Annotated in this window: 52 protein-coding genes (2 of these 52 cut by a window edge); 26 read left to right on the top strand and 26 right to left on the bottom strand. The window is 68.6% G+C overall.

The genetic code is table 11. The annotated features are described in order from the left end of the window. Positions 1-924 carry the 3' portion of a hydroxymethylglutaryl-CoA lyase-like TIM-barrel protein gene (locus tag JK358_RS17520; RefSeq protein WP_201948943.1) on the top strand. The gene continues 18 nt to the left of window position 1, outside the view, so 924 of the gene's 942 nt are visible here — the last part of the coding sequence; its start codon lies beyond the left edge, outside the window; its stop codon occupies positions 922-924. 44 nt (positions 925-968) lie between these two features. Here the strand turns inward: JK358_RS17520 and JK358_RS17515 are convergent, their stop codons facing one another. Beyond that, complete coding sequence (locus JK358_RS17515) at positions 969-1,223, bottom strand: hypothetical protein (RefSeq protein WP_201948977.1); 255 nt, start codon at positions 1,221-1,223, stop codon at positions 969-971. 305 nt (positions 1,224-1,528) lie between these two features. Between JK358_RS17515 and JK358_RS17510 the strand changes: the two genes are divergently transcribed. Continuing rightward, the gene (locus JK358_RS17510; RefSeq protein ID WP_201948755.1) at positions 1,529-2,089 is read left to right on the top strand and encodes a hypothetical protein; all 561 of its coding nucleotides are present in this window, start codon (positions 1,529-1,531) and stop codon (positions 2,087-2,089) included. A gap of 87 nt (positions 2,090-2,176) precedes the next feature. On the opposite strand, the gene JK358_RS17505 is transcribed toward JK358_RS17510, so the two are convergent. Then, positions 2,177-3,337: a hypothetical protein gene (locus JK358_RS17505; protein ID WP_201948754.1), complete on the bottom strand. Its 1,161-nt coding sequence runs from the start codon at positions 3,335-3,337 to the stop codon at positions 2,177-2,179. 135 nt (positions 3,338-3,472) lie between these two features. On the opposite strand from JK358_RS17505, the gene JK358_RS17500 reads away from it, so the two are divergent. Further along, complete coding sequence (locus tag JK358_RS17500; protein ID WP_232851413.1) at positions 3,473-3,868, top strand: nuclear transport factor 2 family protein; 396 nt, start codon at positions 3,473-3,475, stop codon at positions 3,866-3,868. A 1-nt stretch (position 3,869) separates the two neighbouring features. On the opposite strand, the gene JK358_RS17495 is transcribed toward JK358_RS17500, so the two are convergent. Then, a complete protein-coding gene (locus JK358_RS17495; protein ID WP_201948753.1) occupies positions 3,870-4,997 on the bottom strand; it encodes an acyl-CoA dehydrogenase family protein in 1,128 nt (375 codons plus the stop codon). Positions 4,998-5,006: 9 nt separating this feature from the next. After that, the gene (locus JK358_RS17490; RefSeq protein WP_201948752.1) at positions 5,007-6,176 is read right to left on the bottom strand and encodes an acyl-CoA dehydrogenase family protein; all 1,170 of its coding nucleotides are present in this window, start codon (positions 6,174-6,176) and stop codon (positions 5,007-5,009) included. A 236-nt stretch (positions 6,177-6,412) separates the two neighbouring features. On the opposite strand from JK358_RS17490, the gene JK358_RS17485 reads away from it, so the two are divergent. Then, on the top strand, positions 6,413-7,162 hold the full coding sequence (locus JK358_RS17485) for a hypothetical protein (protein ID WP_201948751.1): 750 nt from the start codon (positions 6,413-6,415) through the stop codon (positions 7,160-7,162). On the opposite strand, the gene JK358_RS17480 is transcribed toward JK358_RS17485, so the two are convergent. Continuing rightward, positions 7,163-7,999 (bottom strand): GNAT family N-acetyltransferase, encoded by an 837-nt coding sequence (locus JK358_RS17480; RefSeq protein WP_201948750.1) that lies wholly within the window; start codon positions 7,997-7,999, stop codon positions 7,163-7,165. 169 nt (positions 8,000-8,168) lie between these two features. Then, positions 8,169-9,974, bottom strand: coding sequence for a DEAD/DEAH box helicase (locus JK358_RS17475; protein ID WP_201948749.1), 1,806 nt, complete (start codon positions 9,972-9,974; stop codon positions 8,169-8,171). 249 nt (positions 9,975-10,223) lie between these two features. Between JK358_RS17475 and JK358_RS17470 the strand changes: the two genes are divergently transcribed. Then, the gene (locus tag JK358_RS17470) at positions 10,224-11,021 is read left to right on the top strand and encodes a carbon-nitrogen hydrolase family protein (protein WP_307817605.1); all 798 of its coding nucleotides are present in this window, start codon (positions 10,224-10,226) and stop codon (positions 11,019-11,021) included. Between the two features lie 113 nt (positions 11,022-11,134). After that, positions 11,135-11,779, top strand: a complete 645-nt coding sequence (locus tag JK358_RS17465) for a phosphoribosyltransferase (protein ID WP_201948748.1) — start codon at positions 11,135-11,137, stop codon at positions 11,777-11,779. Between the two features lie 219 nt (positions 11,780-11,998). Here the strand turns inward: JK358_RS17465 and JK358_RS17460 are convergent, their stop codons facing one another. Both JK358_RS17460 and JK358_RS17455 read right to left on the bottom strand, forming a co-directional pair. Beyond that, positions 11,999-12,532, bottom strand: a complete 534-nt coding sequence (locus JK358_RS17460) for a gamma carbonic anhydrase family protein (protein WP_201948747.1) — start codon at positions 12,530-12,532, stop codon at positions 11,999-12,001. A 54-nt stretch (positions 12,533-12,586) separates the two neighbouring features. Then, positions 12,587-13,408: an alpha/beta hydrolase gene (locus JK358_RS17455; protein ID WP_201948746.1), complete on the bottom strand. Its 822-nt coding sequence runs from the start codon at positions 13,406-13,408 to the stop codon at positions 12,587-12,589. Positions 13,409-13,746: 338 nt separating this feature from the next. On the opposite strand from JK358_RS17455, the gene JK358_RS17450 reads away from it, so the two are divergent. Then, positions 13,747-17,514: a bifunctional RecB family nuclease/DEAD/DEAH box helicase gene (locus tag JK358_RS17450; protein WP_232851412.1), complete on the top strand. Its 3,768-nt coding sequence runs from the start codon at positions 13,747-13,749 to the stop codon at positions 17,512-17,514. Between the two features lie 35 nt (positions 17,515-17,549). Here the strand turns inward: JK358_RS17450 and JK358_RS17445 are convergent, their stop codons facing one another. Both JK358_RS17445 and JK358_RS17440 read right to left on the bottom strand, forming a co-directional pair. Next, complete coding sequence (locus JK358_RS17445; protein ID WP_201948745.1) at positions 17,550-18,725, bottom strand: amino acid deaminase/aldolase; 1,176 nt, start codon at positions 18,723-18,725, stop codon at positions 17,550-17,552. Positions 18,726-18,779: 54 nt separating this feature from the next. Continuing rightward, positions 18,780-19,262, bottom strand: coding sequence for a TetR family transcriptional regulator (locus JK358_RS17440; RefSeq protein ID WP_232851411.1), 483 nt, complete (start codon positions 19,260-19,262; stop codon positions 18,780-18,782). 377 nt (positions 19,263-19,639) lie between these two features. Between JK358_RS17440 and JK358_RS17435 the strand changes: the two genes are divergently transcribed. Then, positions 19,640-20,374: a tyrosine-protein phosphatase gene (locus JK358_RS17435; RefSeq protein ID WP_201948744.1), complete on the top strand. Its 735-nt coding sequence runs from the start codon at positions 19,640-19,642 to the stop codon at positions 20,372-20,374. A gap of 7 nt (positions 20,375-20,381) precedes the next feature. On the opposite strand, the gene JK358_RS17430 is transcribed toward JK358_RS17435, so the two are convergent. Together JK358_RS17430 and JK358_RS17425 are read right to left on the bottom strand one after the other, a co-directional pair. Further along, the gene (locus JK358_RS17430; RefSeq protein WP_201948743.1) at positions 20,382-21,611 is read right to left on the bottom strand and encodes a class I adenylate-forming enzyme family protein; all 1,230 of its coding nucleotides are present in this window, start codon (positions 21,609-21,611) and stop codon (positions 20,382-20,384) included. 131 nt (positions 21,612-21,742) lie between these two features. Continuing rightward, positions 21,743-22,537, bottom strand: coding sequence for an enoyl-CoA hydratase/isomerase family protein (locus JK358_RS17425; RefSeq protein WP_201948742.1), 795 nt, complete (start codon positions 22,535-22,537; stop codon positions 21,743-21,745). Positions 22,538-22,677: 140 nt separating this feature from the next. Here JK358_RS17425 and JK358_RS17420 point away from each other — a divergent pair, with 140 nt between their 5' ends. Continuing rightward, complete coding sequence (locus JK358_RS17420) at positions 22,678-23,703, top strand: glutathione S-transferase family protein (RefSeq protein WP_201948741.1); 1,026 nt, start codon at positions 22,678-22,680, stop codon at positions 23,701-23,703. 7 nt (positions 23,704-23,710) lie between these two features. Here JK358_RS17420 and JK358_RS17415 read toward each other — a convergent pair whose 3' ends face one another. Next, positions 23,711-24,130 carry a VOC family protein gene (locus JK358_RS17415; RefSeq protein WP_201948740.1) on the bottom strand — a complete coding sequence of 140 codons (420 nt, stop codon included), beginning with the start codon at positions 24,128-24,130 and terminating at the stop codon, positions 23,711-23,713. A gap of 4 nt (positions 24,131-24,134) precedes the next feature. Further along, complete coding sequence (locus tag JK358_RS17410) at positions 24,135-24,977, bottom strand: helix-turn-helix domain-containing protein (protein ID WP_307817579.1); 843 nt, start codon at positions 24,975-24,977, stop codon at positions 24,135-24,137. A 228-nt stretch (positions 24,978-25,205) separates the two neighbouring features. Between JK358_RS17410 and JK358_RS17405 the strand changes: the two genes are divergently transcribed. From JK358_RS17405 to JK358_RS17395, 3 genes are all read left to right on the top strand, one after another. Then, on the top strand, positions 25,206-26,003 hold the full coding sequence (locus JK358_RS17405) for a hypothetical protein (RefSeq protein WP_201948738.1): 798 nt from the start codon (positions 25,206-25,208) through the stop codon (positions 26,001-26,003). Beyond that, complete coding sequence (locus JK358_RS17400; RefSeq protein ID WP_201948737.1) at positions 26,000-26,938, top strand: ATP-binding cassette domain-containing protein; 939 nt, start codon at positions 26,000-26,002, stop codon at positions 26,936-26,938. Before JK358_RS17405 ends, JK358_RS17400 begins: the two co-directional genes overlap by 4 nt. Positions 26,939-27,176: 238 nt before the next feature. After that, complete coding sequence (locus tag JK358_RS17395; protein WP_201948736.1) at positions 27,177-28,004, top strand: ABC transporter permease; 828 nt, start codon at positions 27,177-27,179, stop codon at positions 28,002-28,004. 72 nt (positions 28,005-28,076) lie between these two features. On the opposite strand, the gene JK358_RS17390 is transcribed toward JK358_RS17395, so the two are convergent. Then, a complete protein-coding gene (locus JK358_RS17390; RefSeq protein ID WP_201948735.1) occupies positions 28,077-28,616 on the bottom strand; it encodes a VOC family protein in 540 nt (179 codons plus the stop codon). A 203-nt stretch (positions 28,617-28,819) separates the two neighbouring features. On the opposite strand from JK358_RS17390, the gene JK358_RS17385 reads away from it, so the two are divergent. From JK358_RS17385 to JK358_RS17360, 6 genes are all read left to right on the top strand, one after another. Beyond that, positions 28,820-32,797, top strand: coding sequence for an ABC transporter ATP-binding protein (locus tag JK358_RS17385; RefSeq protein ID WP_201948938.1), 3,978 nt, complete (start codon positions 28,820-28,822; stop codon positions 32,795-32,797). Between the two features lie 113 nt (positions 32,798-32,910). After that, positions 32,911-36,678, top strand: coding sequence for a multifunctional oxoglutarate decarboxylase/oxoglutarate dehydrogenase thiamine pyrophosphate-binding subunit/dihydrolipoyllysine-residue succinyltransferase subunit (locus tag JK358_RS17380; protein ID WP_201948734.1), 3,768 nt, complete (start codon positions 32,911-32,913; stop codon positions 36,676-36,678). 80 nt (positions 36,679-36,758) lie between these two features. After that, positions 36,759-36,908, top strand: a complete 150-nt coding sequence (locus JK358_RS17375; RefSeq protein ID WP_201948733.1) for a hypothetical protein — start codon at positions 36,759-36,761, stop codon at positions 36,906-36,908. A gap of 46 nt (positions 36,909-36,954) precedes the next feature. Then, positions 36,955-37,215: a hypothetical protein gene (locus JK358_RS17370; protein WP_201948732.1), complete on the top strand. Its 261-nt coding sequence runs from the start codon at positions 36,955-36,957 to the stop codon at positions 37,213-37,215. Then, positions 37,212-37,628 (top strand): hypothetical protein, encoded by a 417-nt coding sequence (locus JK358_RS17365; RefSeq protein WP_201948731.1) that lies wholly within the window; start codon positions 37,212-37,214, stop codon positions 37,626-37,628. The genes JK358_RS17370 and JK358_RS17365 overlap by 4 nt, the downstream gene beginning before the upstream one ends. A 207-nt stretch (positions 37,629-37,835) precedes the next feature. Then, the gene (locus JK358_RS17360) at positions 37,836-39,188 is read left to right on the top strand and encodes an MFS transporter (protein WP_307817577.1); all 1,353 of its coding nucleotides are present in this window, start codon (positions 37,836-37,838) and stop codon (positions 39,186-39,188) included. A gap of 146 nt (positions 39,189-39,334) precedes the next feature. Here JK358_RS17360 and JK358_RS17355 read toward each other — a convergent pair whose 3' ends face one another. Next, complete coding sequence (locus JK358_RS17355; RefSeq protein ID WP_201948730.1) at positions 39,335-39,592, bottom strand: S1 RNA-binding domain-containing protein; 258 nt, start codon at positions 39,590-39,592, stop codon at positions 39,335-39,337. Between the two features lie 314 nt (positions 39,593-39,906). Between JK358_RS17355 and JK358_RS17350 the strand changes: the two genes are divergently transcribed. Beyond that, on the top strand, positions 39,907-40,599 hold the full coding sequence (locus JK358_RS17350; protein ID WP_201948729.1) for a rhomboid family intramembrane serine protease: 693 nt from the start codon (positions 39,907-39,909) through the stop codon (positions 40,597-40,599). A gap of 49 nt (positions 40,600-40,648) precedes the next feature. Here the strand turns inward: JK358_RS17350 and JK358_RS17345 are convergent, their stop codons facing one another. Beyond that, positions 40,649-41,752, bottom strand: coding sequence for a GGDEF domain-containing protein (locus JK358_RS17345; RefSeq protein ID WP_232851410.1), 1,104 nt, complete (start codon positions 41,750-41,752; stop codon positions 40,649-40,651). Positions 41,753-42,019: 267 nt separating this feature from the next. Here JK358_RS17345 and JK358_RS17340 point away from each other — a divergent pair, with 267 nt between their 5' ends. The 5 genes from JK358_RS17340 to JK358_RS17325 all read left to right on the top strand — a co-directional run bounded on the left by JK358_RS17340 (position 42,020) and on the right by JK358_RS17325 (position 47,041). Beyond that, a complete protein-coding gene (locus JK358_RS17340; protein ID WP_201948728.1) occupies positions 42,020-43,771 on the top strand; it encodes an N-acyl-D-amino-acid deacylase family protein in 1,752 nt (583 codons plus the stop codon). 177 nt (positions 43,772-43,948) lie between these two features. Continuing rightward, on the top strand, positions 43,949-44,641 hold the full coding sequence (locus JK358_RS17335; protein ID WP_307817576.1) for a PadR family transcriptional regulator: 693 nt from the start codon (positions 43,949-43,951) through the stop codon (positions 44,639-44,641). A 91-nt stretch (positions 44,642-44,732) separates the two neighbouring features. Further along, a complete protein-coding gene (locus tag JK358_RS17330; RefSeq protein WP_201948726.1) occupies positions 44,733-46,229 on the top strand; it encodes a DHA2 family efflux MFS transporter permease subunit in 1,497 nt (498 codons plus the stop codon). A 195-nt stretch (positions 46,230-46,424) separates the two neighbouring features. Then, the gene (locus JK358_RS40035) at positions 46,425-46,547 is read left to right on the top strand and encodes a hypothetical protein (RefSeq protein ID WP_269811838.1); all 123 of its coding nucleotides are present in this window, start codon (positions 46,425-46,427) and stop codon (positions 46,545-46,547) included. 29 nt (positions 46,548-46,576) lie between these two features. Continuing rightward, a complete protein-coding gene (locus JK358_RS17325) occupies positions 46,577-47,041 on the top strand; it encodes a hypothetical protein (RefSeq protein WP_201948725.1) in 465 nt (154 codons plus the stop codon). On the opposite strand, the gene JK358_RS17320 is transcribed toward JK358_RS17325, so the two are convergent. Together JK358_RS17320 and JK358_RS17315 are read right to left on the bottom strand one after the other, a co-directional pair. Next, on the bottom strand, positions 47,025-47,213 hold the full coding sequence (locus JK358_RS17320) for a DUF397 domain-containing protein (protein WP_201948724.1): 189 nt from the start codon (positions 47,211-47,213) through the stop codon (positions 47,025-47,027). The genes JK358_RS17325 and JK358_RS17320 overlap by 17 nt on opposite strands. Beyond that, positions 47,210-48,085, bottom strand: a complete 876-nt coding sequence (locus tag JK358_RS17315; RefSeq protein WP_201948723.1) for a DUF5753 domain-containing protein — start codon at positions 48,083-48,085, stop codon at positions 47,210-47,212. The genes JK358_RS17320 and JK358_RS17315 overlap by 4 nt, the downstream gene beginning before the upstream one ends. Positions 48,086-48,443: 358 nt before the next feature. Between JK358_RS17315 and JK358_RS17310 the strand changes: the two genes are divergently transcribed. Beyond that, complete coding sequence (locus JK358_RS17310) at positions 48,444-48,692, top strand: hypothetical protein (protein ID WP_201948722.1); 249 nt, start codon at positions 48,444-48,446, stop codon at positions 48,690-48,692. On the opposite strand, the gene JK358_RS17305 is transcribed toward JK358_RS17310, so the two are convergent. The 3 genes from JK358_RS17305 to JK358_RS17295 all read right to left on the bottom strand — a co-directional run bounded on the left by JK358_RS17305 (position 48,686) and on the right by JK358_RS17295 (position 51,626). Then, positions 48,686-49,309: a Uma2 family endonuclease gene (locus tag JK358_RS17305; protein WP_201948721.1), complete on the bottom strand. Its 624-nt coding sequence runs from the start codon at positions 49,307-49,309 to the stop codon at positions 48,686-48,688. The two genes, JK358_RS17310 and JK358_RS17305, sit on opposite strands and share 7 nt — an antisense overlap. Before the next feature lie 176 nt (positions 49,310-49,485). Next, positions 49,486-51,054: a molybdopterin-dependent oxidoreductase gene (locus tag JK358_RS17300; RefSeq protein ID WP_201948720.1), complete on the bottom strand. Its 1,569-nt coding sequence runs from the start codon at positions 51,052-51,054 to the stop codon at positions 49,486-49,488. 140 nt (positions 51,055-51,194) lie between these two features. Next, complete coding sequence (locus JK358_RS17295; RefSeq protein ID WP_201948719.1) at positions 51,195-51,626, bottom strand: VOC family protein; 432 nt, start codon at positions 51,624-51,626, stop codon at positions 51,195-51,197. Positions 51,627-51,796: 170 nt separating this feature from the next. Here JK358_RS17295 and JK358_RS17290 point away from each other — a divergent pair, with 170 nt between their 5' ends. Next, positions 51,797-52,660 (top strand): alpha/beta fold hydrolase, encoded by an 864-nt coding sequence (locus JK358_RS17290; RefSeq protein WP_201948718.1) that lies wholly within the window; start codon positions 51,797-51,799, stop codon positions 52,658-52,660. Positions 52,661-52,753: 93 nt separating this feature from the next. Here the strand turns inward: JK358_RS17290 and JK358_RS17285 are convergent, their stop codons facing one another. From JK358_RS17285 to JK358_RS17270, 4 genes are all read right to left on the bottom strand, one after another. Beyond that, on the bottom strand, positions 52,754-54,547 hold the full coding sequence (locus JK358_RS17285) for an AMP-dependent synthetase/ligase (RefSeq protein ID WP_201948717.1): 1,794 nt from the start codon (positions 54,545-54,547) through the stop codon (positions 52,754-52,756). Between the two features lie 127 nt (positions 54,548-54,674). Continuing rightward, positions 54,675-55,589 carry an alpha/beta hydrolase gene (locus JK358_RS17280; protein WP_201948716.1) on the bottom strand — a complete coding sequence of 305 codons (915 nt, stop codon included), beginning with the start codon at positions 55,587-55,589 and terminating at the stop codon, positions 54,675-54,677. Positions 55,590-55,599: 10 nt separating this feature from the next. Further along, the gene (locus JK358_RS17275) at positions 55,600-56,430 is read right to left on the bottom strand and encodes an SDR family NAD(P)-dependent oxidoreductase (protein WP_201948715.1); all 831 of its coding nucleotides are present in this window, start codon (positions 56,428-56,430) and stop codon (positions 55,600-55,602) included. 28 nt (positions 56,431-56,458) lie between these two features. Then, on the bottom strand, positions 56,459-57,671 hold the 3' portion of the coding sequence (locus JK358_RS17270; protein WP_201948714.1) for a flavin-containing monooxygenase. Its footprint extends 308 nt past the window's final position; 1,213 of the gene's 1,521 nt are visible here — the last part of the coding sequence; its start codon lies off the right edge, out of view — the gene reads right to left on this strand; it ends in the stop codon at positions 56,459-56,461.

The raw sequence follows: 57,671 nt of genomic DNA, 5'->3' as shown, positions 1-57,671 counted from the left end.
CCGCAGGCCGTCCTGCGGGACGTGACGCTGCGCGACGGCCTGCAGCTGACCGGCAAGGTGCTGCCCACCGAGCGCAAACTCGAGATCGTGCGGGAACTGCTGGCGCTGGGCGTGCCGGAGCTGGAGATCGGCTCCATGGCGCGCCCGGATCTGGTGCCGCCCATGGCCAATACGCTCGAACTGGTCGCCGCGCTGACTCCGGCGGAGCTGGCGCGCAGCTGGGTATGGGTGGCGACGCCGCGGCATGTGGAGAAGGCCGCGGCGGCGGGCGTGCGCAATTTCCAGTACTGCTTCTCGGTGTCGGACGCGCACAACAAGGCCAATATCGGCCGCACCACCGAGGATTCCCTGGCCGCCATGCCCGATGCCGTGCGGATCGCGCGGGAGGCGGGCGGGCGGATTCAGCTCTGTCTCGCAACGGCTTTCACGTGCCCGTTCGACGGCCCGGTGGATCCGGCGCGGGTGCTGGCCGTCGCCGCCGATCCGCGGGCGGAGGGTTCGGCCGATATCGTGATCGCCGATACGCTCGGGCAGGCGCATCCGGCTCAGGTGGGCGGGCTGATCGCGGCGGTGGCGGCGGCGGGCCGCTGGGGTACGCCCGAGCATCGGATCGTCTTCCACGGGCATGACACCTGGGGTATGGGTGTCGCGAATTCCCTTGCCGCCCTTGGTGCGGGTGCGGGCTTGGTGGATGGTTCCCTGGGCGGGCTGGGCGGCTGCCCGTTCGCACCGGGCGCGTCAGGCAACACCTCCAGCGAGGATCTGCTGTTCGCCACGCGACCGGCGTGGTTCCGGCCGCAGTCGCTGGCCGCACTGGTGCGGATGTCGGAGCGGCTGCTCGCCGAACTGGGTGAGCCGAACCGCTCGCGGACGGTCGAGGGCAGTCGCTCGAAAGCCGAAGCGTTCGAATGGGTTGTCCGCTGAATTTCTGGGCAGCGCGGTACGCGAGGCGCAGCGTGCCGGTGAGCTCAGCTCGGGCGGGCCGCGGCGTCGGCGCGCAGTTTGAGCAGGACCAGTCCGCTCGTGAAGGCGAGAATCAGCCCGGCGACGGTGATTTCGACATGTAGACCCGCGATCCCGAGGACTGCGCCGGTGATTCCGCCGAGGAAGATCAGCCAGGCGACGGTACGGGCCAGGATTGCCGACAACCGCGCGGGCGCGGTGGCCGCGGGTTCCCCACTCGGCGCGGTGGCGCGCACGGGGGATGTCGAAAATGCACCCATCATCTACTCCTCGATGACGCCCGCGAAGAGAGCGGATTATCGGCGCGTCCCTCAGCAAATCCTGGGCGTCTCACGTGTAACTTTGGACACACATTACGGCTCCGCAACGAAATGTCCATACGACACGTGCCGTAAACACGCCGAAGTTTACTGATTCGATATCTGAATCATCGCTGTTTGAGATATCTCCGTGGCTTTCGGCCCGGGTCACCCTATCCCAATATTCGGGACGAGGATCTCACCTGGCCCCGCGCCACAGCCTCCGTTAGGGTGAGCCCACTCGAGACGAATCAGGAGTGCCACCAATGGACGGCAGCAACGCCGGCGCGGACGAGCGCGGCACCCTGTCGCGCAAGCTGCCCGCACCGCTGGCCGGAGCAGTCGCCGCGGCCGGTGCCGTGTCGCTCGGACTCATTCTCATCGGCTCCTGCGGCGTAGGCGGCCAGGACACCTACGTCCCCCCGCCACCCCTCAACGCGGATCTGCAAGCGGCCCCGGTGAATTCCCTCTCCGGCACCACCACCACGACCGCCGTGGTGGTCATCCCGCCCTCCCCCACCTGGCGGGTGGCCGCGGGCGAACCGCGCAGACCGCGCACCACCACGACCACCACCACCGAGGAACGCCCGGAGGAGCGGCCCGCGGGCGAGGAAGCCGACGAGACCACCACCACGTCGCGCACCACCACGTCGCGCACCACCACCACGCGCCCGACCCGCACCACCCGGCCCCGCCCGACCACCACCGAGCGGACCACGACCGAACGGACCACCACCACCGAGGCCCCGGAGCCGGCGACGACCGAACCCGCCCGCACCGAGCGCCCGATCACCGCCGACGACGACGAAGCCGAGACTCCGGAATAGCGCCGCGCACCGGAACAGCGCAGCGGTCGCGCGGTCCGCAGCGCGCCACCTCGTATTCCGCAGTGCCGGTGAGCTATACGAAGATCGTCACCACTCGCCGTCTTCGACCTTCTTGCCCGGTTTCAGCGGTTTCACCTGACCTGGTTTCGGCTCCTGCCACGGCTCGTGGTCCGCACCCAGCCATTCGCCCACCGGGGCGACGTCCGCGAGTTTCCCCGCCGGAGAGATATCGGCGCCGTCGGAATCGAAGTAGTCGAACCAGGGCAGACCCGCCGCCGTGTACGCGGCGCGATCCACCGGAGACGGGGGCGGGGCCTCGCCGGTGATGTGCCGCCAGTCCGGCGGGGTCACCAGATGGACGAACAGGCGACCGGAAGGCGCTGCGGCCCAATCGGTCAGCGGGCGGTCGTCCTGGTAGATCTCCTGGCGCATGGTGCCGCCGACGCCGAGACCCATGGCCTTGGCCTGTCTGCCGCGACCCGCCGCCGCGCCCCGGGGCGCGCGTGCGGCGCTCGACGGCATGGACTCCAGCGGCGTCGCGCCCGCCGGGCCGGCGGGCGCAGGTCCGCTGTACCCGCCCTGCGACGGGGCGGGCGGCGGAGCGCCGTAGCCCTGCGAAGGGGGAGCCATCGGGGCCGAGCCGTAGTCGCCTGCCGGGACGGAGCCGGTGTAGCCCATGTCCTCGGCGGTGGTCATGTAGCGAGTGTGCTCGCTGACCTCCCGCCACTCGGCGCGTGCGGCATCGGTCAGGCCGAAGTGCTGCAGCTGGATGCCGCCCCACACCTCCTCGCCGGTGACCTGGCCCTCCACGGTCGCGCCCAATCCCATTGGCACCGCGACGAATTGGCGAATGGTGCCCGCACCGGAGTTGATGCCGTCCAGCCAGGGCTGGCGCGGCAGGATCACGTAGTTCTGCGGCTGCCGGGTGAGCTTGTCGCTCCACGGTTCGCCCGATACCGCGCACACCTTGCCGACGCCGATCTGCAGCGCGGCCGGTTCCTTCGCGGTGAACGACAGCCACATGGCCTCGCGCAGGTACATGGGCAGCATCACCCCGCCGCGTGTGCGCCATTCGTCGGGTACCGAATCCGCGTAGTCCTGCACTCGCCGCACCGGGAACTCGCCGAGCCCCGGCGGCAGCGGATGCGTGCCCGTCTCGGGCAGTCGCAGTGTGCGAATGAACCGCACGCCCACCCCGCCCGGCAGCACCAGAGTATTTCCGTCCAGCCGTACCGCGTCCTCCACCATGTCCGCACAGTACGCGCCGGGATCAGCCGTACGGTACCGAAATTCGTCCTGTTCCGAACGGCCGGGCGGGGTCTCGCGCCGACACGGTTCCCATTCGTCCAAGTCGCCGGTGCGCCGACGGCCTACCGTCGGTCCATGTCCACACAGTCGATCATGGAGGCCGCTGAGAAAGCGCTCCGCAGCACCTATGCCGAGTGGCTCACCGCCCTCGTCGAGAACGACGCCGACCGGCTCGCCGAATTCGTCACCGCGGACTGGGTTTTCGTCGGGGAACGCGGCATCACGCCGGGCGCCCTGTTCCTCGAACTGGTCCGCTCGGGCGAGCTGAGCCACTCGGCCATGGCCGCCGTGGGCGAGCCGCGCATCCGTGTCCACGGGACGACTGCCGTGCTGTCGGTCCGCGTCGTCAACACCGCGCACTATCGCGGGCAGACCGTCGAAGCCGATGAATGGACCACCGACGTCTTCATCCTGGACGACGGCGGGTGGCGGTGCGAACTGACCCACCTCACCACCGTCGCCCAGGACTGACCTAGATCTCGACCAGGTGGTATTCGGTGACCCGGTCGGTGAGGACGCGCAGGTGGTCCAGATCGGTGCCGAGGGTGCGGCCGATGGCGGTCAGCCGGGCCGCATAGTGGCTCACCGGGTACTCGGTGGTGATGCCGATGCCGCCGTGCATCTGAATGGCCTCCTGGCCGATATGCCTGGCCGACCGGGCGACTCGCAGGCGAGCACGCGACGCGATGGACGGATCGGTGACCTCGTCGGCCAGCGCGGCGGTGGCGTAGTAGCTCATGCTGCGGGCCAGTTCCAGCGACACGTACATGTCGGCCGCCCGCTGGGTGAGCGTCTGGAACTTGGACAGGGTGACGCCGAACTGCTTGCGGGTCTTCAGGTATTCGGTGGTCAGCCGCAGCGACTCCGCCATCGCACCGAGCGATTCCGCGCACAGGGCGGCGTGGGCCCGCACCGTCACCGTGTCGACAGCGGCACGGGCGGCCGCCGGATCACCCAGCAGTTCGGCTGCCGCACCGGAGAATTCGAGCTGCGCGCCTCGCCGGCCATCGAAGGTGCGGAACGGCTTGCGGGAGACGCCCGTCGCGTCGGCGGCGACCAGGAACAGCGCGGTGCCGCCGTCCGGCAGGACGGCGCTGACCACCAGGTCGTCGGCGCAGTCCCCGTGCGGGACCGGGTTCTTCACGCCGGTCAGCACGTAACCGTCCCCCTGCGCGACGGCGGTGGTGCTCAGTTCCGTTGCGGGCCAGCGTGTTCCCGGCTCGGCATGGGCGAAGGCCAGCAGCTTCTCCCCCGCAACCAGCGGCGGCAGCAGGCGTTCGCGCTGTGCGGGGGTACCGGCGCGAGCGATCAGCCCGCCGGGCACCAGCACGGCGTCGAGCAGCGGTTCCGGTGCGAGCCTGCGGCCCACCTCCTCCAGCACGACCATCAGCTCGACGGGTCCGGCGCCCACGCCGCCGTCCTCCTCGCTGAAAGCCAGTCCCAGCACACCCAATTCGGCGAGCTGGTTCCAGACCTCGCGGCTCCAGCCCAGGTCGGTGTCGGTGACCTTCAGCCGGGTTTCCGGGTCGTAGGCACGGCCGAGCAGATCCCGGACCGTGTCACGCAGCATGACCTGTTCATCGGTGAGTTCGAAATCCATGGTGGCGGCTCACAATCCGAGGATGGTGGAGGCGATGATGGTGCGCTGCACCTCGTTCGACCCTCCGTAGATGCTGGTCTTGCGGTAGTTGAGGTAGGCGGGGCCGGTGTGCTGGGCCCACTCCGGGGAGGCGATGTCGCCGGCGTGCACCGGCAGCGCGTCCGGACCCGCGATGTCCAGCAGCAGTTCGGTGGCGGCCTGCTGCAGTTCGGTGCCGCGCAGTTTGAGCACCGAGGAGGCCGGATTCGGTGTGCCGTCACCGGTTTCGGACACCACGCGCATGAGCGTCAGCTCCAATGCGAGCAGTTCGTTCTCCAGCTCCGCGACGCGGGAGGCGAAGACCGGATCCGCGAGCAGCGTGCCGGAGCCCGACCGGGTCTGCGCCGCATACTCTTTCGCGAGACCCAGCTTCACCTTGGTGCGGCCGACGCCGGTGATGCCGGTGCGCTCGTTGCCGAGCAGGAACTTCGCGTACGTCCAGCCCATGTTCTCCGCGCCGACCAGCTGATCGGCGGGCACCCGCACGTTCTCGAAGAACACCTCGTTGACCTCGTGGTGCCCGTCGATGAGCTTGATCGGCCGGATGGTCACGCCGGGCGACTTCACATCGAAGAGCAGCATCGAGATGCCGGCCTGCTTCTTCACCGTCGGATCGGTGCGCACCAGGCAGAAGATCCAGTCGGCGTACTGGGCCAGCGTGGTCCAGATCTTCTGGCCGTTCACGATGTAGGAGTCCCCGTCGCGCACCGCGGTGGTGCGCAACGAGGCCAGGTCCGATCCGGCGTCGGGCTCGGAAAAACCCTGGCACCACCAGATGTCGAGGTTGGCGGTCGGGGGCAGGAAGCGCTGCTTGAGCTCCTCGGACCCGAACTGCGCGATGACCGGTCCGATCATCTGCGCGTTGAAGGTTAGCGGTTCGGGGACGGATGCCAGCTGCATCTCGTCCTCCCAGATGTGGCGCTGCATGGGAGTCCAGTCGCGACCGCCCCACTGCGTCGGCCACTTCGGGACCGCGAGTCCGTGCTCGTTGAGAATGCGATGCGAGGTGACGATGTCGTCGCGGGACAGTTCCCGGCCGTACTTCACACGGTCCCGGATCTCCGCCGGGATCTCGGTCCGGTAGAACTCGCGCAGTTCGTCCCGGAATTTCACCTCGTCCGGTGACAGGGCAAGCTTCATTGCTACTCCCAGGGGTGAGCCTGTTGACTTGGGTCCCAGCGTCGAGCTGTTGACTCGATGTCAACATACTCCCCGGTAAACATGGGGCTGTCGGCTGGCTCACCTTCACCGACCGCTCGCCCCGTTCCGGCGCTGCTGGTACGTTGCGGGAGGACCTGTGCGCCCGCGACGCCCACGCGCGCGAGAGCGAACCACCGGCCACCCACCGGCATCCGAAATCCCAAGGAGCAGCACGAGTGAACGGCAGCACCCTCCGTCGCCGGGCCGCGTCCGCGGCGGCTCTCGCCGTCACCGCGGCCGCGCTGAGCATCGCGTCCGGACCCGCCGGGGCCGAACCCACGACGCCACTCGAAACCGCGACCGAGGCGCTGACCATCGCCGCGGGCGAGAACGCCGAGGCGCAGGCGGGGGTGAACGCCACCGTCAAGGCCGCACAGCTGGTCACCGCGGCGCGACTGAACAACATCACCTTCACGCCGTTCGGCTACAGCGCCCCGACCATCGGATGCGGCAGCAATATGCCGTTCACCATGACCGTGGCCTCCGCCGTCGCGGGCGTCGACGGGCCGGACACCGGGCTCGCCGGGCCGCCGGGAACGCTCCGATTCCAGGCCACCCCGGCCCATTCCGGTATGCCGCTCGCCTCGGGGCTGAGCGTGGCGTGGCTCAATGTGGCCAACGGCCGCAGTGGGATCAACGCGCTGGACGAGATGACCGAGTACAACCTGCCCGCACTCGCCAAGACGGTGGACTCCGGGCCGGGCACGGTCGTGGCCTCGCTGTGGGGCACCATCGACTACCCGGCCGCGCGCTGCGTGGTGTTCCCGACCGTCGGACTGTTCACCGTGCCCGACCTGCCGAAGGCTCCCGCGCCCAGCACAGATCCGGCCGTGCCCAACGGAACCGGGGAGACGGGGTCGGGCGGGACGCCCGCCGCACCCAACGGCGGCGCCGACACCGGCTCGGGCGGCGCGCCCGCCCTCTGATCACCCCGCCGCGGGGTCGGTGAATTCGTAGCGCTCGTACTCGCGGACGGCTTCGAAACCGATGCTGCGGTAGATCTTGTTCGAGGTGGGGTTCGCGGGATCGGTGAACAGGCAGACCTGGGAACCGCTGGCGCGCAACCGCTGTGCCAGGTCCGCCGTGGCAGCGCCGGCGTAGCCGTGTCCGCGATCGGCGGGCGGGGTGTACACCGGGCCGATACGGCTCCAGCCGAAAGCCCGCGGATGATGTCCGGCCATCGACACCGGGCGCTCGCCGTCGATCCACAGCCGCAGGGCGCCGACGGCGATCCGGGCGCGCACACCCGATTCGTCGAGCGCGCCCGCGGACTCCGCGTCCATGTCCGCGTTCCACCGCGTACACGCCTCGATATCGGATTCCGTTGCGGGCCTGCTGTATCCGGGAATCTCGGGAATCCGCAGCCCGCCCAGCCGATACAACCGGCTGCCCTTGCTGCGGCGCGCACGCTCCCCGGACACGGCAGTCCACTGCTCGGCGAACGCCAGTGAATCCGGAATCGCGCCCTCCACGGCGCCTGCGTCCGGAATCTCCTCGGCCAGCGCCCGCGCCAGCTCCCGAACAGCCTCTCCCGGAACGGTTCCGAGATAGATCCCCGGCCCCGCGTACATGGCGAAACCGGCGACCGTCCCATTCCCGTTGTGCGCGGTCGCATACCGAAATCGCGAATCCGACCCCGCCGACGCACCGGCCAGCCTGCTCACCACGGTGGCAATCACCGTGTGATGCAACGGATCCCGCTCCAGCGCCGGAGTCACCAGCTGCAGGAACCGCGCCGCATCGGCGGTAATCTCCACTCGCATCGCCACATTCTGCCGCTCTCCGCACTCTCAGGAGAAGCTCTCGGGGGCTTCGCCCCCGAACCCCCTGGCAGCGCACCACACCCGCCCGCAGGCGCGGGTGGCATCCACCTCACCCCGCATACGAGAATGGCCGAAGCCCTTGGGCTTCGGCCATTCTCGTTATCTACTGCTACGCGCGCGGCTTGCGGCGTTCGTAGCGCGGCTTCTCGCTGCGGGAGTCGCGGCGCGGGTTGCGGCCACCCGTACCGGAACGGAATCCGGGCGGGCCCTGATCGAGCTGGAGCTGGATGAGCTGACCGCTGATCCGGGTGCGGCTCAAGGCATTCAGCGTTTCGTCCGACAGGTCCGCGGGTAGTTCGACCAGGCTGTGGTCGGGGCGGATGCTGATGTGGCCGAAGTCGCTGCGGCGCAGGCCGCCCTCGTTGGCGATGGCGCCGACGATCGCGCCGGGAGCGACCTTGTGGCGCTTGCCGACCGCGATGCGGTAGGTGGCCAGTTCCGCGCCGGTCTGGCGGTGACGGCTGGGGCCCTCGCGGCGTTCACGCGGTCCACGGTCGTCGAAGTCGCGGGGGCCGCGGTCACGATCGCGGTCGCGGCGGGGCGCGGGCTCCGGATCGGGCTCCATGAAGAAGTTGTCGCCGTCGTAGGAACCGACGGCCAGGGCGGCCGCGATATCCACGAGCGGGATGTTGTGCTCGCGCTCGTAGTCCTCGATCAGCTTGCGGAACAGCGGCAGATTGGCCGAGGCCAGGTTCTCGGTGATGGTGTCACCGAACTTCTGCACGCGCTGCGCGTTCACGTCCTCGACGCTGGGCAGCTGCATCTCGGTGACCTGCTGGCGGGTGGCGCGCTCGATGGCGTCGAGCAGCCGGCGCTCGCGCGGGGCCACGAACAGCAGCGCCTCACCGGAGCGGCCCGCGCGGCCGGTGCGGCCGATGCGGTGCACATAGGACTCGGTGTCGTGCGGGATGTCGTAGTTGACCACGTGCGAGATGCGGTCCACGTCCAGGCCGCGCGCCGCCACGTCGGTCGCCACCAGGATGTCGAGCACGCCCGACTTCAGCTGCCCGATGGTGCGCTCACGCTGCGCCTGCGCGATGTCGCCGTTGATGGCGGCCGCGGAATACCCACGCGCGCGCAGCTTTTCGGCCAGCTCCTCGGTGGCCTGCTTGGTGCGCACGAAGATGATCATGGCCTCGAAGGATTCGACCTCGAGGATGCGGGTCAGCGCGTCCAGCTTGCGCTGATACGACACCAGCACCCAGCGCTGGGTGATGTTGGTGTTCGTCGACGTCTTCGCCTTGACGGTGATCTCCGTCGGATCCTTCAGGTACTGCTTGGAGATCTTGCGGATCACCGGCGGCATGGTGGCCGAGAACAGCGCCACCTGCTTGTCCTCCGGAGTGTCGCGCAGGATGCGCTCGACGTCCTCCTGGAAGCCCATCTTCAGCATCTCGTCGGCCTCGTCCAGGACGAGATAGCGCAGCTGCGTCAGATCCAGCGTGCCGCGCTCGAGGTGATCGATCACACGTCCGGGCGTGCCCACGACCACCTGCGCACCGCGCTTGAGGCCATTGAGCTGCACCGCGTAGTTCTGGCCGCCGTAGATCGGCAGCACGTGCACGCCGGGCATGTGCACCGAGTACTTCTGGAACGCCTCGGCCACCTGAATGGCCAGCTCACGGGTGGGAGCGAGGACCAGCGCCTGCGGCTGTTTGCCGGACCCTTGCAGACCCATGAGGATCGGGATCGCGAAAGCCGCGGTCTTGCCGGTACCGGTCTGGGCCAGCCCCACCACGTCCGCGCCGTCGAGCAACGGCGGAATCGTCGCCGCCTGAATGGGCGACGGCGATTCGTAGCCGACATCGGCGATGGCCCGCAAAATGCGGTCATCGATGCCGAGATCGGCGAAGGACGGGCCGTTCACGTCCCTCTCGTCGTCGCTGGGAACGCTGTCGGCCGGTGAGGTGCTCATTGACCAGGAGTTTACTAGCAGCTGTTTGCCCAACCCGCCCCGCCTCACCCAGACCCGCGGGGGCGTCCGAACAAATACCCTGGACCAGTGCACCCGAACAACGAAGCCGCACCGGTCCGCAACTACGTGACCGGCACCATCGCCGCCGCCGAGCCGGGCAGTGCGGGCACGGTCTCCGCCCCGCCCGCGCAGGAGACGGCCGCCGTCGCCCAGAGCGAGGCCGATGTCGCGGCCGCGGGCGCGGTCGATATCGCGGTGGTGCAGTTCGCGCCCGGCACCGATGTGGCGGCCAATCTGGCCGGGCTGCGCGAGGAGGTGCGGGCCGCCAGTGAGCTGGGCGCGAAAATCGTTGTCGCGCCGGAGTATTCGATGTACTCGGTGACGCGGCTGGATGAGCGGGTGGTGAAGATCGCCGAACCGTTGACCGGGCCGTTCGTGAGCGGGCTGCGCGGGATCGCGGCCGAGTTCGGGGTGCATCTGGTAGCGGGGGTGGCCGAGGCGCCCGGCGGGGACCATCCGGCCGACCGCATCTACAACACGCTGGTCGCGGCCTCCCCGACCGCCGAGTTCGCGGCCGTCTACCGCAAGGCGCACCTGTACGACGCGTTCGGCTTCCTCGAATCCGATGTGGTGCTGCCGGGACCGCTCGACCCGCCGCAGACCTTCACCGTGGACGGTGTGACCTTCGGCATGCAGACCTGCTTCGATCTGCGCTTCCCCGAGGGCATCCGGCGCGTCGCCGCCTCCGGGGCGCAGGTGCTGCTGCTGCCCGCGCAGTGGATTCCCGGACCGGGCAAGGTCGACCAGTGGACGACGCTGCTGCGTGCCCGCGCCATCGAGAACACCATGTACGTGGCGGCATCCGACCAGGCCATGCCGCGCGGGTCGGGGGCATCCATGATCGTCGGCCCGAACGGCGCGGTCCTGGCCGAACTCGGCGATCAGCCCGGAATCGCCACGGCCCGAATCGATCTCGCACATCTGGCGGAGATCCGCGCGGTCAACCCGAGCCTGTCACTGCGGCGGTACGAGATTCGACCGGAGTGAGCTCCGCGTGTCCGGGTCGGGGCAGGCTTTTCGTGGCCGTCACTCGGTGTTTTCATAATCGCGCCGCGGGCGCGCTGGGCCTGTCGGCGGCAACGCAACTAAACTGAACAGCAATGATCTACCCGGATCGGGGGGCTGCCGGTCGGGCGCTGGGCGGGGTGCTCGAGCATTTGCGCGCGGCGGATCCACTGGTGCTCGGACTGCCGCGCGGCGGGGTGCCGGTGGCGGTGGCGGTGCGGGAGGTCATCGGCGGGGAGCTCGACATCATGCTGGTTCGCAAGCTCGGGGTGCCGTGGCAGCCGGAGCTCGCCATGGGGGCCATCGGCGAGGACGGGGTGCGGGTGCTCAACGACGATGTCGTCGAGCACACCGGGGTGACGCCGGACCAGATAGCCGCCATCGAAGAGCTCGAGCGCGCCGAACTCGAACGGCGACGGCAGGTATTGCGTTCCGCCGCACCGGCTTTCCCGCTCAAGGACCGCACCGCCGTGATCGTCGACGACGGCATGGCCACCGGGGCCACCGTCGCCGCCGCCTGCGAGATCGCGCGCCTGCACGAACCGCGCCGCGTGGTGGTGGCGGTCCCGGTGTCCTCCGCCGAAGCGCTGCAACGCATCCGGGCGCTGGCCGACGAGGTGCGCTGCCCGCTGGTCCCCCGCTTCCTCGGCGGGGTGGGCGGGGCCTACCGCGATTTCCACCAGCTCACCGATGAGGAGGTGGTGGAGCTGCTCTACGCCGGGCGCGGCGACGGGCCGTGAGCTGTGCCGCACAGGCTCGACGGCAGGGCACTGACGGCACGCCCCCGTACCGCGCAGGCTCGACGGCAGGGGCGTTGACGGCATGCCCCCGTACCGCGCAGGCTCGACGGCAGGGCACTGACGCCAGGGCAGGGCAGGGCACTGCCCTCGCCACGACGCGTCGGCAGGCGCACGCGATTCACGCGCGGGGCCCTCCCCGTTGCGTCGGGCAGGAGGCGCTCAGTCCTCGGCGATTTCGGTGAGGCCCTTGCGGTGGCGCTGCGCGAGTTCCGCGTAGTAGGAGGGGTTGAGTTTCACCCAGCCTTCGGCCTGCGTGCCCGCGATGGGTCGCTTCACCTCGGCGGGGGAACCGGCGGCCAGCACGCCGTCGGGGATCTGGGTGCCCGGTGACACCAGCGAGTGCGCGGCGATCATGGAGCCCGCGCCGATGCGCGCCATATCCAGCACGGTCGACCCGTTCCCGACAATCGATTCCGCCCCGAGCGTGGCCCCGTGGAAGATCACCCCGTGCGCGATGGTCGCGCCCGGACCGATCTCCACCGGAACATCCGGCGGCACATGGATCACCGCGTTGTCCTGCACGTTCGCCCGCTCCCGCACGATGATCGGCGCGAGGTCGGCGCGCAGTACCGCGCCGCACCAGATGGACGCGCCCGCCTCGACCCGCACATCCCCGATGAGCGTCGCCGTGGGCGCGACGAACGCGGTCGGATCCACCGTGGGCCGCTTGCCTTCGAATTCGTAGAGTGGCACGCCGTTCACCGTAAACGCTTGCCGCCCCGCGTGGTTCCACAGAAACGGCCGAGATCAGCCGCGAGCCAGCACCCAGTCCGCGATATCCGCCGACACCTGCGCGTGCACCGGCTCGTGCAGCAGGTCGTGTCCCGCGTCGGCGTACGCGCGGAACTCTGCCCCGTGCGCGCCCGCCCACTCCCGCACCGGATCGACCGGGGCGCGCCGATCGTCGACGCCGTGCACGATCAGGACCGGAAGTCCCGGCGGTAGCGCCGGACCCGAAACGGCATCGCCGCCACCGTATGCGGATGCGGCGGCCACGGAGCGGGCGCTGCCGGATGCGGACGCGGCGGCCACGGACCGGGCGCTGCCGGATGCGGACGCGGCGGCCACGGACCGGGCGCTGCCGCCGACCGGCTCCGATGATCCCGCGGAACCGCCTGCCGCTCGTGTGCGGTTCGGTTCCGCGCCGCGTGCGGAGCTCGGCGGCCGACCTTCGAGGACTGCTTTCGGGGTGCCGCAGAGGATCAGGGCCGAACACGGCGGCCGGCGTTCGGAGGCAAGGACCGCGAGAGCGGTTGCCGCGCCGAGCGAGTGGCCCATCAGCACCGGCGCACCGGGCGCATGCGCTCGCGCCTGCTCCAGGAATGCGCGTGCGTCAGCGGACAATTCAGACAATGCGCCCGGCTGTTCGGGATTCCCCTCGCTGAGGCCGTGACCGGAGGTATCCAGCGCCCACAATTCGATCCCCGAAGGCTGCACGGCCCGCGCGAACCGGTGATAGTGCCCACTGTGCTGCCCCGTTCCCGGCAGCAGCGCCAGCACGGCCACCGGATGCTCGACCGGCCACCGACGGTAATGGAGACGACCGCGGGCGCCCTCGAAATACGGCATCCGCAGATTCTCGCAAAACCGCTGCGCCTCCTCGCGAGGCCACAGCGCGCACGACACGTTTCCGGTGGCGACACGCCGGAATGGCCGGTCGATTTCCACCGGTCCGGTTGTGCCGGGACGGGGTGCGCCGTTGCGCGGGCGCGCGAGTCGTGTTGTGCTGCAAGGCAGCCCGTACACCCGTGCTGACGTGCGGCGGGGCGGGGCTGCGGGAACACGCCCATCCAGCCCACCTGACGACACACCACCCACCGTGCAGTCACTACGCTGTTGCGCGGCTCGGCCCGCACCGACGCGGGGCGGGTGCGGGTGTCGGCGTGGAAGACACAGGAGGGCCGCGATTGATTCTGTTCGGTGATCGTGTCGTGTGCAGCACCGGTGACCTGGTTACGGCGGCGCGCTGCGAGTTCGCGCTGCTGCGCGCGCTCGATGCCGAACTGGGACTGGTCACGCCGGTGGAGGATTCGTCTCCCGGCGCGGTGAACCACGTCCCCGGCCCGGCCGTCGATACCCACCTCGCCGCCCTCCGCGACCGCTACAGCCCCGGCTTCACCCACATCCGAGTTCCCGCGGCGGTCACGTTCCGGCGTGCGGCGGGGCTGGCCCCCGGGCCCGCGCCCTCACCCGAGCAGGCGCTCGCGGCGGTCCGGTCCGCGCACGAGCAGACCCTCGAGGCCCTGCGCGCGAACCTGGACGTGGTCGCCGAACCGGTGGTGTTCGACGGCATGCTCGCGGCGCGGTGCGACTACCTGCTGCGCGACAGTGATCCGGAGACACAGGACTACCTGACCGCGGCGGTGGCCACCCGCCATACCACGGTCGGCGCGCTGCTGACCCTGGCCGCGACAGCGGATGTGCTGCGCCACAACGGTTTCCGACCCGCCCCCCAGGCCCGCCTGTGGGTGGACGGCGTGGCGACGACGCACTCGCTGGCCGACATCTCGGTCATCTACCACGCTCGGCGCAGCCGCCTCGAGCTGATCGTCGACGCCAAACTCGGTGAGCTGCTGCCCATCCAGTGGGGCGACCGCCGCTTCCTCGCCTGCGGCACCTGCCCGTCCTGCCTCGCCGAACTCGAATCCCGCCGCGATCTCCTGCTGGTCGCCGGCATGCGCCCCGCCACCCGCGCCCAGCTCCGCGACGCGGGCATCACCACCGTCGACCGTCTCGCCGCCGCCGACGCCACCCCGGGCATCCCCGCCCTCACCCTGGCCACCCTGCGCCGCCAGGCCGAACTACAACTACAGCGCGAACGCACCGGCCACCCGGCCCACACCCTCACCGCCCCGGCCGCCCTGGCCACCCTCCCGGCCCCCGCCGTCGGCGACCTGTTCCTCAGCGTCACCCCCGCCGACCCCACCGCCGACCGAATCGACCGCGCCCGAGGCGATCTCATCGTCAGCATCTGCGCGGCCACCCAGCGCCAGGGCGCCGAGACCGGAACCGGCGACAGTGCGCATCGCCCTGTAATCACCAGCAGCCCAGCCGAATACGGGAAGACCGCAACCACCACGCCCGACACGGCGCGTACCGAAACCCTCCACCCCGACTGCACGCCAGACGCATTCGGTGACCCGGCGGATGCGGGACCGACCGCACTCCCCCGGCCGGTCGGAGCGTCCGGCCAGGAGTCGGAGGCGGGCTCACACGCCCCCGGCTCGGTCTCCGACACGGCGGGCCGAGCACCGGAGGCCGACGCGGCGCGGAGCGCGGTCGGGGTTCTGGTGGGCACGGGCAGCGCCGTCGGGCCGGAGGTGGCGACGCGCGCGCTCGGGTTCGTGCCCGAGCCCGCCGCACATCCGGTGCGGGGCGGAAACGCGGTGCATACCTTCGTCATTCGTCTGGATCTGCCCGATGCGCGGGGAAGGTTCGATGCGCCCCGCTGGGATTCGAGCGTGCGGGACGATTCGGAAGCGCTGCTGGAATTCCTCCTGCAGCGGCATCGGGAGCGGCCGGAACTGCGGGTGCATCACTATCGCGGGGATGTGCGGGGGTTGTTGAGCGCACTCGGGGAGCGGTATCCGAGCGGAGAGGACATGATCGCCGAGATCCTGCCCGCCACAGTGGATTTGTATCCGATCGTGCGGGCGGCACTGGTGGTCGGGGAGCGGTCCTATGACCTGCGGCAGTTGCCGCCCAACCGGGACGAGAGTGACAGCGGGGCCGAATCCGTACTGCGGCTGCGGGATTGGTTGCTGGACCTGGCTTCCGAGCACGGCGTGCGGCCGGGACGGCGGCCGTGGTTCGACGGGGCCTTCGATACCAGCCCGGACGAAGTCGAGGCGGCGCTGCGGGAATTCGGGGAGGGCGGCGGGATCGCGCCGGAGCAGCGGTGCGAGGCGCAGACGGCCGCGGCGTTCACCGCGGCGGTGCTGGGCTATCACCGGCGGGAACGACAGCCGCTGTGGTGGGCGCATGCCGATCGGCTGGATCATCCGGTCGAGGAGTGGGCCGACACCCAGGGCGTACTGATCGCCGACTGGGGTGCGGTGGATACCGACTGGCACAGCGGGAGCGATGGGCGGATGCGCCGATACCTCACGCTCACAGGACGTTTGGGTACCGGCAATCCGCCGCCGCCGGGCACGTCGGTGCTCACGCTGTACGACCGGCCCGCGCCGGGGATGCCGGTCGCGCCGGGCCGGCGCGCGCTCGCATACGCGACCGTGCTCGGCTGCTCCCTCGACGCCAACTTCGACGATGTGGTGCGCGTGGTGGAGCTGCTGCCCGGCGGCTGCGAACCCTACGGCGAGCTACCGTCGGCCATCGCGCCCTGCCCGCCCGGCCGCGATGTCGATGTGGAGGAGGCGCTGGAGGACATCGCCCACCATCTGCTGGTGACGTTGCCACAGGTGCCGGGGACGGCCGTCTTCGACGTGCTGTGCGGCCGCGCGCCGCGCCTACTGTCGGGCGGCGCGCTGCCCGAGGTGCGTGGCGATCACGCCGCGGCCGTCACCGCCGCCCTGCGCGATCTCGACAATTCGTATGTGGCGGTGCAGGGTCCGCCCGGAACCGGGAAGACCGATGCCACCGCCCGCGCGGTGGAGAAGCTGGTCACGCGGCACCGGTGGCGGGTGGGCGTGGTGGCGCGCTCGCATGCCGCCGTCGAGCACGCACTCGACGCGGTCGTCGAGGTCGGCGTGCTGCCGGAGCTGGTCGCCAAGGCCGATGCCCGCTCGGTCGCCTCGGAGTGGCTGGGGATCGAGGCGTCGAAGTATCAGCGGTTCCTCGACAACGCGGTGAACGGGTGCGTGGTGGGCGGACTGCCCGCGGATTTCACCGACCCCGAACGCATTCCGCGCGACAGCCTGGATCTGCTGGTGATCGCCGACGCCGGGCGGTTCCCGCTCGCCGAGGCGGTGGCGGTGGCGCTGTGTGCCCGGAACCTGTTGCTGGTGGGCGATCCCGCGCCCGCCACCGGGCACGGCATTCATCCCGAACCGGTGCACGAGTCGGTGCTCGGGCGGCTGTTCGGAGCGCATCGCACGCTGCCCGCCGAGTACGGCTACTTCCTGGAACGCACCTGGCGGATGCATCCGCGCATGTGCGGGCCGGTATCGCGGCTGCGCTACGACAATCGGCTGCGGTCGAACGAAACCGTCACCCTGGCACGGGAACTCGACGGCATCCCGCCGGGCGTGCGGACCGTGACCGTGGAGCATCACGGCAACGGCACCGAATCCGCCGAGGAGGCACGGGAAATCGTGCGGCAGGTGCGCACGCTGCTGGGCCTGCCGTGGCATACGGGCGCGGTGACCCGCCGCCTGCATCCGCACGACATCCTGGTGGTCGCGCCGTATCACGCGCAGGTGGCGCGCATCCGAACCCTGTTGTCCCGGGCCAGGATCGAGGATGTGCTGGTCGGCACCCCGGACCATTTCCAGGGCCGGGAGGCGGCCGTGGTTCTGGTCTCCATGACCACCTCGGCGCCCAAGGACGCCCCGCACGGTGTCGGCGCCCTGCTGTCGCGGCACTGGCTGACGAGTGCGATCTCGCGGGCCATGTGGTCGGCGGTGATCGTCCGCTCGCCCCTGCTCACCGAATATCTGCCCGCCACCACGGCGGAACTGTCGGATCTCGCGGCGGTGCTACAGCTCGACCGGGTCTGAGCCGCACGTTGCCGGAACGACAGGGGCGATCCGGCTCAGCCGAAGCATCGGCCTTCGCCGCGGTAGGTCGGCACGGTGGTGCGGACGCCGTCGGCGACCAGGTGGACTTCGGTGAAACGTTCGCAGAGTTCACCGGCTTTGGCGTGCCGGAACCAGACGCGATCGCCGATGTTCAGGCCGTCGGCGTTGGTGAGGGGTGTCTGCACCTCGCCCGCGCCCTCGGTGCCGATGAGCTTCAAACCCAAGGGCCACACCGGTTTCGGCACGCGGGAGGCCCCCGCCGGGCCGGAGGCGATGTAGCCGCCGGAGAAGACGGTGGCGATGCCGTCGGCCGGATGCCGCAGCACCGGGAGCGCGAAGTACATCGCCGGGCGCGGGGCCAGATTCCGGTAGCCGTCGAAAAGCGTTGGGAGATAGAGCCCGGAGCCCGCCGTCACCTCGGTGACGTCCGGGTCCGAGATGCTCAGCTCGATGGATCCGGTGCCGCCGCTGTTGACGATCTGCAGCTTCCCCACCTCGGCGCGCACGGCGTCGAGCACCTGGCGGCGACGCCGGGTGATTTCGATGCCGGACACCTTCTTCACCAGGCGCACAGCGGGATTCGTATCGGGCAGGCCCGCGATCTGCGCCTCGTAGGTCATCACGCCGACCACCTCGAACCCGCGCCGCCTGGTGGCGGCGGCCAGGCGCGCGGCCTGTTCGGGCGTGCGGATGGGCGAGCGCCGCACGCCCAGGTGCAGCGGGCCGATGCGCAGGGACGCGTCCACGTCGAGACATACTCGCAGCGAGACGGTTTCGCTGCCGACGGCGGCGCGGATGAAGTCCAGCTGCGCGATATCGTCGATCATGAGCGTGATGGAGTTCCGCAGCACCGGGTCACCGGCGAGTTCGGCGAGCGCCGCGCGATCGGCGGTCGGGTAGCCGAGCAGGATGTCACGCGCTCCCTGCCGCACCAGCCAGATGGCTTCGGCGAGGGAGTAGCCCATGATTCCGGCGAATCCGCCGGCGGCGGTGAGGTCGCTGCCCAGTACCTCTTCGAGGACGGCGCGGCAGCGGACGGATTTACTGGCCACCCGGATCGGCACCCCGCGGGCGCGGCGCACCAGATCGGCGGCATTGGCGCGCAGGGCGGTCAGGTCGACGGCGGCCAGCGGCGGGTCGAGCTCGGCGGTGGCCGCGTGCAACCCGGCAATCGGCGACGTTTCGGTCACCACTTCATTCGACCACGAAACTGGTCATGCGTCCAGCAATTGTGCGATCTCCGCTCAGGCCAGCTCGACGGCCTTGGTGGACAGGTACGACACGAGGTCGTCGAGGACGACCAGGGCGGTCTCGTCGTCGCAGTCGGCCAGCCAGCGCAGCAGCATGCCCTGAATGACGGCGAGAAGGTAGGCGGCGATGGCATCGCAGGGTTCCAGCCACTGGGTGCCGGAATGCTTGGCGCACAGATCGAGGAATTCGGTCACGTCGGCGTCGAGTTCGCGGATCCGGGCGGTGGCCTCGGGGTCGGGGACGCAGACGGCCTGGTTCTCCCAGCGGCGACGCAGGGCGGCGAGCGTGGATTCGTAGGCGCGGATCTGGCGGTCCGGTGACGCCTTCAGGATCGGCCACAGCGTGCTGATTCCGGCGTGCAGCAGCACGCGCAGGGCACGGCTGCCGCTGATATCGAGCGATGCGGCAGCCTTCTCTATGGACTCGGCCATGGCCTGGCGCAGGCCGACCTGGATTGTTTCTCCACTAGCGCTCAACGACGACTCCCTTTGGGCGAAAGACAACGCGCACCTCTGCTTGCGCGGCTCGCTCAACGGGTATGCGGATCGGCGCCACTCCCCCGAGCAGGATCCGGCGCACCCCGTTCAACGAGTATCGATGCTACGTCGTTTTCAGGGTTCGCAACCAGCTTTGATAGCCGTTTTCGGACTACAAGATTGTTTCGTTACCTAATCGGAACAGCCCCGCGATCGAATGGGAATCGGCTGAAATTCGCGCATCCGCCCGGTAAAGGGAGCATTAGGACCAATCGGTATTTTACGTAGCTACTTCCGGCCGGCGACAGTGACTGTGCCCGAACCCACACAGCAGAACATGTATAGGCCCGTCGCACACGCCCCTATAGCCTGAGCGGGTGACTTCAGCGCGCCCCGACCAATTCCTGATCTCCGGCACCTTCAATTTCCGCGACGCGGGCGGACTGCGCACCACCACCGGCGCCAAGGTGCGCGACGGCGTGCTGCTGCGGTCCGCGCAGCTCAGCAAACTCGACGACGCCGGCCGGGCGACCCTCGGGCAACTCGGCGTCACCGACGTGCACGACCTGCGCGGGCTGAAAGAGATCGACTTCATCGGACACGACGCGCTGCCCGAGGACGTGCGCCTGCACATCACCCCGTTCGACTCGCGCATGGGCGAGACCCCGCCGCACGAGGCCCGGCGCACCATCACCGCCTTCAACCACATGCTGGAGACCTACAGCCAGTTCCCGGCCCTGCCCGAGGCGCACACGGCCATCAAAGCGCTCGCGGAATCCGCGCTGAACGGCACCGCGCTCGTGCACTGCGCGGCCGGCAAGGACCGCACCGGCTGGGCCGTGGCCACCCTGCTGCGCGCCGTCGACGTCACCGAGGAGGACGTGTACGCCGACTACCTGCTCAGCAATGACGCCGTGCCCACCCTGCGCTCGTTCATGACCGACGCGCTCAACGAGGAGCTGTCCGACGACCTGCTCGGCGTGAAACCCGAATACCTCGAAGCCGCAACCACTTCCATGCACTCCATGTACGGCGGCATCGACGGCTACCTGGCCGAGATCGGCATCGAAGCCGACATGCGCGCGGCATTGCGCGAGCGCATGCTGGAGTGAGCGCGCTTCAGGCCCGGCGGACCAGGCCGTCGGAGTCGATGCTCACCTGATTGCCGGTGTGGAACCACTGACCGGTGAAGCGGGACTGCGTGGTCTGCGGATCGTTCCAGTAGCGGGAGGCGACATTCGGCCCGCGACAGAGCAATTCACCGTGCCCGGCCGCCGCCTGCGGACCCCATAAGGCCAATTCGGTTCCGCCGAAGGCGAATCCGAGGACGTCACGGGCGGCCGCGCCGTCGTCGCGGGCCAGGCCGATGCCGCTGGTCTCGGTCGCGCCCCACACCGACCACTGCCGGGCCGCGGGGAACACCGCGCGCAGCGTGTCGGCCACGGTTTCGGAGGTGGCCGGGTCGGCCGCGGCGAGTTCGGCGCGGTGGCCCGCACTGCACACCTGCCGCACCCGCTCCACCCGCAGGCCGGCCAGATCCGGCAGCAGGCCCGCGAAGATGCGCGGGGTCGCCGAAACCATGTCGATCCGTTCGGACACAAGGGTTTCCGCGATGGCGGCCGGGTCCGGGGTGAGCACCACGGTGCCGCCGACCGCGAAGGTGGGCAGCAGTTGATCGACGCAGCCGCTGGCGTGCGCCAGCGGCAGCAGCACCAGATTGCGCAGCCCCTCGGTGGGCAGATCCAGCGCGCCGACCACGGAACGGATTGCCGAGAGCAGATTCTCGTTGGTGAGCTCCACTCCGCGCGGGCCCGCCTCGGGCCCCGGGCTGGTGTAGCAGAGCAGCGCCAGCTCGCCCAGGGACGCGCCGTCGTCGATGAAGGCCGCGGCATCGGGCAGATCCTCGCGGTACCCGGCCGCACTGCCGCCGCCGTCGAGCACGAAGTCGGCGCAGCTGTCGCGAATCACCTTCGCCGCCAGGGCCTCCGGCAGCCGATCCGGCACCAGCACCGGCACCGCGCCGGACAGCAGCGCACCCAGGAACGCCTGCACCCAGCGCACGCCGACCGGCATGCGCACCGCCACCCGGTCGCCGTAACCGATGCCGTGCTCCTGCAATCCGCCCGCGATGCGCGAGGCCGAATACCAGAGTTCCCGGTAGGTGAGGCGGGGGCCGCCGATCTCGACCACCGCCTCCCGCGCGGCGAAGGTGTGCACCTGGATATCCAGTAGCTCGGTCAACGCCGGAGTCAGATTGCCGTATCGGAGAATGCCGTCGGCGCCACGCGCAAGGGGGTTGTCGCACCAGGTATTTCGCGTGTGCGGGTACTCCACCAGTAACTGCGACATCCGACCCTCCGAGTGCCATCGAGCCGCAGGCGTCGCCTCCATGCACCTGCGCACCGTGACTATATGATGCACATCACAATCAGGGGCGGATTGTCGGCAAACGGTGGGGCACCGTCACGCCATCGAGACACTCACTGCCCGGTGTAGGTAGCCTTCCCCGGGCCGACCTCGAGGAAACTCCGCACCGCGCCACGCAGGTCAGCGGTGTCGAAGAGCCTGCCGGAAACCTCGGGTGTCACCGAATCCGCGTGTGCCACACCGCCGGAACGCCACGCACCCACAATTTCCTTGGTAGCCGCATGGGCTTTGGTGGGGCCGTCGGCGAGCCGGGCCAGCAGGGCGCGGGCGGCGGCGTCGACGTCCTCGTGGACGGCGTTCACGACACCCCAGTCGGCCATGGTGGCGGCGTCGTAGAGATCTCCGGTCATGACGAATTCGCGGGCGCGGCCGGAGCCGGCGCGCTCGGCCAGGCGCTGCGGGCCGCCCATGGACGGGGTCAGGCCGACGACGGTTTCGACGAGACCGAACTTGGCCCTGGGGGCGGCCAGGATGATGTCGCAGGCGAGGGCGATCTCGAAGGCCGCGGTGAGGGTGAGGCCGTGCGCGGCGAAGATCACCGGGCAGGGCAGCGCCTCGAGCGGGTGGATGAGGCGGGCGAAGAGGTCCTGCCAGAGCTGCGCGCCCTCGTCGACGGTGAGGCCGTCGAAGACGTGCACGTCCACGCCGCCGGACACCAGTTTGCCCTCGGCGCGCAGCAGCACCGCGCGCGGCGGATTCGCGGCCAGCTCGGCGATATCCACCGCGAGTGCCTCGAACAGCGCCTTGTCGAAGAGGTTCAGCGGCGGATGGGCGATGGTCAGCACGGCGGCATCGGCTCCACCGGCGGTGACGATGCGTTCCAACCGGGTCGGCTTGGTGTCGGTCATGAGACACAATCTAGGCGGTGTCCCAAATTAGCGGAAGGGTGACCCGACCAGCCACAACGCGGTGGGCCGGAGACGACGCGATCCGGCCGGGCCGGACATTCCGGCCACTGCGGCGAGCGGGCGTCTGCAAGACTGGCCGGGTGACCACATCCACGCCGGAGCCGGGCACCTACGTCGAGCCGGGCGAATTCAAGCGCGACACGAACTACATCACCACGCGGATCACCGCCGACGGACGCGACGGGTACCCCGTCGAACCCGGGCGCTACCGCCTGATCGCGGCACGCGCCTGCCCGTGGGCCAACCGCACGCTCATCGTGCGACGGCTGCTCGGCCTGGAATCGGCGCTGTCGCTGGGCCTGTGCGGGCCGACCCACGACAAGCGCAGCTGGACCTTCGATCTGGACCCCGGCGAGGTTGACCCGGTGCTGGGGATCCACTTCCTGCGCGACGCGTACCTGAAGCGCTACCCGGACTATCCGCGCGGCATCACCGTGCCCGCCGTCGTCGACGTGCCGACCGGTCAGGTCGTCACCAACGACTACGCGCAGATGACCCTCGACTTCTCCACCGAGTGGGAGGAATTCCACCGGCCCGGAGCGCCGAAGCTGTACCCGAAGGACCTGCGCGACGAGATCGACACCGTGAACAAGCGGGTCTACACCGAGGTCAACAACGGTGTGTACCGATGCGGTTTCGCGGGCGATCAGCAGGCCTACGACGCCGCCTACGATCGGCTGTTCACAGCGCTGGACTGGCTGACCGAACGCCTTGCGACACAGCGGTATCTGGTCGGCGACACCATCACCGAGGCCGACGTCCGGCTGTTCACGACGCTGGCCCGATTCGATCCGGTGTATCACGGGCACTTCAAATGCAATCGGCAGAAGCTGACCGAGCTACCGGTGCTGTGGGCGTACGCGCGCGACCTCTACCAGACCCCCGGATTCGGCGACACGATCGACTTCGTGCAGATCAAACAGCACTACTACATCGTGCACACCGACATCAACCCGACGCGGATCGTGCCGAAGGGCCCGGAACTCGGCGACTGGCTGACCCCGCACGGCCGGGAAACCCTGGGCGGCAGCGCATTCGGGGACGGCACGGCACCGCCGCCCCCGCTCCCGGCCGAGCGCGTCCCGGCGGGACACGCACCGGCCTGAGCACCGATCAGGAGCCCTTCGCGCCGGGGTAGGTGCCGAAGCTCCAGTTCACGCCCTCCGGGTCACGGCAGGTGAATCCCCGTGACTCGTAATCGGTTTCGTCCTGGAGCTCCTTGGTGATGGTCGCGCCCGCCGCCTTGGCGCGCGCGTACAGGGCGTCCGGGTCGTCGATCACGAGATAGGCCGACCCGATGCCCGGGACCATGTCCTCCAGGGTCATATCGTCGCGGAGCTGGCCGAGCATGATGCCGACGCCGCCGGGGAAGACCAGTTCGGCGTGCTGGACCACGCCGTCCCGGGTGGCGGCGAAGGCGGTTTCGAAGCCGAAGGCGCGCTCCAGGAACGCCATCGCGGCCTGCGCGTCGCGGTAGAGGAAGGCGGGCCAGATGGCGGTCGCGGTGGTCACAGGGGTTGTCGTTTCGCTCATGACCTCACCTTCCCGCCTGCGCCCCCTGCGGGTCTTGGACGAATGGGAACTCCTCCTGCTCGCGCCACACCGAGGGCGGCATGCCCGCGAGTTCGCGCCATTCACGGGCCATGTGCGCCTGGTCGTAGTAGCCGCAGTGGACCGCGGCCTCCGACAGCACGGGGGCGTCCGGGCGGCGCAGCAGCTGGTGCGAGCGTTCGAAGCGGGCGATGCGCACGGCGTCCTTGGGCGTCACGCCGAATTCGGCGGTGAAGCGGTTGCCGAGATGTCTTCGGCTCCAGCCGATCTCGTCGGCGACGGCGGCCACCCGGATATCGGGGTCGGGGGCGGTCAGCAGGTCCCAGGCGTGCCAGAGCTCGCGATCCCACGGCAACTGCTCGACGTGCCGCAGCAGGATCTCGTCGAACACGGCGAACCGCGCGGGCCAGCTCGCCGTCCCGCTGATCCGCTCGCGCAACTCGACCGCTCGCGACGCGCCCAGCACCTCCCGCAGGTCGACCACCCAGGAACCCAGCGCGGCGGCCGGGATGCCGAACAGGGCGCGGCAGCCGCGCGGCGTCAGCGCCACCTGGACGCCGTGCTGGAAACCGTTGTGCCGGATCAGCGCGGGGCGCACGGTGAGGCCGCTGGCCAGCATCTCCCAGGTGCCGCCGGGCTGGTCGGGGTGCGAGGACACCGGCAGGTCGACGGGCTCGTCGATGGTCACCAGGACGGTCTGCACGGAACTGGGCATGCCGACGTGGGTGCCCGGGTCGAAGCCGTGCAGCAGGTAGCCCTCGTACCCGAGGACGTAGTCGCGCAGCCGGGCGTCGGGTCGGCCCGACGCGCCTTCGGACACTCCTGCCACGTGTTCACGGTAGGCCGAAACGGGGCGATCGGTGTGACGAGAGCGGCCGTGAGAGCGAACTCGCAGCGGGTAATCCCGGGACACGGGCCGACCCGCCGGGCGTTCCCGCGGACTTGCCGCGACACGCGCACGGTGGCCAGGGGTGCAGGAACCCCTGTACCTCGCGGATCGTTGGTCCGGTGCCATAGAGTTTCGGTCGGAGGACCGTACGGAGAAGGGGTGTTGTCGATGTTCAAGACCGGGCTCGAGAAGGCGGTCGTCACCCTGCTCGACAACGGATCGCAATTGCAGGCGCCCGCTGTCGCCAAGTACGTGGAGCGGATGCGCAAATCGCATCCGGGCGAGTCGCCCGCGCAGATCATCACGCGCATCGAGAAGCTGTACCTCAACACCGTCACGGGCAGCGGCACCGCCGTCGGGGCCACCGCCGCCGTGCCCGGGGTGGGCACCATCGCGTCGGTCGCGGCCATCAGCGCCGAGACGGCGTTCTTCCTCGAAGCCTCCGCGCTGTACACCCTCGCGGTGGCATCGGTGCACGGCGTCGCCCCGGAGGACAAAGAGCGCCGCCGCGCCCTCGTGCTCGCGGTCGTGCTCGGCGACAGCGGCATGGCCATCGTGCAGAAGAGCGTCGGCAGCTCCGCCAAGAACTGGGGCAATCTGCTGGCCGGGAAGATCCCGGGCATCAGCAGCATGAACGATTCACTGCTCAAGCGGTTCATCATGCAGTTCATTGCCAAGCGGTCCGCGCTCATGTTCGGCAAGGTGCTGCCCGCCGGAATCGGCGCGGCCATCGGCGGTTTCGGCAACCGGGCCCTGGGCCACCGGTTGATCGACAACTCCCGCAAGGCATTCGGCGCACCGCCGGCCGCCTGGCCACAGCAACTGGTGATCGACGCCGACCCGCTACCCGCCGTGGAGGCCGCACCGAAGACCCTGCAGTCGCAGCCCACACCGCAGACTCCGCAGCAGGGCACAGCACCGCAGACTCCGCAGCAGGGAGCCGCACCGAAGACTCCGCGCTCGTGAGCCGGCCGCGGCCGCTCGCCTTCGCCGCCGGCGGGCTGAGCAAGACCTTCGGCGACGTGGCCGCTGTCCGCGACGTGAGCTTCGTCGTGCCCGCCGGGACCGTCGCCGTCGTGGTCGGTCCCGCGGGCGCGGGGAAGACGACCCTGCTGAAACTGCTGCTGGGCCAGCTCGAACCGACCTCCGGCACCGCGCGTGTCGGAGGCCCCGGCTCCGGCATCCGGCGCGGCCGCCAGCCGATCGGCGCCATGCTGTCCCCCCGCACCCTGCACCCGGCGCGCACCGCCCGCGGCCAGCTGCGCGTATTCGCCGCCGCCGCAGGCGTTTCCGACGACCGCGTGGAAGAACTACTGGCCCTGGTCCAGCTCACCGACCTGGCCGGCCACCGCATCGGCACGCTCTCCCCCGGCCACCAGACCCGCCTGGCGCTGGCCGTCGCCCTCCTGGGCGACCCGCCGCTCCTCCTGCTCGACGACCCCACCGCGGGCCTGACCGCACCCGAAATCGCCTGGCTCAACGAGTATCTGCGCGGCCACACCCGCCGCGGCGGCACCGTCCTGTCAACCGCCCGCACCCTCAGCGCGGCCCTGCCCATCGCCGACGAACTCATCGTCCTCGACCACGGCGCCATCGTCTACCAGGGCAGCCCCGCACGCCTGCGCCGCAGCCACCCCGACCGCCTCCTGGTCCGCGCCTCCAGCCCCATCGCCCTCGCCACGGCCCTGGCCGCCGAGGGCTACACCGACGCCGTCATGCGCCCCGACGGCCGCCTGGCCGTAGCCGAAGCCTCACTGGCCCAACTGGAATCGGCCGCCCAAACCGCCCGAGTCCAACTCACCGAGATCACCCCCGAACACGTCCACCCCGACCAGGTCCTGGCCACCCTCACCCACCGCCCCACCACCCCGGCCTTCCCCGCCTACGGGATGCCCCGGTGATACAGCGCCAGCGGCACCGGGAGAACAGCGCCGCCGTATCGGCATGGCGACGGCAATCGGCACGCCCGCGTCAACCCGGCATGCGTTCGGCCGGGATCGACACATTCACCGTGCGCTACCCCTGTGGATCCTTGCCGCGAACCCGCTGGAATGGCGGGAACGCTGCAGCGGCGCGCTGTGATTCGGGGCGCGAGGCGGGGTGTGTGGCGGGCGGCGGTATTCGACGAAAGGTTGTGCGATGATCCTCACGGCGGTGCCGGAGCCCGTGGTGCGGGCGGCGAATTCCGAAGTGCGCAAGGTCATCTCGGTGAAGGCGTATGCGGTGCTGGCGGCGGTGGTCGCGGCGGCCGGGATCGCCGCGTTCGCGGTACTGGCGTTCACCGCTGAGCCGATCGAGTGGGCGGGCGTGGTGCCGGAGTCCCTCGGGGTCGGCGGGATCGCGGTGGCCGCGGCGCTGGGGCTGGCGGTGGTGCTGGCCGGGATTTTCGGGGCGGAGGCCACGGGGGCCGAGTATCGGTACGGGACACTGGCGGCCGGTTCGCTGTTCACACCCGACCGGAATGTGCTGCTGGGGGCGAAACTCGCTGTGACGGCGGCGTTTTCGCTGGCGACGGTGCTCGTCGTCGAGGTGGTGGGTTTCGGGCTGGTGCTGCTGGTCGCGCGGGGGAAGATCACCGTCGGCGGGCAGCATCTGGCGGTGCTGGCGGGGGTGGCGCTGGCGGTCGTGTGCTGGTCGGTGATCGGGGCCGCGCTGGGCTTCCTGCTGCGCAATCCCGGTCGGGCGGTGACCGTGGTGGTCGGCCTGCTGATCGCGGAACCGCTGCTCTGGTTGATCGCCAACGCCCTCGGCATTCCCGCCGTGTGCACCGTGCTACCCGTGTCGGCCACGGTGGGGTCGATCACCGGTGGCGTGATTCCGGAGAACGTCGCCTTCATCGCGCCGACCCCCGCCGCGATCGTCTTGCTGCTGCTGTGGGCCACCGCCGCGGGCACCGCCGCCTGGTGGGACTTCACCCGCCGCGAGCCGGCCGACACCTCCGCACTGCGATTCGGCGGCCGCAACTGAGCTTCTACGCATGATGTCGCGCCTTCCCTGCGGCTGAGACGCTCTCGTCATCCCGGCATCACCGGCGGCCGGTCAGTCGGCGTCGCCGGCGGCGAACCGGCGACGCCAGACCTCGTGATCGGTGCGGGGGCCGCCCGGTGTGTCCGCGCCGTATTTCGCGATGAGGGCGGGGAGGTCGAGCGGGGCCGTCGGGGAGGTCATGGACTGCAGTTCCGCTTCGATCGCGGTGTCGGGGACCAGCCAGCAGACCTCGAATTCGATGCCGTCGGGGTCGGCCGCGTAGAGGGCTTTGGTCGATGCGTGGTCGGAGGCCCCGGTGAGGGCTCCCGCCGCGCGCAGCGTTTCGCTGATCCGCTGGAGTTCGGCGAGGGTGTCCACCTCCCAGGCCAGGTGGTAGAGGCCGACTCGGCCGGTGCGGTGCGGGGTGGCCGGGTCCGGCGACTGGAACAGGCCCAGGTCGTGGTCGTTGGCCGAGCCCTCGGCCTGGAGGAACACCGCGCCCGGGAATCCGCCGGGCAGTCGCCGGAAGCCCAGCACCCGGCCGTAGAAGGCGGCCGAACGCTCCACATCGGAGACGAACAGGACGGCGTGGTTGAGGCGCTGAATCGGCATGGGGGCGGCTCGCTTTCACGGTCGTGGTGGCGTTCCAGCCGATCACGCGCGACCGCCCGGCACAAGGGCACACCCCGTCCAGCCGGACTCCCGGAATCGAACCCCTTCCCGAAGGCGCAGCTGAACTGCGGGAACAAAACACTGTCGGTCCGGTTGGTTACCTTCGAATAGGGGTGAGTGCGATCAAGACCGAGCAGAGGACGATGCGCCGCGCGCCGGAGCAACCGGCGCGCGGCTGGTTGCGGCGCTTGTGGATCCGATGCCGGGCGCATCCGGGCCTGTTGGCCGGGCTCGCGGCGGCGCTGCTGCTCGGCGGCCTCGTCACGGTGGCCGGTCCGCTGCTGGCCAAGCGGGCACTGGACGGCGCGACGGCCGGCGACACCGCGATCATCACCACCATGGCGTGGCTGCTGGTGCTGGTGGCCGTGGGCCGCGCCGCCGCCAGCTTCGCCCGGCGCATGCTCGCCGGCCGGCTGGCCCTGGACGTGCAGCACGAACTGCGCGTGGATCTGGTCCGGGCCCTGCACCGGATGGACGGGCCCGGCCAGGACGAACTGCGCACCGGGCAGGTGGTGTCGCGATCCATCTCGGATCTGAATCTGGTGCAGGGCCTGCTCGCCATGAGCCCGTGGTCGCTGCTGGCCGCCCTGCAGTTCCTGCTGTCGGCGGCCGTCATGCTGTGGCTGTCCCCGCCGCTGGCGGTCACCGCGCTGCTCATGGTGCCGGTGATGGTGCTGGTCGTGTATCGGGTGCGGCCGCGGCTGTACGCGGCCACCTGGTCGGCGCAGCAGCGGGCCGCGGATCTGGCCCAGCATGTGGAGGAGACCGTCACCGGCGTGCGCGTGGTGAAGGGCTTCGGCCAGGAGTCGCGCATGGTGGATCTGCTGGAAGGCCATGCGCGCCGGGTGTTCTCGGAGCGCATGCGGGCGGCGCGAATCGACGCCCGGTTCGGGCCGAGCCTGTCCGCGATTCCGCAGGCGGCGCTGATCGCGGTGATCACCGTGGGCGGCGTGCTGGCCTTGAACGGCGCGATCGGGGTGGGCACGTTCCTGGCGTTCGCCGCCTACGTGTCGACCATGTCGAATGCCACCCGCACCGTCGCCATGGTGGTGGTGATGGCGCAGTTGACCCGCGCCGCCGCCGAGCGGGTGCATCAGGTCATCGACAGTGCGCCCGAGCGGATCGATCCGGAGCATCCGGTGCGGCTGCCCGCCGGGCCGCTCGGCATCGAGATCGATTCCCTCACCTTCGGATTCGAGCCCGACCGCCCGGTACTGCGCGACTTCGACCTGACCGTCGCCCCCGGCGAGACAGTGGCGATCATCGGCCCAGCCGGTTCCGGGAAATCCACGCTGGCGCTGCTACTCCCCCGCTTCTTCACCCCGGATGCGGGCCGGATCACCCTGTACGGCAAGGACTCCCGCGCCGACATCGCCGACCTGCGGGCCGCGGATCTGCGCGCCGCGGTGGGCGTGGTCTTCGACGAAGCCTTCCTGCTCTCCGACACCATCGCCGCCAATATCGCGCTGGGCCGCGACGACGCCACCGACGCCGAGATCCGCACGGCCGCCCAACAGGCCGCCGCGCACGAATTCATCGAGGCACTGCCCGACGGCTACGACACGGTGGTCGGCGAACGCGGCCTCACCCTGTCCGGGGGTCAGCGGCAGCGCATCGCGCTGGCTCGCGCCCTGCTGGCGAATCCGCGCGTGCTGATTCTCGACGACGCCACCTCGGCGGTGGACGCGGTCACCGAGGCCGCCATCTTCGCGGCTCTCCCCGCCGATTCCGGTCGCACCACCCTCATCCTCGCGCACCGCGAATCGACCCTGGCCCAGGCGGACCGGGTCATCCGGCTGCCCGGTTCAGGAGTAGTCGCGGAAGGTCATGACGAAGCCGACCGCCGCCACCACGAACAGCCCGGCGAACAGCAGCAGCCGCAGCCACACGACGGACACATCGCGCACCCACAGTCCGAGCAGCATGACGGACAGCAGCATGAGCACGCCGTAGAAGGGCGTGCGCTTCGGGTGGTCGCCCAATCCCATGCCTCCGGCATACTCGCCCCGGGTGAACAGCGCATAAGCGCCGCCTTCGACGGCACGATCGCCGACCGGAAACGCACCGCGAGCGAACCCTCCGGCGACACCGACGGGTTCAGCCGCAAAACTCACCGGGTCACGGTGACACCGGCCGCAGGCGACCCGTCCGGCCGTGCTCCGGCGACGGCCGAGGCCTTGATCGATCGCGATACTCCGGCCGAGGTCCGGAAGTCGCTGGGGCGACTGCCCGCCGCGACCGAACAGCCCGGGGTCGACGACGGCCCGCTGCGGGAGTCCGATCCCGGGTTCCGGTTGCCGCGGATGTTGCGGCCGGTGCGGTGGCTGGTGGCGCTGGCGGTCGGGTTGCTGGCGGTGGATGCGCTTGTGGGCGTGGGGTTTCCGACCATCGTGCGGTATGCGATCGACCACGGGGTCAGCGGTTCGGATCAGGGTGCGCTGACGCGCGCCGCGATCGTCGGCGGGCTGCTGGCCGGGGTGGGGTGGCTGGCGGCGTCGACGGCGCTGCTGTGGGGTGCGCGGGCCGGGGAGCGGGTGCTGTACGGGTTGCGGGTGCGCAGTTACGCGCATCTGCAGCGGCTGGGGCTCGACTACTACGAGCGGGAGCTGTCCGGCCGGATCATGACGCGGATGACCACCGATATCGACGCGCTGTCGACGTTCCTGCAGACGGGGCTGCCCGATGCGCTGGTGAGCCTGCTCATGGTCGCGGGGATCATGGTGGCGCTGGTGGTGATCGACGCGAAATTGGCGCTGGTGGTGCTGGTTTCGCTGCCGCTGCTGATCATCGCGATTTGGTGGTTCCGCAGGGTGTCGAATGCGGCCTACAGCGAGTCGCGTGAGCATTCCGGCACGGTGAACGGCGATTTCGCCGAGAATGTCGCCGGATTGCGGGCGCTGCAGGCCAACCGGCACGAGCAGGCGTCGGCGCGGCGGTTCGCCGAGTACTCCGATCGCTACCGGGTGAGCAGGCTGCGGGCGCAGCGCGCCATCGCGACGTTCTTCGCCTTCGTCGGCGTGTGGGCGGATCTGGCGCTGGCGGGCGTGGTGTTCTGGGGTGCGCGGGAGGTCGCGAACGGGACGACGACCGCGGGCACCCTCATCGCCTTCGTGCTGTACCTGGAACTGCTGTTCGGGCCGATCTATCAGCTGTCGCAGCTGTTCGACGGGTATCAGCAGGCGCGGGTCGGCTTGTCGCGCATCGCGGAACTGCTGCGCACGCCGTCGTCGATCGTGCCGGATCCGGTGGACGCGCGGCCCATCGACGGCAGCCTGCGCGGTGAGGTCGTCTTCGACGATGTCCGGTTCCACTACCCGGGAACGAACAAGCCCGCGCTGGACGGCGTCAGCCTGCGTATTCCGGCGGGCACCTCGCTGGCCCTGGTCGGCGCGACGGGCGCGGGCAAGTCGACCATCGTGAAGCTGCTGGCCCGCCTCTACGACATGCCGCGTGAGCAGAGCGCCTCCGGCGACCACGCACCAGATGCGGCCGACTCTGGAATGACGCGCGGGGCCATCCGGGTCGACGGTGTCGACATCCGCGACTACCGGCTCACCGACTACCGCGCGCGGCTCGGTGTGGTGCCGCAGGAAGCTCACCTCTTCACCGGGGACGTGGCGAGCAACATCTCATTTGGCAAACCTTTCGCCACATCCTCACAAATCAGACATGCCGCCTATGCGGTCGGCGCGCTCGACTCCCTGGAGGCACTCCCCGCGGGCCTGCGCAATCCCGTCGGCGAACGCGGTCGCGGCCTGTCGGCGGGGCAGAGGCAGCTCGTCGCGCTGGCCCGCGCCGAGCTCGTGCAGCCCGATCTGCTGCTGCTCGACGAGGCCACCGCCGTACTGGATCCGGCCGCCGAGGCATCGGTGCTGGTAGCCAATGAATCGGTCACCCACGGGCGGACTTCCGTCATCGTCGCGCACCGCCTGGCCACCGCCGCGCAGGCCGATCGGATCGCCGTCGTCGAACACGGTCGCATCGCCGAGATCGGGTCTCATGCCGAATTGCTATCGGCCGACGGCGCGTACGCGCGCCTATGGGCTGCGGCACAGGCCGAAGAAGGAATATTCTCGGCTGAGGACGAGTCGTCACGAGTGGATGTGCCCGCTCGGTGGTAGGTGTGCCCACGGGCAAACAGGGGTGGGCATATCCTCAGTGGGGGCGCATCGGCGCGCAATCCGCCGATTACCCGTGCCGGGCACGTCACAAACGTCGCAGCGCGAAGAACGAAATGAGGCGAACACCTGCTGTGAGCAGCTCAACAGACCAGTTCGGACAGAACCAGTGGCTTGTCGACGAGATGTATCAGAAGTACAAGCAAGACCCCTCGTCGGTCGATGAGAGCTGGCACGAGTTCCTCGCCGACTACACGCCGGAGAACACCGGCGACACCGGCAACAGCAAGCCGGTAGCCGCCTCAGCTCCCGTCGCTCCCGCGCCCGCCGTCGCTCCCGCGCCTGCGCCCGCTCCCGCCCCGGCTCCGAAGCCCGCACCCGCCGCCGCCGCGCCTGCCCCGGCCGCCCCGGCGCAGGTGCGCGCTCCGCAGACCACCCCGGCTCCGACCTCGAACGCCGCGCCCACGGCCGGCCCGAAGGTCTCCGCCGAGGACGAGGCCAAGGTGCTACGCGGGCCCGCCGCGGCGATCGTGAAGAACATGTCGGCGTCGCTGACCATCCCGACCGCCACCTCCGTGCGGGCCATTCCGGCCAAGTTGATGATCGACAACCGTCTGGTCATCAACAACCACCTCGCCCGTACCCGCGGCGGCAAGATCTCCTTCACCCACCTGCTGGGTTACGCCATCGTGCAGGCGATCAAGTCGTTCCCGAACATGAACCGGCACTACGCCGAGGTCGACGGGAAGCCGAACGCGATCACCCCGGCGCACACCAACCTGGGCCTCGCGATCGACCTGCGTGGCAAGGACGGCAACCGCACCCTGGCTGTCGCCGCCATCAAGAACACCGAGGGCCAGACCTTCGCGCAGTTCCACAGCGCGTACGAGGACGTCGTGCGCCGGGCGCGCGACGGCAAGCTGACCACCGAGGATTTCGCCGGCGTCACCATCTCGCTCACCAACCCGGGCACCATCGGCACCAACCATTCGGTGCCGCGTCTGATGCCGGGCCAGGGCGCGATCATCGGCGCGGGCGCCATGGAGTACCCGGCCGAGTTCCAGGGCATGAGCGACGAGCAGCTCGCCGAGATCGGCATCGGCAAGCTCATGACGCTCACCTCCACCTACGACCACCGCATCATCCAGGGTGCGGAGTCCGGTGACTTCCTGCGCACCATCCACCAGCTGCTGATCTCCGACGAGTTCTACGACGAGATCTTCCACGGCATGGGTGTGCCTTACGAGCCGGTGCGCTGGCGTAAGGACATCAAGGAGCGCGGCGTCGACAAGAGCGTCCGCGTGCAGGAGCTCATCGCGGCGTACCGCAACCGCGGTCACCTGATGGCCGACACCGACCCGCTGCGGCTGGTGAAGGACAAGTTCCGTTCACATCCGGATCTCGATGTCACCCAGCACGGTCTGACGCTGTGGGATCTCGATCGCGAGTTCAATGTCGCGGGCTTCCACGGCCAGGAGCGCATGAAGCTGCGCGACGTGCTGTCGATCCTGCGCGACGCGTACTGCCGCCACGTGGGTGTCGAGTACACCCACATCCTGGATCCCGAACAGCTGCAGTGGATTCAGGACCGCGTGGAGCAGAAGCACGCGAAACCGACTGTGGCCGAGCAGAAGTACATCATGTCGCGGCTCAATGCGGCCGAGGCGTTCGAGACCTTCCTGCAGACCAAATACGTTGGCCAGAAGCGCTTCTCACTCGAGGGCGCGGAGTCCGTCATCCCGATGATGGACGGCGTGATCGACCAGTGCGCCGAGCACGCGCTCGACGAGGTCGTCATCGGCATGCCGCACCGCGGCCGCCTGAACGTGCTCGCGAACATCGTCGGCAAGCCCTACTCGAAGATCTTCACCGAGTTCGAGGGCAATATGAACCCGGCCGCCACGCACGGCTCGGGCGACGTGAAGTACCACCTGGGTGCGCGCGGCACCTACATCCAGATGTTCGGCGACAACGACATCGAGGTCTCGCTGACGGCCAACCCGTCGCACCTCGAGGCCGTCGACCCGGTGCTGGAGGGTCTGGTTCGCGCCAAGCAGGATCTGCTCACCAAGGAAGACATCGTCACCAAGGGTGAAGAGGCGCGGACCTTCTCGGTCGTGCCTTTGATGCTGCACGGTGACGCGGCCTTCGCCGGTCAGGGTGTCGTCGCCGAGACGCTGAACCTGTCGGTGCTGCGCGGCTACCGCACCGGCGGCACCGTGCACATCGTGGTGAACAACCAGATCGGCTTCACCACCGCGCCGGAGTACTCGCGGTCCACCGAATACTCCACCGACATCGCCAAGTTCATCGGTGCGCCGGTGTTCCACGTCAACGGCGATGATCCGGAAGCCTGTGTGTGGGTGGCCAAGCTGGCCGTCGACTACCGCCAGCGCTTCAACCGCGATGTCGTGATCGACATGATCTGCTACCGCCGTCGTGGCCACAACGAGGGCGACGACCCGTCGATGACGCAGCCGCACATGTACGACGTGATCGACACCAAGCGTTCGGTGCGCAAGGCGTACACCGAGTCGCTGATCGGTCGTGGCGACATCTCCATGAAGGAAGCCGAAGACGCCCTGCGCGACTACCAGGGTCAGCTGGAGCGGATCTTCAACGAGGTGCGCGAGCTGGAGAAGTACTCGCCGGAGCCGTCGGAGTCGGTCGAGGACGAGCAGCAGCTGCCCGCGAATCTGGTTACCGCCGTGGACAAGACGGTGCTGCAGCGGATCGGCGACGCGTTCGTCAATTCGCCGGCCGACTTCTCGGTGCATCCGCGCGTCAAGCCGGTCATGGAGAAGCGCCGCGAAATGGCCTACGAGGGCAAGGTCGACTGGGCCATGGCCGAGTTGCTGGCCTTCGGCACGCTGATCGACGAGGGGCACGCGGTGCGTCTCACCGGTCAGGACTCGCGTCGTGGCACGTTCTCGCAGCGCCACTCGGTGATCATCGACCGCAAGACGGGCGCGGAGTACACGCCGCTGCACAACATCGGGTCGAAGAACCCGGGCTGGTTCGCGGTGCACGATTCGGCGCTGTCGGAGTACGCGGCGGTCGGTTTCGAGTACGGCTACTCGCTCGGCAACCCCGACGCACTTGTCCTGTGGGAAGCGCAGTTCGGTGACTTCGTCAACGGCGCGCAGACCATCATCGACGAGTTCATCTCCTCCGGTGAGGCCAAGTGGGGTCAGCTCTCCGAGGTCGTGCTGCTGCTGCCGCACGGTCACGAGGGTCAGGGTCCCGACCACACCTCGGGTCGTATCGAACGATTCCTGCAGCTGTGCGCCGAGGGTTCGATGACGGTGGCGGTTCCGTCCACCCCGTCGAACTACTTCCACCTGCTGCGCCGCCACGCCCTGGACGGCATCCGCCGCCCGCTGGTGGTCTTCACTCCGAAGTCCATGCTGCGCAACAAGGCCGTGGTCTCCGATATCGAGGACTTCACGGACAACAAGTTCCGCACGGTGCTCGAGGAGCCGACCTACGAGTCGGGTGACGGCGACCGTTCGAAGGTCAAGCGCGTGCTGCTCACCTCCGGCAAGATCTACTACGAGCTCGCCGCCGAGAAGAACAAGAACAAGCGCGACGACGTGGCGATCGTCCGAGTCGAGCAGCTCTACCCCATCCCGAAGTTCCGCCTCAACGAGGCGCTCGAGGGCTACGCCAACGCCACCGACCTCGTCTGGGTCCAGGAAGAACCGGCCAACCAGGGCGCCTGGCCCTTCTTCGGCCTGAACCTCCCGGAGATCCTCCCGGCCCGCTTCAACAAGCTGCGCCGTATCTCCCGCCGCGCCATGTCGGCCCCGTCCTCGGGTTCGTCCAAGGTGCACGCGGTGGAACAGCAGGAGATCATCGAGGAAGCCTTCTCGCCCACGGCGTAAGGACTCCCCGAGCTTCCGCACGGGGCCGGATCTTTCCCAAAGATCCGGCCCCGCGCCGCGTTTCACGTACCTTCCAACAGGTGACAAACTCCGCCGCACCTGACTCCGATCACGAACAGTTCAGCCGTCAGCGGGAAGCCCTCACGAGACTCGAAGGGCTGGATCATAATCCGTTCCTCACCCCGATCGAGCTGATCAGAACAGCCACCGATACCGGCAGCACCGAGTGAGAGGAAATGCCCGTAATGCATGAAGCATTACAGATATGCTTCATGCATGGCCGAGAACAAGACCACCATTACGACTCGTCCGACCACACGCGACGAGCTACAGACGCTAGCCAAGCCCAATGAGTCGCTGGACGCGGTTATCAATCGATTGATCGGCCACTACAAGTCAACCCAGACCCGAAACCGGCTGGCCTGGGAAGCCCGCATCGCCAACGATCGCCAGAATGCGAGTGCCGTCGCATGGGCCGAGCGCCAAGCTGACCGACTCGTCGATCGACTCGCTCAGAGGCAGGCGGCGCGCGAATGAGCATTGGTTACGTCCTGGATTCCACCGTCCTGCACGCTTACGCCCATGGGGACCCGAACGTATCGAATCTGATCGCAGTTCTCGCCGGTCGCGACGTCAGAATGGCCGTACCACTTCTCGCCCTGTCAACGGCGTTGACCGGGCTGTCGGAGGACCAGCGAACGCAGATCAACGGCGTGGTCGACAACCTCGGGTGCATCCAGATAGCCGGGCTGACGACCACCGACGACGCAGGCGAACTCGCCGATATTCAATCCGCTGCAAACGATCCGATCACCCTACCGGCCGCTCATACAGTCGCGGTGGCTCGCTACCTGGACTGGGAGATCATCACCACCAACCGGGAACACTGGGCAGAGACCGAACAGCGGCTCCCGTTCTCGGTGAGCCTGGTCGAGTTCAGCGAAGACTAGCGCGTCACCAAAGGTTCCCTCCGGAACTTTCGTCGAGGCGCTTAGTGGTTCGCGCGGCCGCCGTCCACGGGCAACGATCACGAGCTCGACCGCGGCGCGGCGGACCCTCCCCCTTTTCGGGGGTGCACCGGGTGTGACGCAGATTACTACCGTGTACGCACCCGGCGCGATGAGGGCGCCGGGGTTTGCGAGAGAGTGAGACCCACGGTGACGACCACGAAAGACAACACGCCACCGGAAGCGCCGGAGCGGCCTACCAGTCTGCGGCGGGTGGCGGCGGCGAGTTCGATCGGCACCACGATCGAGTTCTACGACTTCTTCATCTACGGAACCGCTGCCGCGCTGGTGTTTCCGAAGGTGTTCTTCCCCGCGGCCGATCCCTCCACGGCGACCCTGGCCTCGTTCGCGACCTTCGCGGTCGCCTTCTTCGCCCGGCCGGTCGGCGCGATTCTGTTCGGGCACTTCGGGGATCGCATCGGCCGCAAGCGCACCCTGGTGTGGACGCTGCTCATCATGGGTTTCGCGACCGTCGCCATCGGTCTGCTGCCCGGCTACGACTCCGGCGTATTCGGAATGTTTCCGGGCGGCATCGGCATCTGGGCCCCGGTGTTCCTGGTGGTCCTGCGCTTCCTGCAGGGGTTCGCGGTCGGCGGGGAATGGGCGGGTGCCACACTGCTCACCGCGGAGTACGCGCCACCGGGCAAGCGCGGCTACTACGCGATGTTCCCGCAGCTCGGTCCCGCGTTCGCGTTCTTCCTGTCCAGCGCCACCTTCCTGATCGCGAGCCGCACCCTCGGCACCACCAGTGACACCTTTCTGAACTACGGCTGGCGGATTCCCTTCCTGCTGTCGTTCGCGCTGGTCGGCGTGGGACTGTGGGTGCGGCTGGCCGTCGCGGAAACACCGGTTTTCCGAGATCGCGTGCGCGACACGGCCGTTCCGGCGGCGCGCAGCCTGCCCTTCCTGGACGCGGTGCGCTACCAGCCGAGAGAGATCCTGATCGCGGCGGGCGCGCTGACCAGCCTGTTCTCGCTCTTCTACACGGGCACAGCGTTTCTCACCAGCTACGGCGTCGGCACCCTGAAACTGTCCCGGGACAGCATCCTGGCCATGGGCATGGTCGCCGCGATCGTATTCGGCCTGGCCACCGCCGCTTCCGCGCTGTGGTCGGATCGGGTGGGCCGCCGCCGCGTCATCATGGTCTCGTGCGCCGCCGCGGTGCCGTGGACCCTGGCGCTGTTCCCGATCCTCGATCTCGGCGGTCCGGTCGCATTCGCCGTCGGCCTGTTCGGCACCCTCGCCATCTTCGGCATCGCCTACGGCCCGGCGGGCGCGCTGCTGCCGGAGATGTTCCAGGCCCGCTACCGCTACACGGGTGCGGGCATGGGATACAACCTGGCGGGCATCCTCGGCGGCGCCCTGCCGCCGCTGGTCGCCACCAAGCTGCTCGCCGGTCCCGGCTCCGTGTGGGTGGGCGTGCTGCTGGCGACGTTGTCGGTGATCAGCGTGGCGTGCACCCGGCTGATAGTGGAAACCAAGGACCGCACCATCGACGCCTGATCGCCCGGGTCCGGAGACCAGCGACCGCATCCGATCGCCGACCGCTCGACCAGCGACGAACAGCCGGTGGGCCGAAACCGGCAGAGAGCTAGTGTGAAGGTGTGCGGAGGCAGGTGGAGTCTGCCTCCGCACGCCTGGTCACGGAGCTACGCGAGCGCCAGGGCTACGCGGTGTTTCTCGTTGTCGATGGCCACGATTCGGACCGAGAGGGTTGCTCCTACTTCGGGTTCGGCGTTCCAGTCGGTCCACACGTTCCGGTGGAGCAGGCCGTGGATGCCGGGGGCTACTTCGAGGAACGCACCGAACGGGACTACTTCGGCCACCGGGGCTTGCAGGGTTGCGCCGATGTCGTGGGCGGTGCGGAAGTTGTTCCAGGATTCCTGGGGGACGCCAGGGTGAGTCATGTTTCTCCTTCGATATCCCTTGGGCAAATGTGTTGCGGTAAGCGGGGATTCGAGAGGAGGGGCGGGCCGCGGGGCCGCCCGGGGGTCACCGGTCGGCCGGGGAACCGTTCTGTGTGCGGCGTAGAGCCGACCCGGCAGTCACGGTTTTTACGATAGCCGATTCTCGTGAGATCGGCCTCGCCCGGATCTGATTGTGAGAAGGGCAACGGGAGGTGATGCCGTGTTTGCCCTGATCAGCGGCCTCGGCTTACGATTTTGCGGCACGCCGAGTCCGGGGGCGGCTCAGACCTCAACAACATCTTTCGAGGAGTGCCGTGCATCCGAGAATTGCCGCCGATCTACGTCAGCTGCCGGTGACCTATGCGTTGATCGCTGTCAATGTGCTCGTCTACTGCGTACAGCTGGTTTATCCGCCGCTGGTCGACCTGTTCGCCACGGTTGGGCGGGGTTATCTGCACGACGGCAGTCTGTATGTGTACGACGGGAATTCGCGACCCGGGTACATGCCGGTAGGCATCGCCTTCGGCGACTGGTATCGCCTGCTGACCGGCAGCTTTCTTCACCTCGCCCCCGGCGAGGGCGTCGGCGCGACCCATATCGCCTCGAACATGTTGTGGCTGTGGCTGTTCGGGCGGGCCATCGAGCCCATCACCGGGCATGTCCGAATGTTGTTGCTGTACATCGGTTCCGCCCTCGGCGGCGGGCTCATGGTGTACTGGCTGGCTCCGGACACGCCGACCGTCGGCGCATCGGGCGCGGTCTACGGCCTGTCCGCCGCCTTCGTCATCCTGAACCTGCGCAACCGCAACGAGCGGGTCTCCGCCGGCGCGCTGGCGGGGGTGTTCATCGTGTGGCTGATCATCTCGGCCTACGTCACGTCCTGGCAGGCCCACCTCGGCGGATTCCTGACGGGCGCGGTGATCGCGGGGATCCATCTGGCCGTCCAGCCGCGAACCCGCGTCTCCGGCAAGGACTTCACGCCGCCCTGGCATCCGGACCGGATCTGACGCCTGCCGCCCGGCGGTCCGGCCGCCGTTCGCGTCACCGGATTCATGCCTAGGACACGGCGTTCATGGTGGGGTCGGCGAGGAGGACGGTGTTGCCGCCCAGGCGTTTTGCGCGGTACATGGCGGTGTCGGCGCGTTGCAGGAGGAGGTTGGGGTCGGTGGGGGTGGCCTCGACGGCTACGCCGATGCTGGCGGTGAGGTGGGTGTCGTCGGGGAGAGGTTGGGTGGCTATGGCGCGGCAGAGGCATTCGGCGGCGGCGCGGGCGGCGGCGGGGGCGAGGCGGGCGACGACGACGAATTCTTCGCCGCCGGAACGGGCCAGCAGGGTGTTGCGGTCGGCGGCGGCGCGGAGGCTGTCGGCGGTTTGGACGAGGATGCGGTCGCCGGTGGGGTGGCCGAAGGTGTCGTTCACCGATTTGAAGCGGTCGAGGTCGATGACCATGACGCACAGGGGGGTCGGGTCGGTGGAGGCGAACCAGCCGGTGAGGTAGTAGTCGAGGCCGCGGCGGTTGAGGAGCATGGTTAGCGGGTCGGAGAGGGCGTCGGTGCGCTGCAGCCAGTAGCAGAACTGGAGGGCGGGCAGCACCACCACGAGCGCCGCGATCATGATCAGGACGAGGGACAGGGCGAGGGCGGTGTCACCGGAATCGGCGAGCACCATCCGCAGACAGAGCGCCAGCGCCGCGAGCATGGACCAGGCGACGTGGGCGGCCAGCACCCGGGGGCCGTGGAAGAGGGTCAGGTAGCCGCCGGTGGCGACCAGTTGCAATGCGCCGACGGCGCCGTAGACGGGGTTGGCGACCATGGCGCACGCGGCGAAGATGACCAGGTTCGCGGTGGCCAGCAGCACCAGGGATTCGGTGTGGCCGGGCCAGGGCCGCAGCCACCAGCGCAGCGCCCACAGGCCGGCCACGGCGGCGATGACGGCGTAGAGGATATTGCCGAGGAGACTGTCCGGGCCGACCGCGGTGAACCAGGTGAGGAGCGCGTTGAGGAACATGACCGCGCCGCCGCAGCCGATCACGATCTTCATCGGGCGCAGCGCGTAGTGGGTGTCGAGGGTGTGCACGAGCCAGCAGTAGTCGACAGGGTCCTGCCACCAGGTTCGCAGCAGGCTGCGCCTGGGTTGCCCGGAAGCCAGTACGACCGACAACGACCATCCCCCTTCAGTTCGAGTGCATTCACGCGCTGTAGAACATCTGGGACGAATTCCCGCCAAGCCACCCCAGTGTAGGTGTCACGAGTGTTTACAGCATCCTGGCAGCGACTTCCCCGCGGATCCAGTACACGGCCCGCCATATCGACAATTCCGGCCTCCGGGCCTGAATCCCACACTCACTGACGCTATGTCGAGTTAACATACGGCCCGTCAGCAGCGGTGCCGGATCAGCGCCGCCGACACGCGCACCTAGGACTCGATATGAGCTACACCCTCGTGATCACCAACGGCACGATCGTGGACGGCACCGGAGGGGAGCCGTTCACCGCCGATCTCGCCGTCACGGACGGACGCATCGCCGCCCTCGCGAAACCCGGCGAACTCGCCCACGCCGAAGCCGAAACCACCATCGACGCAACAGGATTGGTGGTGACGCCCGGATTCGTGGATATCCACACGCATTACGACGGGCAGATCACCTGGGATCCCATGCTCACGCCGAGCTGCTGGCACGGCGTGACCACCGTGGTGATGGGCAACTGCGGAGTCGGCTTCGCACCCGTCACCGAGGACAAACGCGACTGGCTCATCGGATTGATGGAGGGCGTGGAAGACATTCCGGGAGCGGCACTTTCGGCGGGCATCCGGTGGGCGTGGCAGTCCTTCCCGGAGTATCTGGACGCACTCGACGGGCTGCCGCTGGCCATCGACGTCGGCACGCAGGTGCCGCACGGGGCCGTGCGCGCCTACGTGATGGGTGAGCGCGGCGCGAAGAACGAGGCCGCGTCAGCCGAGGACATCGCCGTCATGGCGAAGCTCGTTCGGGAGGGCATCGAGGCTGGGGCACTGGGCTTTTCGACCTCACGCACCCTGGTGCACCGGGCCGTCGACGGCGAACCCGTCCCCGGCACCTTCGCCGCCGAGGACGAACTGTTCGCCATCGGGAAAGCCCTCGCGGCGGCGGGCAGCGGCGTGTTCGAACTGGCCCCGGCGGGCATCATGGGCGAGGATCTCGCGGCACCGGACCGGGAACTGGACTGGATGCTGCGGTTGGCCGAACTCACCGGCCGCACAGTGAGTTTCGGCCTGCTGCAACACGACGGCGCACCCGACGACTGGAAACGGCTGCTGGACACGGCAGGTCGCGCGTTCGAGGCCGGAGTGCCGCTGCGCCCCCAGGTTTCGGCGCGACCGCTCGGGCTGCTCACCGGATTGCAGACCTTCCACCCCTTCTCGTTCCGGCCCAGCTACCTCGCAGCGGCCGCGAAAGCCGGGGACGATCTGGGCGCGCTGGTCGCCGCGCTGCGAGATCCACAGGTGCGCAAGAGCATTCTCGCCGAAACCGATGTACCGGACAGTCCGCTGGCGGCCATGGCGGCGTTCATCGGACTCGGGCTGGACCGCACGTTCGTGCTCGGCGATCCACCGGAGTACGAGCCCGCGCCCGATACCAGCCTGGCGCACGCCGCCCAGAGCGCGGGACGCGAACCATTCGAATATCTTTATGACCTCTTGCTGTCCGAAGGCGGCCGGGCCCTGTTCTTCCGCCCGCTGCTGAACTATTCGGCGTTCACCCACGATCCGATTCGCGAAATGCTGCTGCATCCGGCCAGCGCGGTGGGCCTGGGCGACGGCGGCGCGCATGTCGGGGCCATCTGCGACGCCTCCAACACTACGTTCCTGCTCACCCATTGGGCGCGGGATCGCGCACGCGGGCAACGGATTCCGCTGCCGCTGGCGGTGCGCAAGATGACCAAGGACACCGCGGACATGTACGGGCTCACCGATCGCGGCGTGATCGCGGTCGGCAAGAAGGCCGACCTCAACGTGATCGATTTCGAGAACCTGCGGCTGCTCCCGCCCGCGATGGCCTACGACCTGCCGGGCGGGGCGCGGCGACTGTTGCAGCGTGCCGACGGGTATCGGGCCACCATCGTGTCGGGACGGGTGGTGTTGCGCGACGGCGAGGATACGGGGGCGCGGCCGGGGGCGCTGGTGCGCGGGGGCCGCTGACCGAGGAGCGCGCGGGAGAGGTAGGCGGCCCGGCCGGTTCACAACCGGCCGGGCCTTTGTCGTTCGGCATGCCACTGCGGTGAGAGGGCTCACAGGTCGGGGGCACGGGCTTGTTCGGCGATCCTCCGCGCCGTATATTCCGCCTGGAATATTTGGCACGGAGGAATGGAGCGCACAGTGTCCAGGAAGCAGGCGGGTCCGGCGCTCACGCCGCTGGCCATCGCGGTACTCGCACTGCTCGCGGAGAACCCGATGCACCCGTACGAGATGTATCAACTGCTCATGAACCGGCACGAGGACGAACTCGTGAAGGTGAAGCCCGGGTCGCTGTACCACACGGTGGCGCGCCTGGCCGAGCAGGAACTGGTGGTCGCGGAGGGTACGAATCGGGCCGGTAACCGGCCGGAACGCACCACCTACCGGATCACCGACGCGGGGCAGGAAGCCCTGCTGGCGCGCGTCACCGAGATCCTGCGGCAGCCGGTCAGGGAGTACCCGATCTTCGATGTGGCGCTGGCCGAGGCGCACAATCTGCCTGTGGACGAGGTGGTCACGCTGCTGCGTGAACGCGTCACCTGGATCGAGGGCCGAATCGCCGAATACGAGGCGATCCGGGCGGTGGCCGCGAGCCGGGAGGTGCCGCGCCGCTACTGGGCGGTCATCGACTACGCCACCGCCCGCACCCGCGCCGAACTGGAGTGGCTGCGCGGCTTCATCGACGAACTCGCCACCGGCGAATTGCCTTGGGAAGCATTCGATCCCGTCACCGGAGAACGCGTGGAAACCTGTCAGCCCAGTAGGGGCCACGACTGGGGCGCGGGTCTCACGCAGGAGGACATCGCGGCGGTCCGGAGAGGTGGTGCCGGATAAACCTCCAGCCCCCCAGCCGTTTTCCGAGCGTTCGCCGATAGCGGTCACCGTGATCGCGGTCGGCACCCATACGAGATAGGACCCGTATTACATGTCCACCCAACGCAATCCGTGGCTCGCGCTATACGCGCTGGTCGTCGGATTCTTCATGATCCTGCTGGATATGACCATCGTCGCGGTGGCGAATCCCGCGATCATGAACGACCTGCACGCCGACATCAACGCCGTCATCTGGGTGACCAGCGCCTACCTGCTCACCTACGCGGTGCCGCTGCTGGTCACCGGGAGGCTCGGAGATCGCTTCGGCCCCAAGAACATCTATCTGCTCGGCCTGGCCGTGTTCACCGCCGCCTCGCTGTGGTGCGCCATGTCGGGCAGCATCGAGATGCTGATCGCGGCGCGTGCCGTGCAGGGTCTCGGCGCGGCGCTCATGACACCGCAGACCATGGCCGTCATCACCCGCACCTTCCCGCCGGACAAGCGCGGCGCGGCCATGGGCCTGTGGGGCGGCGTCGCCGGTCTGGCGACCCTGGTCGGCCCGATCCTGGGCGGCTTCCTGGTGGATTCGCAGGGCTGGGAGTGGATCTTCTACATCAACGTGCCCATCGGCATCATCGCGTTCGCGCTGGCCGTGTGGCTGGTGCCGACGCTGGACACCCATCAGCACAAGTTCGATCTTGTCGGCGTCGCACTGTCGGCGGCCGGCATGTTCCTGCTGGTGTTCGGCATCCAGGAGGGCAATACCCGCGATTGGGACGGCCTGATCTGGGCGATGATCATCGCGGGCATCGTGGTGCTGGGCCTGTTCGTGGTGAACCAGGCGCGCAATACCGAAGAGCCGCTGGTGCCGCTGAGCCTGTTCAAGGACCGCAATTTCGGGCTGTCCAGCCTGGCCATCGCCGCCATGGGCGCGGCGGTGACGGCGACCTTCGTGCCGTTCTACTTCTACCTGCAGCAGGTGCACGACCTGTCGCCGACGCGGTCGGCGCTGGTGCTCGCGCCCATGGCGATTCTGACCGGCGTGTTCGCGCCGATCATCGGCAAGCTGTCGGACAAGCTGGCCCCGCGCATCCTGCCGACCATCGGTTTCGCGGTGTTCGCGGCCACCACCTTCGGTTTCGCGGTGCTGATGAAGCCGGACGCTTCGATTGCGGCGTTCCTGGTGATCGGCGGTATCGCCGGTATCGCCAATGCCTGCATCTGGGCTCCGCTGGCCACCACGGCCACGCACAATCTGCCGATCCAGCAGGCCGGTGCGGGCGCGGGCGTCTACAACACCACCCGGCAGGTCGGTTCGGTGCTCGGTTCGGCGGCCGTGAGCGCGCTGCTGTCGGCGCGTATCGCCGCGCAGCACCTGCCCACCGACGGCCCGATCGGTGAGGGCACCGGCGGCGGCAGCCTGGCCAACCTGCCCGCCGAGGTCCGCGACCCGATCCTGGAGAAGATGAGCACCGCGCTCAGCCAGTCCATGTATCTGCCCGCCGCGATCCTGCTGATCGGCGTGGTGGCCTCGGCGCTGTTCGTGGGACGCCCGCACTCCGACAAGGGCGAAGCCGGGGAACTGGCGAAGGCGAGCGCCGCGCACTGAGTTGGAGGCGAAGGCCCCCGCACGAGCAGGAGGCGACGGTCTCCGCACGAGCAGGAGGCGACGCCCCCGGGCCGAGAGCGCATCGGTAACTTTCGCCGCGACCCGGCGCGGGACACCTGTGTTCCGCGCCGGGTCGTTTACTGTGTTGCCGCGTTCGTCCACCGTTCTCCGGCCGAAAAGACTGGGAGAGTTCCGATGTCAGCGACGCTGTCGTCAGGTTTGGTCGCACTGGGTTCGGCGGCATTGAGTTTGGCGGACACCGTCACCGCCATCGCCGCGAACATCACGTTCATCCTGAGCGCCTTCGGACTGCTGTGAACTCCCCCGGCTCGAAGAAAGGAACCGCGATGCGCGGACCCGTGCGTGCGGCGCTCATCGCCGCGGCGGCACTGATGTCGACCCTGCCCGGCGCGGGCGCGAGCCACGCCACGCCCGAGAATCCGCCACCGGTGTGCACGGTCCCCACCGACCTGGCCGAGCGCCGCCTGATCCTCTACGGCAGCACCCCCGGCGTTCCGAGCGCACCCAACGGGGATTCCCTTGTGCTGGTGCGCTTCCCGTCCGCCGACCGGCTCCAGTACATCGTGGTCGGCACCGGTTCCTGGCAGGACAGCGACTACACCTACAGCTCACCCGAACCCGGCACAGCGGTACTCACCGGCAGGCAGACCACCGCCGGCAACCCGGTCGACTACACGCTGACCCTGACCTGCCGCACCAACGACACCGGCGACTACCGCTACGAAGCGTCCAGCGCACCGGCCGCCGGTTCCGAGCACACTGCCGTCTACCGATTCACTCAGCCGCACTGAGGAATCGGAGGAAGCTCCCCCACTGCGCGGGCGTGAAGTACAGCTCCGGCCCGCCGGGGTGCTTGCTGTCGCGGATGCCGGTGGAATCGTTGCCGTGGTAGACCTCCACGCACTGCTTCGCGCCCTCGGATCTGCTCGACTTGTACCACTCGCCTCTGATCGGCTTCCTCACGCTGCGTACTCCTTCGCAACTCGAAACACCAAGTCGCTGGTGTCCTCTTCGGTCAACGCTACTGCGCGAAGACCCTCGATCGCCCGCTGATATTGGCCCACTTCGTCTTCGTGCTCATGGAACATGCTGCCGATCGCCCCCTCTACAAACACCACGGACGGCAAGGTCAACCCGCTTGCCCCAATCGCGAATCGCAGCAACGTAAATGAGTGGATCGCCAGACCTGGGTGCGGGCCCACTGCGAAGGGGACTATACGGATGCTCACGTTCTCCCGGTCTCCTGCCGCCGCCAGCGCACGCAGCTGCTCCACCATGATCGCAGGGCTACTCGGCCTGTGTCTGAGAACCGATTCGGACAGCAAGACTTCCAGCCGGAAGTCGGTCTCCTCCAGTCGGACCTGCCGCTGCGCGGTCAGTTCGAGTCGGCGCTCGAGATCGACCGTTGACAGCTCAGGTTCGCTGATCTGAATGATCGCGCGACGGTAGTCGGGGATCTGAAGCAAGCCGGGAATCACCAACATCTGGTGCGACACAATGTGCTCAGCCGCAGATTCGAGACGTAGAAACTTGGGGAAATTCGGGGCGATCTGGTCGGTGTACGCCCTCCAGAACCCCTTCGAATTCCCCTGCACCTTGGCAACTTTGTCCTGCTCACGAATCTCCGCCCACAGCCGCAACGCTTCCGCTGACGCGGTCCGATCAGCTTTGTACTGGTCGAGCAGCACGTGGATGTGCAGGGTGCCGAGCTTGGTGGGTAAGCCGTCCTCCATACGCATGACCGTCTGGCGAGAGACTTCCAGGTGTAGCGCCGCAGCGAGAATTGTCATATCCGCGCGGGTTCGCAAACCGCGCATTACGTTTCCAAAATCCATGCGAGAGACCGTCGACCCGGCCATTTCTTAGCCTCGCTATCTGGGGAGTGTCTACGGTGAACATGTCCGCACTGGACGCCCAAGAGCTTTCACCAAATATACTGCGCCGAAACAGCATTCAGGCCATTTTGGATGTCAGCGGAATGACATCACGACAAATCCGAAATGGCGAGGTGATTCGAAATGTCTTGGGAGACAGCGGCACTCATTGCGCTCGTACTGATGTTGACTGCGGTGTCCATGTGGGGATTCGCCGGGATAGGGCGGGAACGCGATACGCGGTTTCTACGACTCGCATACCTCGACGGGAAAGGGTGCATCTACGCGCCCGCATCGGGCGGGACGGGACGGTGGCATCGTGGTCGACATCGGGCCGCGTGATCCCGGCGTGCGCGCCGCGCCGTCGGACTTCTCGATGTTCGAGAATCTGGACCTGGAAGCGTTGCGGGACATGCATGATCGCGACTGCCGGGAGTCGCGGTGTGCGGTGCGGGACGGCCTGGATCGGGCTATCCAGGCTCGGCAGCCCTGTCAGGGTTATCCGGCGGAATGTGTGCTGGCGGAAGTGATCGAGCTTCGGGTGGCGCAGGAGAACTGGCGTCAGTAGATGAGGCCGAACAGGCGCGTCCAGTCGATGCGGATCTCGATCGGCATGTCCACCAACGTTTCTCCGGGTATCACCGGGGTGATGCGGCGGTGGGTGCGGTAGTGGCCCAGCACCAGGACGTGGGTGTCGATGGCCGTCACGCGGTCGCGGTCCATCCAGACCAGCCAGTACCAGGGGATGCCTGCCAGGGCGTATTCCGCCTGTTTGTCGGCGGTGTCGATGCGTTCGGTCACCGGGGAGACCACCTCTACGGCGATCTTCACGCGGGAGGCGGGCAGCGGGCCGACATCGGTTGGCTCACAGGTGAACAGGGCGACATCCGGTCGCCGCACGGTGACGCGCGGGCGCTCCCACAGCAGGACGTCGACATCGGTGCCCGCGTACAGGCGGCCGTCGTTGTACCTGCTCATATGGGTTTCCGCGCCCGCCTCCAGCATGGTGGCGATGCGGCGGGCGGCATTGCGGTGGGTGTGCGTGGGCGCTTCCGCGCGCACCACATCACCGTTCACGACCTCCACCATCTGACAGAAGTCGCGAGGTAACTGCTGCCAGATGTCGAGCGTGATCGGTTCGGGCTGCAGGTTTTCCGCCCGCGCCCACTCCAATACTCCTGCCAAAGCGCGCCTGCCCGCCTCTCCGTGACTTCAGCGCACAGCTCGACTGCCGTTGATCGTCGAGCACGCGTGCCAGCGGTTGATGACCGAACAAATTGTGGACGTACCCGGTGAGTTACCCCAAGCCTCACGAAATCAGTCGTCACTGTCGCACAAACATACCGGGGGGCGGGGATGATTCAGCGGATTTGCAGCGTGATCGACGGGTAGCCGGTCGCGCCGTCGGGGATCACGTCCCGGCGCTCCTCGGTCTGCGTTTCACCGGCGCCGTCGGTGGCGCGCGCCCAGATGGTGTGCGTGCCGGGGGTGGCCTCCCAGTCGAAGGCCCACTGCCGCCAGGTGTCGATGGAAGGCTCGACCGCCAGGCGGGCGGGCTGCCATTCGCCCTGATCGATGCGCACCTCGACGCCCCGGATGCCGCGATGCTGCGCCCACGCGACGCCCGCGACGGTGATACGGCCGGGGGTGAGGCTCTTGCGGGAGCTCGGGACGTCGATGCGGGTTCCGGTCTTGATCGGGCCGTAGGCCGACCAGCCGCGCTTGGTCCAATACGCTTGCGCGCGATCGAATCTGGTGACCTCGAGTTCGGTCACCCACTTGGTCGCCGAGACATAGCCGTAGAGGCCCGGCACCACCAGGCGCGCCGGATACCCGTGCACCACCGGCAGCGCCTCACCGTTCATGCCGACGGCGAGCATGGCGTCGCGGCCGTCGGTGAGCACCGACAGCGGGCTGCCCGCCGTCCAGCCGTCCTTGCTGCGGGACAGCACCATATCGGCCTCCGGATGCGGCACCGCCTCGGCGAGCAGTTCATCGAGGCGGTACCCGAGCCAGAGCGCGTTGCCGATGAGATCGCCGCCGATCTCGTTGGAGACGCACGCCAGCGTCACCAGCCGCTCGATGGGGGTGCGGGCCGCCAAATCCGCGTAGGTGAGCCGGATTTCGCGATCCACCATGCCGTGGATGCGCAGCGACCAGTCCTCCTTGCTGACCTGCGGCACCACGAGTGCGGTGTCGATTCGGTAGAAGTCGGCATTCGGCGTGAGATACGAGGTGAGACCCGGAATCCGAAGATCCGCACCGGGATCCACCTCCGGCAGCGGTGCGGTGACCGACGGCAACGTGACCTCGGCCCGCTCCCCCGCCACATTCCGCGACGACGCGCCCAGCAACCGTCCCACGAGCCCCGCGCCTGCCGCGGCCGCACCGCCGATCACGAGGCCGCGCACCACGATTCGCCGCTCCAGCGCGACATCGGCAGCGGCCGGATCGGCAGGGGCCGCATCGGCAGGGGCGGATCCTGTTCCGGCAGCGCGCTCGAAGTCCTCGATGCGGCGAATCAGACTGCGCAGCACAATGATTCCCGCCCAGGTACCGAGCACTGCCGGAAAAATCCAGGTCCACGTGGCCTGCGGGCGGGTGAGGGCGGCGAGGGCGGCGCATCCGCCGAAGACCACGAAGAGCACGGACCCGACCGGCCGCCGCGTCCGTTCGACCAGACCGGCCAGGGCGGCCACCACCACGGCGACCACACCCATGATCAGGAACAGCACCGTCTTGTCGCTGGTGCCGAAGGTGTCGATCGCCCATTCGCGCACCCCGTCCGGCGTCTGATCGACCACCCAGTCACCGACGGCGGGCAGCGGCGCGCTCTCCGCCCCGGCCAGCACCGCCACCAGCTCGGCGACACCCAGAATCACCCCCGCCGACACCACGCCAGCGGCGACTCGCAATCCACGACCGGTCACGAATCCGACCCTACTGCGTTCCGCGCCGCGCGAACCGGGCCGAATGATGACAGAACAGTGACGTCAGCCGGACCCCACGCCACCCGGCGGCCACCGAATGGCGAAGGGCCTGCGGGACGACCAGCACAGGCGGCGGCCGTCTACTGCCCCATCGCGCCGCTGCCGGTGAAGCCGATCATCCAGCTGACCGAGAACTTGTCGGTGCACATACCGAAGGCCTCGGCCCACTCGGATTTGCCGAAGGGCATGAAGACCTGGCCACCGGCGGAGAGTTCGGTGAAGTAGCGCTCGGCCTCGGCGGCGGACTCGGCCTCGACGCTCACGCTGTAGCCGGCATCGGCGAAGTTGACGGACTGGTCGGGCGGGCAGTCCATGCACATGATGACGTCGCCGCCGGGAACCGTCACGCCGGAGTAGGCGACGCGGTTCTTGTCGTCCTCGGACAGGTCGGCCCCACTGCCGAAATCGCCGTAGCGGACGAGCTCGAGTTCACCGCCCAGCACGGACTGGTAGAAGGTGACGGCTTCCTCGGCATTGCCTTCGAAGATGAGACAGGGGTTCACAGCGGGCATGATGGCCTCCTCGATCGGGTTACCCGGCAGAAGTTGAGCGGCACAGCCACTCCTCAGAGTAGACGGGCGAAACGGCCCGAATTCATCGCCGCGTGGCCCGGACGGTGATTCCGCGAGCGGTTCGACATCGATAGAACTGATACGTCAACTTCGCGAGAAAGTGTGAGGCCATGAGCGAGCTACCCCTGGTGCGGCACCAGCGCATCGATGTCGACGGCGTCGAGGTGTTCTACCGCGAATCCGTGCCCGGCCGCGCGGACGCGCCGACCCTGCTCCTGCTGCACGGCTTCCCCTCCGGCTCGCATCAGTTCCGGCGGCTCATCGACACCCTGGGCGACCGCTACCGGCTCATCGCACCGGATTACCCCGGCTTCGGAAACACCGTCGCCCCCGCCGATTTCGACTACAGCTTCGACCGGCTCGCCGATATCACCGAGGGTTTCGTGCAGCGCCTCGGACTGACCGAATTCGCCGTGTACGTCTTCGATTTCGGCGCACCCGTCGGATTCCGGCTCGCCACCCGCCATCCCGAGTGGATCACCGGGCTCGTGGTCCAGAACGGCAATGCCTATGAGGCCGGATTGTCCGACGGCGCAAAGGATTTCATCGCCCTGCGCCCTGAGCAGGACGGCTCGGCGGATATCATTCGCAGCCTGCTCTCCCCCGAGGGCACCCGCAGCCAGTACGAGGGCGGCGTCCCCGACCCCAGCGTGCTGTCCCCCGACGCCTGGAACCTCGACCAGTACTACCTGGAACTCCCCGGCCGCACCGAAGCCCAGCTGGCACTGGCCTACGACTACCACTCGAATGTGGCCCGCTACCCCGAATGGCAGGAGTGGCTGCGGAAATTCACGCCCCCGGCGCTCATCGTCTGGGGCGCGAACGACATGTTCTTCCCCGCCCCGGGAGCCCACGCCTACCTGGCCGACCTCCCCGAAGCCGAACTCCACCTCTTCGACACCGGCCACTTCGCCCTGGAAACCCATCTGCGCGAAATCGCCCCGCTCATCGCCGATTTCCTCGATCGGCTGTGAACGACGAAGGCCCCGCACTCCGCGAAGGAGTGCGGGGCCATCGTTACGGCTCTCAGCCGGGCGCTGAAGGCGCGGAGAGGCGGGGGAGCAGGATCACTCCCCGTAGATGGCGGCCACGTCGGAGGCGAACTCCTTCATGACCACATTGCGCTTGAGCGACATCTTCGGGGTGAGCTGACCACCCTCCTGGGTCCAGTCGACCGGCAGGATGCGGATCTTCTTGATCGCCTCGGCGTGCGACACCAGCTTGTTGGTGGCCGCGACCGCCTCGTTGATCTCGGCGACCAGGGCCGGGTTCTCGATCAGATGCTCGATGGTGGTGTCCGCGGAGATGCCGTTGCGGTCCTTCCAGCCGGGCAGGGCTTCCTGATCGAGGGTGATCAGCGCGCCGATGAAGGGCTGGCCGTCGCCGACCACCATGACCTGGCTGATCAGCGGGTGCTGGCGCAGGGAGTCCTCGAGCATGGCCGGGGAGACGTTCTTGCCGCCCGCGGTGACCAGGATTTCCTTCTTGCGGCCGACGATGGAGATGAAACCGTTCTCGTCGATCGCGCCCAGGTCGCCGGTCTTGAACCAGCCGTCCTCGAAGGCGTCCGCGGTGGCGTCCGGGTTGTTCCAGTAGCCGCCGAAGACGACCGGGCCCTTGATGAGCAGTTCGCCGTCGTCGGCCACCTTGGCGGCGTGACCCGGCAGCGGGCGGCCGACCGAGCCGACCTTGATGTGCTTGGGGGTGTTGACGCTGACGGCCGCGGTGGACTCGGTCAGGCCGTAGCCCTCGTAGATGGTGACGCCCGCGCCGCGGAAGTAGTGGCCCAGGCGCGCACCCAGCGGACCGCCGCCGGAGACGGCGGAGGCGCACCGGCCGCCCATGGCCTCGCGCAGCTTGCTGAACACCAGCTTGTCGAACACCGTGTGCTTCAGCGACAGCACCAGGCCGGGCTTGCCGGTCTGCAGCGCCTGGCTGTACTGGATGGCGGTCTCGGTGGCGATGTCGAAGATCTTGCCCTTGCCGCCGTCGTGCGCCTTCTGCTTCGCGCCGTTGAAGACCTTCTCGAACACGCGCGGCACCGAGAGGATGAAGTCCGGCTTGTACTGGCCGAACTGCTCGACCAGCGTGGTCCAGTCGGCGGTGTGCGCGACGGTGACGCCGGCGTCGAACGCGGCCAGCGCGACGGCCCGCGCGAACACGTGGGCCAGCGGCAGGAACAGCAGCGACTTGCGGCCCGGCTGCAGGAATTCGCTCATGGCCGAACGGTCGGCGGCGGACTCCGCGTAGAGGTTGGCATGCGAGAGCATGACGCCCTTGGGGCGACCGGTGGTGCCGGAGGTGTAGATCAGGGTGGCCGGGGAGGCGGCCTTCACCTGGGCGCGACGCTCGTGCACGACCGAGTCGTCGAGGTCGGAGCCGCGCGCGATGAGGTCGGCGACGGCGTCCTTGTCGAGGGTCAGCACCTCCTTCAGATCGCCCAGTCCGCCCTCGATCTCGGCGATGGTGGCGCGGTGCTTGTCGTTCTCGACCACGGTGATCTTGGTGGCCGAGTCGGACAGGATCCAGCGGCACTGCTCGGCCGAGGAGGAGTCGAAAATGGCGACCGTGCACCCACCGGCGGCCCAGATGGCGAAGTCGAGGACGACCCACTCGTAGCTGGTGGCGGCCATGATGGCGACGCGATCACCGAGTTCGATACCGGAGGCGACGAGGCCCTTGGCCACGTCCGTCACGGTCTTGGCGAATTCCGCCGCCGTGACATCGTTCCAGCCGCCCTTGCCATTCGGGGTGTTGAAGACGACCAGATTCGGGGTCTTCTCCGCATGCCGGAACGCGCCGTCCGACATATTCGCGTTTTCCGGAATGGTGTAGGTAGCCGGGACTTCGAACTCTCGCATCGCTGCCCTTCCACAGAGAGTGGGGTTTACTCGCCAGTAATTTACGCCACGCTTACGCGTAACGCCCGCCGGAGTCCCAGAACTGTTTCTCGGACCCCGTCGGGCCGTCGCGGAAATCGGTCGCGCTCTATCCTATTGACCGGATCTGCGCTGGTCGAAGCGCCTGCCGCAGGAACTCACCGAGCTCCCGGGTGACCTGTGCGGCCGGGGCGACCAGCGCCGACTGCAACTGGGCCACATGCCAGAGGCCGCGGGTCTCGCTGAAGCGGGTCTCCACGCCCGCCTCCCGCAGCGCCGCCACCAGACGGACGCACTGCGCGTGCAGCATCTCGTCCACATCGGCCTGGACGTACACCGGCGGCAGCCCCCGCATGGCGCCCAGCAGCGGCGCGTACCCGGTGTCGGAACCGTCGCCGTCACCCAGATAGGCGGCCGCGCAGGCCCGCGACCACCGCTTGGTGAGCACCAGATCGCCGTCCTGCGCCGGAATCTCGTTGGGGTCGGTCCACGGCGCGATCAGGCCGAGCGCGGCCGGGGTGTACCCGTGCCGGTCCCGCAGCCGCTGCGCCAGGGCCAGCGACAACCCGCCGCCCGCCGAATCACCGGCGATGGCAATGCGTTCGGGCTGGTAGCCGAACGCCACCAGCTCCAGGAACGCCGCCTCGGCATCCTCCAGCGCCGCCGGGAACGGATGCTCGGGAGCCAGCCGGTAATCCGGAACCTGTACGGCACAACCGGTTTCACGGGACAGAGAGCCCGTCACCGCGCGATGCGTGATGGGCGAACCCACCGTGTAACCGCCGCCGTGCAGGTACAGCACGGTCGCGGTGGTCGACACCGGACCGGCCGTGACTCGCTCGGCCCGCCGCCCGCCCAGCTCCACCTTCTCGATATGGGTGCCCCGGGGTGCGCGCTGCAGTGGCGCGCCCCCGTCCATCAGGGCGCGCTGCACGGTCCACGGCAGCCGGTGATTCAACATCAACCGGAAGATCGGATGCAGCACCGTACGCGCAACGGGCAGCGGCAATTTCACGTCTGGCATTCGAATTCCCCTAGGGCAGAACGATCTTCTGCACCGTAGCGGCGATCCGCTGGTAATAGGAGGCGGTTGTGCGAACGAACAAATCGAGAGCCTTTGCCTCCCAGCCGATCAGCACCCGGCCGTGACCCTTGCGCACGCCCTCGGTGATGGTCTGCGCGGCCATCTCCGGCGTGTGCATGGCCAGCTTCGAATCGAACAGCGCGGCCAGGTTCTTCTGATCCAGGCCCTCGGAGACGGTGGCGTTGCGGGCCACCGCGGTCTTGATGCCGCCCGGGTGCACACAGGTGACCTTGACCGGGGAGCCCTTCATGAGCATCTCCTGGCGCAACGCCTCGGTGAAGCCGCGCACCGCGAATTTCGCGGCGTTGTAAGCACTCTGGCCGGGCACGGCGATCAGGCCGAACAGGCTGGAGATGTTCACCACGTGGCCCGCGCCGGATTCGATCAGGTGCGGCAGGAATGCCTTGGTGCCGTTGACGACGCCGTAGAAGTCGACATCCATGATGCGGTCGATGTCCTTGAAGGACGTGTCGACGACATCACCGTGGTGCGCGATACCGGCGTTGTTGTAGATCTGGTTGACCTTGCCGAAGTGCTTGCGCACCTCGTCGGCGTAGACCAGCACGGCCTCGCGCTCGGCCACGTTCAGCCGATCGGATTTCACCTTGACGCCGTACTTTTCACAACGGCGCACGGTCTCGGCGAGACCCTCGGTGTCGATATCGGACAACGCCAGGTGCGCACCGCGCCGCGCCAGGTTCTCGGCCAGGGCGCGGCCGATGCCGGAGCCCGCGCCGGTGATGACACAGACCTTGTCCTTGAAGTAAGCGTCGTTGCTCACGGTCACTCTTTCGCTCGAGGAAGACGGATCAGGAAGCCTTGGCCGCGACTGCGGTCGTGGTGTCGTAGGCCGCTACATCGAATTTCTCGAGCAGACTACGGAATCGGAAGGTGAAATCCGGCCACAGTGTGGTGTTGTTGCCGTGCTTGTCCAGGTACCAGGAGGCGCAGCCGCCGGTGGACCACACCGTGCCCTGCAGCTTCTTCTGCAGTTCGGTGTTGAACTCGTCCTGGACGTCCTTGCGGACCTCGACGGTGCGCAGGCCCTTGGCCTCGATCTGCTCGATGGCGTCGGCGATGTAGTTGATCTGCGATTCGATCATGTACACCATCGAGGTGTGGCCCAGGCCGACGTTCGGGCCGAGCAGGAAGAACATGTTCGGGTAGTTGTGGATGGCCGAACCCTTGTAACCCTGCTGACCGCTCACGTCGAAAACCTCGGAGAGCGTGCGGCCGTCGCGGCCGGCGATGGTCTCGAAGGCCGGGGAATCGGTGACGTGGAAGCCGGTGGCCACGATGATGGCGTCCACCGGGCGCTCTACGCCGTCCTTGGTGACGATGGCGTTCGCGGTGATCTCCTTGATGCCGTCGGTGACCACGTCCACGTTCTCGCGGTCCAGCGCCGGGTAGTACTCGTTGGAGATCAGCATGCGCTTGCAGCCGATGCGGAAGTTCGGGGTGACCTTCTTGCGCAGCTCCGGATCGCGGATCTCGGCGAACAGCTTGGCGCGGGCCACGCCCTCGAGTGCGAGCATGGCGGGCGGGAACTTGGCCAGGCCGACGACCTGGGTCTCGCGCGCGGCGTAGATGGCGGCGCGGGACAGCGCCTGCACACCCGGGATGTGCTTGAACGCGAACTTCTCCACACCCAGGTACGGGCGGTCGGCGCGGGGCAGCAGCCAGGGCGCGGTGCGCTGGTAGACGTCCAGGTGCGCGACCTGCTTGGCGATGCTCGGGACGATCTGGATGGCGGACGCGCCGGTGCCGATGACGGCGACGCGCTTACCGGACAGATCGGAGTCGTGGTCCCAGCGGGCGGAGTGGAAGATCTCGCCCTCGAAGCTGTTGATGCCCTTGATATCCGGCAGGTTCGGCTCGCACAGCGCGCCCACGGCGGAGATCAGGTAGTCGGCGGTGAACGGGCCCTGGTTGGTGTCGATCTCCCAGACGGACCGCTCGGTGTTCCAGCGCGCGCCGGTCATATCGCAGCCGAAGATGTGCTTGTCGCGGACGCCGTACTTG

Origin of the sequence: Nocardia acididurans, assembly GCF_016741815.1 — a bacterium.
Taxonomy (GTDB): Bacteria; Actinomycetota; Actinomycetes; order Mycobacteriales; family Mycobacteriaceae; genus Nocardia; species Nocardia acididurans.
Note: the sequence above shows the minus strand (reverse complement) of the source record. Positions and strands in the feature narration are given on the sequence as shown.

Coding starts and splice junctions, on each gene's coding strand:
- JK358_RS17515 (WP_201948977.1), bottom strand. CDS start 1,223: ATGGGTGCATTTTCGACATCCCCCGTGCGCGCCACCGCGCCGAGTGGG.
- JK358_RS17510 (WP_201948755.1), top strand. CDS start 1,529: ATGGACGGCAGCAACGCCGGCGCGGACGAGCGCGGCACCCTGTCGCGC.
- JK358_RS17505 (WP_201948754.1), bottom strand. CDS start 3,337: ATGGTGGAGGACGCGGTACGGCTGGACGGAAATACTCTGGTGCTGCCG.
- JK358_RS17500 (WP_232851413.1), top strand. CDS start 3,473: ATGTCCACACAGTCGATCATGGAGGCCGCTGAGAAAGCGCTCCGCAGC.
- JK358_RS17495 (WP_201948753.1), bottom strand. CDS start 4,997: ATGGATTTCGAACTCACCGATGAACAGGTCATGCTGCGTGACACGGTC.
- JK358_RS17490 (WP_201948752.1), bottom strand. CDS start 6,176: ATGAAGCTTGCCCTGTCACCGGACGAGGTGAAATTCCGGGACGAACTG.
- JK358_RS17480 (WP_201948750.1), bottom strand. CDS start 7,999: ATGCGAGTGGAGATTACCGCCGATGCGGCGCGGTTCCTGCAGCTGGTG.
- JK358_RS17475 (WP_201948749.1), bottom strand. CDS start 9,974: ATGAGCACCTCACCGGCCGACAGCGTTCCCAGCGACGACGAGAGGGAC.
- JK358_RS17465 (WP_201948748.1), top strand. CDS start 11,135: ATGATCTACCCGGATCGGGGGGCTGCCGGTCGGGCGCTGGGCGGGGTG.
- JK358_RS17455 (WP_201948746.1), bottom strand. CDS start 13,408: ATGCCGTATTTCGAGGGCGCCCGCGGTCGTCTCCATTACCGTCGGTGG.
- JK358_RS17430 (WP_201948743.1), bottom strand. CDS start 21,611: ATGTCGCAGTTACTGGTGGAGTACCCGCACACGCGAAATACCTGGTGC.
- JK358_RS17425 (WP_201948742.1), bottom strand. CDS start 22,537: ATGACCGACACCAAGCCGACCCGGTTGGAACGCATCGTCACCGCCGGT.
- JK358_RS17415 (WP_201948740.1), bottom strand. CDS start 24,130: ATGAGCGAAACGACAACCCCTGTGACCACCGCGACCGCCATCTGGCCC.
- JK358_RS17405 (WP_201948738.1), top strand. CDS start 25,206: ATGTTCAAGACCGGGCTCGAGAAGGCGGTCGTCACCCTGCTCGACAAC.
- JK358_RS17395 (WP_201948736.1), top strand. CDS start 27,177: ATGATCCTCACGGCGGTGCCGGAGCCCGTGGTGCGGGCGGCGAATTCC.
- JK358_RS17390 (WP_201948735.1), bottom strand. CDS start 28,616: ATGCCGATTCAGCGCCTCAACCACGCCGTCCTGTTCGTCTCCGATGTG.
- JK358_RS17385 (WP_201948938.1), top strand. CDS start 28,820: ATGCGCCGCGCGCCGGAGCAACCGGCGCGCGGCTGGTTGCGGCGCTTG.
- JK358_RS17380 (WP_201948734.1), top strand. CDS start 32,911: ATGAGGCGAACACCTGCTGTGAGCAGCTCAACAGACCAGTTCGGACAG.
- JK358_RS17370 (WP_201948732.1), top strand. CDS start 36,955: ATGGCCGAGAACAAGACCACCATTACGACTCGTCCGACCACACGCGAC.
- JK358_RS17365 (WP_201948731.1), top strand. CDS start 37,212: ATGAGCATTGGTTACGTCCTGGATTCCACCGTCCTGCACGCTTACGCC.
- JK358_RS17355 (WP_201948730.1), bottom strand. CDS start 39,592: ATGACTCACCCTGGCGTCCCCCAGGAATCCTGGAACAACTTCCGCACC.
- JK358_RS17340 (WP_201948728.1), top strand. CDS start 42,020: ATGAGCTACACCCTCGTGATCACCAACGGCACGATCGTGGACGGCACC.
- JK358_RS17330 (WP_201948726.1), top strand. CDS start 44,733: ATGTCCACCCAACGCAATCCGTGGCTCGCGCTATACGCGCTGGTCGTC.
- JK358_RS40035 (WP_269811838.1), top strand. CDS start 46,425: ATGTCAGCGACGCTGTCGTCAGGTTTGGTCGCACTGGGTTCGGCGGCA.
- JK358_RS17325 (WP_201948725.1), top strand. CDS start 46,577: ATGCGCGGACCCGTGCGTGCGGCGCTCATCGCCGCGGCGGCACTGATG.
- JK358_RS17315 (WP_201948723.1), bottom strand. CDS start 48,085: ATGGATTTTGGAAACGTAATGCGCGGTTTGCGAACCCGCGCGGATATG.
- JK358_RS17295 (WP_201948719.1), bottom strand. CDS start 51,626: ATGCCCGCTGTGAACCCCTGTCTCATCTTCGAAGGCAATGCCGAGGAA.
- JK358_RS17290 (WP_201948718.1), top strand. CDS start 51,797: ATGAGCGAGCTACCCCTGGTGCGGCACCAGCGCATCGATGTCGACGGC.
- JK358_RS17285 (WP_201948717.1), bottom strand. CDS start 54,547: ATGCGAGAGTTCGAAGTCCCGGCTACCTACACCATTCCGGAAAACGCG.
- JK358_RS17280 (WP_201948716.1), bottom strand. CDS start 55,589: ATGCCAGACGTGAAATTGCCGCTGCCCGTTGCGCGTACGGTGCTGCAT.